Origin of the sequence: Burkholderia sp. RF4-BP95 (assembly GCF_001521985.1) — a bacterium.
Classification (GTDB): domain Bacteria; phylum Pseudomonadota; class Gammaproteobacteria; order Burkholderiales; family Burkholderiaceae; genus Burkholderia; species Burkholderia diffusa.
Genome location: NZ_LOSX01000073.1, coordinates 1 through 57,671, shown reverse-complemented (window position 1 = coordinate 57,671; position 57,671 = coordinate 1). Strand labels below are relative to the sequence as shown.

The following is a 57,671-nucleotide window of genomic DNA, read 5'->3' as shown; positions in this document are numbered from 1 at the left end:
CGCGGCGATCAGCGCTTCGGCCCGGTCCTTGTTGAGTTTGGACCAGATGCTTTTTGCTGAGCGCGGCGTGAAGCGTTGTAACCAGTACGTCTCGCTCTCAGCCCGTTTCTGGCCATCGATCCAGCCATGGCAGAGCGCGCCTTCCAACGCCTGGTCGTAGGTGACGGTTCGGTGCGTGGCGCCCTTTTTCGCCAGACGCAGCCATACTCCGCTCGAAGTGCCGCCGTTTTGCGCCAACCAGCTTTCCCATTCGGTTTGACTGGCAAATGTCAGAGCGCATTCGGTCATGTCGCTGTCCAAAATGGTCGAGTACGAGCGCGGGAATCCGTCCGCAGTCCAACAGCGCTTTACGAACAGTAACGTCCGGCTTGTTTGGGTCGGAAGTCATCGCCGGGTTTGGCGGCTTCCGACCTCGGCCGATCGAAAATGCGCAGCTACAGAACGCGTTCCAACGCGTCAGCAAATCGCCCGACCGCCGCATCGACATCATGCAGCTTGTCGAGCCCGAACAAGCCGATCCGGAACGTCTTGAAATCCGCCGGCTCATCGCATTGCAACGGCACGCCGGCCGCGATCTGCATGCCGACGTCGACGAATTTCTTGCCGGTCCGGATGTCGTCATCGTCCGTGTAGCTCACGACGACGCCCGGCGCCTCGAAGCCTTCCGCCGCCACGCTCCGGAACCCCTTCTCGGCCAGCAACGCGCGAATCCGCGTGCCGAGCTCGAGTTGTTCCACCCTCACCTTGTCGAAGCCGTATGCTTCCGTTTCCTTGATCACGTCGCGCAGCGTCGCGAGGCTGTCCGTCGGCATCGTCGCGTGGTACGCGAACCCGCCGTTCTCGTACGCTTCCATGATCTGCAGCCACTTGCGCAGATCGCACGCAAAACTGGTGCTGGTCGTCGCGTCGATTCGCTCGCGCGCAAGCGGACTCATCATCACCAGCGCACAGCCAGGCGACGCGCTCCAGCCCTTTTGCGGCGCACTGATCAGCACGTCGACACCGCTCGCCTCCATGTCGACCCAGATCGTCCCGGACGCAATGCAATCGAGCACGAACATGCCGCCGACCGCATGCACGGCGTCGGCCACCGCGCGCAGATACGCGTCGGGCAACATCATCCCTGAGGCGGTTTCGACATGCGGAGCAAAGACCAGATCCGGCTTGTGTTCGCGAATCGCGGCGACGACTTCCTCGATCGGGGCCGGCGCGAACGCCGCCTGCCTGCCCGGCTCGACCGGACGCGCCTTCAACACGATCGACTCGGACGGAATGCGGCCCATGTCGAAAATCTGCGACCAGCGGAAGCTGAACCAGCCGTTGCGGATCACCAGACACTTCTTGTCCGTCGCGAACTGGCGCGCAACGGCTTCCATGCCGAACGTCCCGCTGCCCGGAACGATCGCCACCGCCTTCGCGTTGTAGACCTTCTTCAGCGCCGCGGAAATATCGCGCATGACGCCCTGAAAGCGCTGCGACATGTGATTGATCGACCGGTCGGTGTACACCACCGAATATTCGAGAAGCCCGTCGCGGTCGACATCGGGAAGTAAGCCTGGCACGTTCGCCTCCGGTAAAGGATGAACCATGGGATGAGCGCGAGCGGCATTCGCGTAGTGGATACCGCCGCACCGATGCATTTCTGCGCTTGTACCTGAACGATGATCGATTCTAGCGAAAGCCGTCTGACGTCAGGGGATTTTGGTGTGGCGTATGGCGCACTGCGGCAATCGATCACTTCGGCCATCGCCAGGACGGATCCGACAGATGTTCGGCGAAGTAGTCGGACAGCGCGGCAACCTTCGCGGGCCGTGCGCGCGCGGACGGCGTGACGAAGTAGAGGCCGCCCCGCGTCAACGACCAGTCGGTCAGGATCGCTTCGAGGCGGCCATCGGCCAGATATTCGCCGGCAATGAATTCAGGCAGCTCCGCAATCGCGAGACCGGCGAGCAGCGTCGGCAACAGCGCATCGGCGTTCGTCACGCGCAGCGGACCGTTCGGCATGACCGCCTCCTCGTCACCCGCGTCGTTCGTGAAACGCCACACATCGCTATGCGCCCGATACGCGTACGAGAGACATGGCCGCCCCGCCAGTTCGCGCGGATGCGCGGGCCGTCCTTCGCGCTTCAGGTATGCAGGCGACGCCACCACGTATTGCGTCACCGCACACAACCGCCGGGCCACCAGCGACGAATCCGGCAGCGCGGCGATACGCAATGCGGCATCGAAACCGTCTGCGATCAGGTCGACCGACGCATCCGACAGATGCAGGTCGATCGACACGTCCGGATAGGCACGAAAGAAACCGGGCAGCAGCGGCGCGACCCAGCGCAACCCGAACGACATCGGCACCGCGAGGCGCACCAGCCCGCGCGGCTGCACGGCCATCTCGCGCGCGGCACTTTCCGCTTCTTCGGCATGGCGATACACCTCGCCGGCCTTTTCGCAGATCGTCCGGCCGAACTCGGTGAGCGCCAGTTGACGGGACGTCCGGTTGAAAAGTCGTCCGCCCAAACGGTCTTCCAGACGGGCGACGCCGCGCGAAACGGTCGCCACGGATACGCCCATCGCGCGCGCCGCCGCCGCGAACGATCCTTCCTCGGCGACCTTGGCGAACATCGCGAGCCCTTCGAAGTCAGGCAGCCTGGCCATTTCCCCTCATCTTTTCATTTATGCAACGTTGACTTGCGATCAATTCTATTTCGAAACGAATGGCGCGTCGATATTCTCCTTACATCGCAGCACGCAACACCGAAACGCAGTCACCCACTCACTGAACGAAAGGAGAAACACCATGGCTCGCAAGCTCGACAACAAGATCGCACTCGTCACCGGCGGCACCAGCGGCATCGGCCTCGCCACCGCGCAGCGCTTCGCGGCGGAAGGCGCGCACGTCTACCTGACCGGCCGCCGTCAGGCCGAACTCGATGCCGCGGTCAACGCGATCCGCGAAGGCGGCGGCAACGCGACGGGCGTACGCGTCGACTCCACGAAGCTCGACGAACTCGACGCGCTCTATGCGCAAATCAACGAAGAACACGGGCGCCTCGACGTGCTGTTCGCGAACGCCGGCGGCGGTTCGATGCTGCCGTTCGGCAGCATCACGGAAGAACACTTCGACGACACCTTCAATCGCAACGTGAAAGGCGTGCTGTTCACGGTGCAAAAGGCGTTGCCGCTGCTCGCCGACGGCGCATCGGTGATCCTCACCGGCTCGACGGCCGGCAGCGCGGGCACCGCTGCATTCAGCGTGTATTCGGCTTCGAAGGCAGCGGTGCGCGCGTTTGCTCGCAACTGGATTCTCGATCTGAAGGAGCGCCGCATCCGCGTGAACACGATCAGCCCCGGCGCAACCCGCACGCCGGGCCTGCTCGACCTCGCCGGCCAGGACGCCGCGCAACGGCAAGGTCTCGCCGATTACCTGGCCGCGCAGATTCCGATGGGGCGTCTGGGCGAGCCGGAAGAGATCGCGGGCGCCGCACTGTTCCTCGCGTCGGACGACGCGAGCTTCGTGAACGGCATCGAGCTGTTCGTCGATGGCGGCCAGCAGCAGATCTGAGCGTGGCGCAGGGTGCACGGGGGCGGGGAAACGTATCCCGCTCGCGTCCGAAAGTCCGGTATGTGCATGCACGTGCATCCCCGAACATCGCCAATACTTCGGGATACAGAATGAATATGAAGCGCGGCCGGAAAGTGATGAGAGCGGTCGCGTGACGTGGCGAGGCTTCAGCCGCCCCGGTTGCCTGGGGCGGCTTCCTTGCGCTTCGCCGCCGTACGCGAAAACTGCATCTGATATTCGCTTGGCGACAATCCGGTCTTGCGCTTGAACAGCTGCCGAAAGGTGCTGACGTCGCCGTAACCGACACGCTGACTTACGGCCTCGAGCCCGATCGGCCGCGTCTCCAGCAGACGTTTCGCCACCTCGACCCGCAGATTCTGCAGATACGTCAACGGCGCCAACCCGACCGCTTCCTTGAAACGGCGATTGAGCGTGCGTTCGCTGACTGCCAGCGATGCCGCCAGATCGCTCAGCCGGAACCCTTGCTGCAACGTCGCCTCCATCCGCTGTTGGGCACGCGCGACGAGCGTGTCGGCATGCCCGTGCTCGTCGAGGAGCGTGGCAAAGGAGGCCTGTGAAGTCCGGTTCATGTCGATCAGCAGCGCCTTCGCGGTCATCGCGGCAAGCGCTTCGCCGGCAAATGCCTCCACCAGGCGTACGGCGAGATTCAGATAGGACGTCACGGAGCCGCTCGAGATGATGCCGTCCTGCTCGAGCAGCAGTTCGTGCGCGCGAACTTCGACACGCGGATAGCGACGCGCGAAATCCCCCGCCCTCGCCCAGTGCGTCGTTGCGGCACGGCCATCGAGCAGGCCCGCCTCGGCAAGCAGGTAATTGGCCGTGCAATATGCCGCCAGCATGGCGCCCGCCTTGCGTTGGCGCCGCAGCGCGGAAGTCAGTTCGTTCAACTGTTCGCGGCTGCCGATGAACTCCTCGATATGCGCAAAAAAAGGAGCGGTCAGCAGAACGGCGTCCGCCCGTTTGCGCGGATCGATCCTGCCATCGACCGGAACGACCTGGCCCGACGCCGCCGTGACGGGCTGCCCGTCGAGGGACTCCACACGCCATGTGAACAACGGCGCGGATCGCGCGCCCGGCGCAGCCCTGCGTGCATGGAACTGGTTGGCGGCACTGAAAACATCGACCGGCCCCGCGACGCCGGACGCGAGAATGCCGTCATAGACCCAGATGCGGATGATTGCCATTGGATGTCCGAATTTCCCTGCATAGTGGCGATACTGCCACTTTCCGGCACAGGCGTAAACCGCGACCATGGCGCCATCCGATCAACTGAAAGCAGGAGTTTCGCCATGCCGATGATCGACGCACTGTGGCCTGAACACGCGTTGACGCCCGACACCGAGGCGCGCCTCGTCCGTGAACTGACCGACATTCTCATCCGCTCGGAAGGGTACGATCCCGCCAGCCCGGCGGTTCAGCGGGTGACCGTATTTCATCTGCACCGGCCCGCCGCGATCTATGTCGGCGGCGAACGCACCGAAACGGTACGCTACCGGATCATTCCCTCCGTGCCCGAAGGGCAATACACCGACGAATCGCGTCGGTCGCTCGTCAAACACGTAACGGAAGCGGTGGCGCGCGCGGAGGGCCGGCCCTTCGACGAGGTCGCACCGCGCGTGTGGGTCTTTCCGACCGAGATACCGGACGGCGCATGGGGCACGCGCGGCGCGATCTGGACACTGCCTGACATCCATGCACTTCTGGCGGGCGAATCCGAGCGCGGCGCCGGCGTCGAACGCCTTGCGCGACGACGTCGGGAAAAAGCGCGCATTGCACTCGCGGCAGCGCTCGATGCCGCCAACGCGGGCGCCACGCGTCATTCATGAAAGGAGCGATCGACATGAAATTCAACGACACGGCCGCCGTGATGAAACCCGCCGACGGTCCGCCGCGATGGCTGGCGAACCTCGCCGAAAACGCGACGCTGGAAGCCACCGTCCTGAAGCTCCCGATCGAGGGACGCGCCGATATTCTCAGCGTGATCAAACACGCGGTCTCGCTCTACGAATTCCAGCAGCATGCGTACAAGGGCATGGTCGGCGACGGTCTGTATCTGGAATCCTATCGATCACGGATTCACGGCGTGCCGATCGAGACTGTGGTCGTCGCACACATGAACGAACGGGGCGAAACGGATGCCGTGGTCATCAATCACCGTCCGCTCGGCGCCGCGCTTCTGTTCTCGCAACTGATGCGGGAGCGCGTCGACGAGCGATTCCGTGCGTGCTATCTGTCGGAGCCGGAAGCCGCCGCGCTGAATGCGGCCTCCGTATCGCCGCAATGTTCGGGGCCGCATGATGAAACGCTTCCTGCTTGACCTGACGACAGCTTTCCTGCTGCTCGCTTTTGCTGGAGTTTCCATGGCACAACCCACTCCGATGCCGACCACGCCCACCACGAAGATTCTGGCGGTCGGCACCTTCCCGCCGGGCACGGACATGCAGCGCGTCCAGACCATTCTTCCGACTGAAGTGCGCGAAACGGCGCAGCTGTACCTCGATGGCAAGATCGACCAGTGGTATTCACTGCAGGACCGCGCCGGCGTAGTGTTCATCCTGAACGTGACCGACATGGATCAAGCGCATCGGATGCTGGAAGAACTCCCGCTGGGCAAGGCGCACTTGATGACGTTCTCGCTACTGCCGATAGGCCCATTGAAGCCATTGACCAAGCTTTTGAATCCGCCTTCCCCGTGACAGGAAACGCTGAAATGCGTCGGGCTACGCTGTCCGACCGGATGAAAGAGCAAGTTCGCGGGCCGCGCGACGCCGGTCACATCGGCCCTGGAAAAGAGAACGGCGCACGCTTTTCGGCGCGCGATGGATTTCTGAAACGGCGATGCGCGATTTTCCCGCGCAATTTTCGCCCTGAACGAGAGGCAAGATCATGCTTGAACCCGTAACGAAGGCAACCCTGTTCCCCGCATTAGCCGCGGGCATTCCCGCGTGCTCGATCGTGCCCGCATCGTCGGCGCCTGTGTCGGAGATTACCGTCGGCGACCTGCAGGTCAATGCCGACATCACGCTGCGTCGTATGGTCTACCGCCCCGCGCGTCCGAAAGGCACCGTGCTGTTCCTGCACGGCTTCCCGGAAACGATGCTTGCATGGAAGCCGATTGCGGCGTCATTGTCCGGCGAGTACGAGGTGCATGCGTTCGACTGGCCGGGCTATGGACAATCGTCGCGCCCACCTGCCGATCGCTTTTCCTACGCGCCGAAGGATTATGCCCGCGTGCTGGAAGACTATCTCCGCGTGTCGGGCATCGATCGTTCGACCCTGGTGATCTATGCGACGGATATCGGGGCGTTGCCCGTGCTGCTCGCGGCACTGGAGCATCCGAATATCGCGATGAAAGTCATCGTCGGCGACTTTGCCCCATTCAATCGCCCGCAATATATGTACGAAAGCCTGCAAGCGCTGAAGTCGAAGCCTTCGTCGGACATCGTGCGTGCAGCGATGAACAAGAATCGTGACGAAATTCTCGCCAATACATTCTTTCGCGGCATGTCGGCGGCGGAGCGCTATGCATTGCCCGACGAGTTCAGCGACGATATCGCGAAAGGCTGGGACGGCGATGTCACGGCGGCAGACGCCTTCTTCCATTACTACGCGTGCTTCACGCGAGACCAGGACCATTTCGAAGCCAACATGGCCGATCTGAAAGTCCCCGTGAAGGTGGTGTGGGGTGAACAGGACATCTACATCAAGAAGGAAATGGGCATCGAGTACGCGAACCGTAACGGCGTGGCGCTTTCGATTCTTCCCGGAATCAGCCATTTTCCGCATCTGCAGGCACCCGACCAGACGGTGAACGAAGTTCGGGCGGCGTTCAACGCAGGCGGCAATCGCGGGAGCGACTAGAGCGACCGTTCGTCGCCTGCCATGTCGCTCGCGACGGCGTGGTCGCGGGCACCGACGACGGCACGCCGGACCGTGCGCAGCGCAAAAACGCGCTGAGCCCCCGCAAAACCCGCGATAATCGTGTGTTGAACGTTCGGCTTGCGCGAGCCGGGCGCGGCGTGCGTATGTCCGGTCGCACGCCGCGCCGCACCGCATCGCGTCCGTCCGTGACGACCACCCGATTCCACCCCACGCCCCGATGCCCGAGGATTTCCACTTCCTGTTGCTGCCCGGCTTCTCCGCGCTCGGCTTCATGTCGGCGGTCGAGCCGCTGCGCGTCGCGAACCGTTTTCGCACCGAGCTGTACCGCTGGCACGTGATCAGCGCGGACGGCGCGCCCGTCGCCGCGAGCAACGGCATCCCGGTCGCCGCCGAAGCCGCGTACGCGGACGTCGCGCAGGTCGAGACGGTGTTCGTCGTCGCCGGGTTCGATCCGCTCGTGTGCTACGACCGCGCGCTCGGAGACTGGCTGCGCCGCCAGAACCGGCACGGCGCGACGCTCGGCGGCATCGACACCGGCAGCTTCGTGCTGGCGGAAGCCGGGCTGTTCGATGCATCGCAAACGCTCACGCTGCACTGGGAAGCGCTCGCCGCGTTCCGCGAACGCTACCCGGGCCTGAACGCGACGCAGGAACTGTTCGAGATCGACGACCGGCGCATCACCTGCGCGGGCGGCACCGCGTCGATCGACATGATGCTCGACCTGATCGGCAGGCGGCACGGCGCCGACCTCGCGGCGGCGATCTCCGAGCAGTTCGTCGTCAGCCGCATCCGGCAACGCTCGGACAGCCAGCGGCTCGAGATCGCCGCGCGCTACGGCGTGCACAACCGCAAGCTGATCCAGGTGATCGACACGATGCAGCGGCATATGGAAAGCCCGCTCGGCTCCGACGCGCTCGCGCAGGACGTGTCGATCACGCGGCGCCAGCTCGAACGGCTGTTCAGCGCGACGCTGAACGACACGCCGACACGCTTCTACCTGAACCTGCGCCTCGATCGCGCCCGCGAGCTGCTGCAGCAGACCGACATGAGCATCACGTCGGTGTGCGTCGCATGCGGCTTCGAATCGCCGTCTCATTTCTCGCGCACGTATCGCGCGCGTTTCGGCGTGAGCCCGCGCAGCGACCGCCGCGCGACGCGCTGAGCGGCGCCGCTTTTACGTACAATCCGGCGCGCTATTGCGCGCTTCGGCAGCGTTTCACGTCAATCGATGAACAATGCCGCCGATTGATCGACGGACCGAAGCGGCCTTCGAAAATAAATTGCAATGTCGTCGAAAATATTCTGTAACATACCTCGCAATTAGATAGGCAGCCCTAAGGAGATGAGAGCCCGGGCCTGCGCACGTCGCGCCACGCGGGCTGCCAAACCGCCATCAATGCCGATCCGAGGGGTATGACATGACGATGCTCGCTTCGCCGTCGCCGCACCTGCCTGCCGTTCGCTTCCCCGCCGCCTTTCCGCTCCGATTCTTTTCGACCTGACGCTTAGTTCTCCTCAGTCAGTCGAATCTCCCTGCACCGCTTCGTCGCACCGGTTCCATCGAGCCGGCGCGCGGGCCGTGTCGTGCCTGCTCGCCACGAGCGCGCGGGCGTGTCCAACCGTTGAGATGAGGATCACGTATGCAGACATCACGCAAAGCATTGCCGCTCGCCCTGGGTCTCGCGCTCGGTTTCGGCATCGTCGGCGGCAGCGCGGCCGATACCAAGGTCGCGAATCCGCAGGCGTCGAGCCTGCGCGAAAGCCTGACGCGCGGCGTGGCACCGGCCGCGGCCAAGGCCGATACGGCCGCCGGCCAGTTCCGCGCGGACGGCGTCGCCGTCACGCTGTACAACCCCGCGTATCGCGCGAAGAAGGCTGCCGCCACGCCCGCCGCCACCGCGCGCGATTTCGTCGCATCGCAGGCGACGCAGCTCGGGCTCGATCCGGCCGCGCTCGCGAGCCTCGCGGTCACGTCGGAGCGCGACGACGCCGATTTCACCGTCGTGCGCTTCCAGCAGCAAGCGGCCGGGCTGCCCGTGTACGGCAGCGACATCGCGGTGACGGTCGCGAAGGACGGCCGCATCCTGTACGTCGCGAGCAACACGATCAACGGCGTGGTCGCCACCGCGCGCAAGGCGCAGGCCGTCGACCAGCAGCAGGCGCTCGACCGCGCGCGCGCGTATCTCGGCGTCGGCGGCTTCACGAACCTCGACGCGCAGGTCGTCGCGTTCGTCGACAAGGCCGGCACGCATACCGCATGGAAGGTGCGCGGCCGCCCGCAGGACGGCCCGAAAGGCGACTGGGAACTGCTGATCGACGCGGGCAGCGGCGAAGTGCTGCGCGCCGAGGACAAGGCGTTCTATGCGACCGACGGCACCGGTTTCGTGTTCCGGCCCGATCCGCTTTCGTCGACGAAGAGCAGCTACGGCAGCACGGGCTACAAGGACAACAACGACGCGGACTCCACGCAGCTCACGGCCTCGCGCGTACGCGTGACGCTGAAGGATCTTGCGCAGTCGAATTCACGCTATGTGCTGTCGGGCCCGTATGCGTCGTGCGTCGATTTCGATGCGCCACGCGACAACGCGTGCCCGGCACAGGCGACGCCCGCGTTCGAGTTCACGCGCGGCAACCTGTACTTCGAGGCGGTGAACACGTATTACCACATCGACACGTTCCTTCGTTACGTGAACCAGACGCTCGGCATCAAGGCGATGCCGTACCAGTACACGGGCGGCGTGCAGTACGACCCGCACGGCGAATCGGGCGACGACAACTCGTCGTACTCGTCGAGCAGCGGCCGGCTCACCTTCGGGCAGGGCGGTGTCGACGATGCGGAGGATGCGGACGTCGTGATCCACGAGCTCGGCCACGGCATCCACGACTGGGTGACCAACGGCGGCCTGTCGCAGCAGGAAGGCCTGTCGGAGGGCACGGGCGACTATCTCGCCGCCGCGTACAGCCGCGACTTCAACCAATGGAGCCCGTCGGACGCGCAGTATCACTGGGTCTACAACTGGGACGGCCACAACGAATACTGGGGCGGCCGCGTGACGAACTGGAACGTCGGTCGCACCTACGCGCAGGCACGCGGCGCGGAGATCCACACGGCCGGCCAGTACTGGGCGTCGTGCAACCTCGTCGCGCGCGACGCGATCGGCGCGCAGGCGATGGACAAGGCGTTCCTGAAGGGGCTGTCGATGACCAACAGCTCGACGAACCAGAAGGCCGCCGCGCAAGCGGTGCTGACGGCCGCCGCCGCGCTCGGCTACAGCAGCGCGCAGCTCACGGCGATCGGCAACGCGTACAACAAGAGCTGCACGTACGGCGTGACCGTGCCGCAGAAGTCGTAATTCCGCGGCAGGCGGGGTGGCGTCGCACGACCTGCGGCGCGCCCTCTTCCTCGACATCGCCATCCTCACGAGATCGAACATGCCTACTCTGACATTGACCCGCCTGAGCGCCGCGCTGGGCGGCATGCTGCTGACCGCCGCCGCGCACGCGACGCCGGTGTGGATCACGCTCGGCGACACCGCTTTCCGCCAGCTTCAACGCATCGATGCGAGCGCGACCGCGCAGTACAGCACGACGGTCGACGCCGGCAAGACGGCCGACGGCGCCGCCCGCCGCGAAACCGTGCACGTCGTCGAGATCGACGATGCGCGGCTCGGCGAACTCGCCCACGCGGTACACCATGCGCGCGGCCACGGGCCCGGCTACATCGTGCACGACTCGTTCGACGACGCACGCCATGCGTTGCAGCCGATACCCGCGACGCTCGCGAAACAGGCGGCCGCGACTGCTTACACTGTATCGAACGCGCCGCAGATCAAGACCTGGATCCAGCAACTGCAGGCCAGTAACATCGTCGGCACGATCACGTCGATGTCCGGCTTCACGAACCGCTACTACACGACATCGCACGGCGTCGCCGCATCGGACTGGCTCGCGCTGCAGTGGAAGCAACTGGCCGGCTCGCGCGCCGACATCGCCGTCGAACAGTTCGCGCATACGGGCTTCCCGCAGAAGTCCGTCATCCTGACGATCCGCGGCAGCGATCCCGCCGCGGGCACGGTCGTGCTGGGTGGCCACCTTGATTCGACGGTCGGCCGCACGACGGAAAACACGCGCTCGCCCGGCGCCGACGACGATGCGTCCGGCATTGCCAGTCTCACCGAAGCACTGCGTGTGCTGCTCGCGAACGGCTACCGGCCGAAGCGGACGATCAAGTTCGTCGGCTACGCGGCCGAGGAAGCCGGTCTGCTCGGATCGAAGGCGATCGCCAAGCAGTTCCGCACGCAGAATGCGAACGTGGTCGGCGTGCTGCAGCTCGACATGACGAACTACAAGGGCGATCCGAAAGACATCTACCTGATCACCGACTATACGAACGCCGCGCAGAACACCTATCTGACGAATCTGGCGAAGACCTACCTGCCGGAACTCGCGATCGGCACGTCGCAGTGCGGGTATGCCTGTTCGGATCACGCGTCGTGGAATGCGCAGGGCTATCCGGCGTCGTTCCCGTTCGAGGCCGACCAGAACGACAGTCCGTATATCCATACCGTGAACGACACGCTGGAGAATTCGGATCGGCAGGCGAACCATGCGCTGAAGTTCGGCAAGCTGGCGCTCGCGTATGCCGTCGATCTCGGCGGTGACGGCACTGCGACCGTCAAGCACTGACGGGGCCGCGGTCGCTCAACGCCTCGCCGAACGGGCGCGCGTCATACGCGCCCGTTCGAGTCCGATTTCCCGTTCCGGATAGAATCGTCGTTCGATCACTTCCGCGACACGGTGCACCTCCATGACCGACTTCTCCCGCTCCGCCGACGATCTCTCGCCCGAGCGCGTCACGACCGCGTTCGACCTGCCCGGCCACACGACCGTCCGCTCGCTCGGCGTCGCGCAGGGCATCATCGTGCGTTCGCGCTCGATCGTCGGCTCGTTCGGTGCCTCGCTGCAGACCATTTTCGGCGGCAACATCACGCTCTATACGTCGCTGTGCGAGAAGGCGCGGCAGCAAGCGTTCGACAAGATGCTCGCCGACGCGCGCAAGCTCGGTGCGAACGCGATCGTCGCGATGCGCTACGACTCGACCGATATCGGGTCGGGCATCACGGAAGTCATCTGCTACGGCACGGCCGTGCGCGTGACGCAGGACGCCTGACGCGCGTCATACGTCGCGTTCGAGCGACTTCATGTTGGTCAGCTGAGGAAACAGCTTCATCCACGCCAGCGCGACGGCGATCGTCGCCGCGCCGCCGACGACGATCGCGGCCGGCGCGCCCCACCACGCCGCCGTCACGCCCGATTCGAATTCGCCGAGCTGATTCGACGTGCCGATGAACAACGAGTTGACCGCGCTCACGCGGCCAAGCATGTCGTCGGGCGTACGCAGCTGCACGAGCGACAGGCGCACGACGACGCTCACCACGTCCGACGCCCCCAACGCCGCCAGCGCGACGAGCGACACCGCGAAATGCCTCGACAGCCCGAATACGATCGTTGCGATGCCGAACGCGATCACGCCGCCGAACATCGCGCGGCCCGGCCGCCCCTTCAGCGGAAAACGCGTGAGCCACAGCGTGCCCGCGAGCGCGCCGACCGCGGGCGCCGCGCGCAACGCGCCGAGCCCCCACGGCCCGACCTGCAGGATGTCGCGTGCGTAGATCGGCAGCAGCGCGGTCGCGCCGCCGAACAGCACGGCGAACAGGTCGAGCGACAGCGCGCCGAGGATCGCCGGTTCGCGCCGGATGAACGCGATACCGGAAAACACCGAACGCAGCGTGACCGGTTCGCGCGCGGGGGGCGCACTGCGCAGCGGAATCGTGCCGCTCAGCACCGCCGCGATCGCGAACGCGACGACGCTCGTGCCGAACGCGGCGGGCGCGCCGACGCCATACAGCAGCCCGCCGAACGCCGGCCCGAGAATCTGCGCGGCCTGGTTCGCGGACGTCGACAGCGCGGTCGCGCGCGGCAGGTCGCCGCGCGGCACGACGGCGGGCAGCAGCGACGACACCGACGGCGATTCGAACGCGCGCGCGGTGCCGACGATCGCCGCGAGCGCATACACGCCCGGCGCGGTGAGCCCCCCTGTCGCGGCGCCGAGCAGGAACACGCCGGCGGCCAGCGCCTCGACGCTCTGGCAGATCGTCGCGATGCGTCGGCGATCGTAACGGTCGGCCACCTGCCCGACGACGAGCGTCAGCGCGAACATCGGCACGAACTGCGCGAGCCCGACGAGCCCGAGCGCGAACGCGCTGTGCGTGAGCGCATAGACGTACCAGCCGATCGCGACCGACAGGATCTGGAACGCGAGCGACGACATCACGCGCGTGCCCCAGAAGCGCTGGAACGGTGCGTGGCGGAACAGGTTGGCGGGTAACGGCGACGGCGAACGGGATTCGGGTAACGGGGCGGTCATCGGAGGGATGTGCGGGAGCGGGCGATCGGCGAGACGCAGGGCGCGTCAAACCGCGATGATATCGCCAACCGCCGAAACCGCGTCTCGCGCGCGTCCGTCATGCGCGGCAGCCCACCTTACAAAAAAAAAGCGCGAACCGCGGTTCGCGCCAAAGAGAGACCTCGCTGAAGACGTCGAATGAACTACCCTGCCCCCGCTCAGAACGAATGCCGCATCCCGATCCGCACGTCGGCCTGCGTCTGCGTCGTCGACGGCGTGAAGCTGTAGCCGATCACCGCATCGACACCCTGCGAAGCACGCAGGTAGTCGCCGGAGATGTACACGTCGGTGCGCTTCGACAGCAGGTAGTGCAGGCCGGCCGTGCCCTGGTTCCAGTGGTGACCTTCGAAGCGCGTGTGCTGGTAGCCCGCGATGAAGCTCAGCGCCGGCGTGAACTGGTACAAGCCGCCGCCTTCGTAGACCTGCATGTGCGACGACTGGCCGAAGCCCTTGATCGTCGTGTACGAGAAGTTCGCGTCGAGCGACAGCTTGCCGATCGTGTAGCTCGTGCCGATGCCGAACGTGCCTTGGCTGTCGACGTCCATCGCGGTGTTCGCGAACAGGTCGGTGCGCGCGCCGGTCGCCGGATCGACGGTCACGGTCTGCTGGCCGAGGAACGTATGCGTGCCGATCATCGCGTACGGGTCGAACGCGTAGATGCCGTTCGGGTTGTTCAGGCGCGTGTAAGCGGCGCCGATCGAGAAGTCGCCTTTCGTGTAGCTTGCGCCCGCGCTCCATGCGCTGTTGCGATGGAAGTTGCCGGCGACGTTGCCGAACGAGTACATCGCGCCGAACTTGAAGCCACTCAGGTCGTTCGACAGGAACTTGACCGAGTTCGGCAGGCGGTCGCCGTTGAAGCGGTCGAAGTCGCCCTGGTGGATCGCGTAGCCGCTGCCCCATGCCGAGATGTTGTAGATCGACACGAGCTCGTTGGTGATGTCCAGCTGGTTGCCGAACGACAGCGTGCCCCAGTCGTTCTGGAGACCGACATAAGCCTGCCGCCCGAACTCCGCCCCGCCGAAGCCGAGCTGCCCGTTGCCGAGGTGGAAGCCGCTCTCGAGCGCGAACACGGCCTTCAGGCCGCCGCCGAGATCTTCCGTGCCTTTCAGGCCGAAGCGGTTCCCGTACGAGACGCCGTCATCGAACTTGACCACGTGCGAACCGCCCGTGTTGTTCACGTACGTAATGCCCGCATCGAGAATCCCGTACAGCGTCACGCTGCTCTGCGCGTGGCCGATGGCGGGAATACAGGCCGCGCATGCCAGCGCGGCGGCTACGGCAACTTTCTTTTGCTTCATTGTCGACCACCCTCCCTGAACCCTTCGATGGAAAGAACCGTGGCCTGGCGCGCGCAGCAATACGCCGGCTGATTCGAATTCGGTACGTCCGCTGGCTTCGGCATTTCGTTTTCCGCAATAACGGAGCCATTGGCGAAAAATACAAACCCATATTTCAGGCCACCCGTCTGAAGGCGACACTAAATGGTCTTGATGCGACGGTTCGGGAAAACACGGAGACGGGCGGCACGGCAAAAACCGGCCGCCCGGAGGCTGGTCAGCGGGCGTCGAGCGCCGCGCGCACGGCCGGCAGGGCCGGCGTGCCGGATGCGGTCGTGACGCCGTCCAGCCAGCCCTCGACGAGCGCCGGGTCGGCCTTCAGCACGTGCTGCGCCGCGAGCGCGGGCGACGTCTTGTTGTCGAGCATGTCGGCGATCATCCGGTTCTCGACGTCCACGGAGAACGTCATCTGCCGGAACAGCCGCGCCAGGTTCGCGCACTGGCCGGCAAAGCCCGGGCGCGTCACCGTGTTGACGGTCGCGCCGCCATAGTTCGGGCCGAAATACGCGTCGCCGCCCGACAGGTAGGTCAGGTGGAACTTGGTGTTCATCAGGTGCGGCTCCCACGCGAGAAAGACGATCCAGCGCTTGTCCCGCACCGCGCGCTCGACCTGCGTGAGCATCCCCGTCTCGCTCGATTCGACGAGCGACCAGTTCGCGGACCCGAGCACATGGTCGGACAGCATCCGCTTGATGTTCTGGTTCGCGGGCGCGCCGGGCTCGATCCCGTAGATCTTGCCGCCGAAGCGGTCCGCGTAGCGCGCGAGATCGGCGAACGTGTGCACGCCCGCGGCCGCGACGTAGTCGGGCACGGCCAGCGTGAACTTCGCGCCGCTCAAGTTCGCGTGCAGCACGTCGATCGACTTCTCGTCGACGAACGGCTTCACGAGCGGCGCCTGCGCGGGCATCCAGTTGCCGAGGAACACGTCGACCTGCCCTTTCTTCAAGCCCTGGTACGTGATCGGCACCGACAGGTTCGCGACGTCCTGCCGGTAGCCCAGCGCCTTCAGCACGACGCCGGCCATCGCGTTCGTCGCGTCGATGTCGGTCCAGCCGGGCGCCGCCATCTTCACGTCGCGACACGTCTGCGGATCGGCGGCGTGCGCGGACTGCATCGCCGCCACGCACGCGGCCGCGGCGAGCGCCGTGCCGAGCCTCCGGATTGCTGCATTGCATTGTCGTTTCATGATTCGCTTCCTCCGTCGTTCGTCAATGACCGCGATGCGGTACGTTCAGCGCCCGACGCGCGGAAAGCGCGCCATCGCTTCGAGCGTGTCGAGTTCGATGTGATTGCGCATGTAGCGCTGGCTCGCATCGGTGAACGGCTGCCAGTCCCATGCCTGGATGCGGCCCTGCGTCGTCGCCGCGTAATGGAAGCGGCGGCGCCGCTGGCTCGCGCGCACCTGGGCGTCGAGTTCCGGCAGGTTCCAGCGCCGCGCGGCCTCCGTTCGGAATGCGGCGAGCACGTCGGCGGCTTCGGGCAGGCCGGCCAGGTTCGTGCGCTCGCGCGGATCGTCGGCGAGGTTGTAGAGCTGGTCGGGGTCGGCCGGGCAATGCACGTACTTCCAGTCGCCGCGGCGGATCATCACGACCGGCGCGACCGCCCCTTCCGCGAGGTATTCGCCCAGCGCGACGTCGTGCGCCGGCGCGCCCCGCAGATGCGGCACGAGGCTCGCGCCGTCGACCGGGTCGGGCCAGCCGCCGGCCAGCGCCGCACCGGCCAGGTCGACGAGCGTCGGCAGCAGGTCGACGTGAGACACGGGCCCGCACACGCGCGCGGCGTCGAAGCGGCCCGGCGCGTGGACGATCAGCGGCACGCGGCAGCCGCCCTCGAAGAACGTCATCTTGTACCAGAGTCCGCGCTCGCCGAGCATGTCGCCGTGGTCGGACGTGACGATCACGATCGTGTCGTCGGCGAACCCGCATTGCTCGAGCGCGGCCAGCACGCTGCCGAATTGCGCGTCGACGTAGGACGTCGCGCCATAGTAGGCGCGGCGCGCGGCGCGAATCTGCGCGTCGGTCGGCGGCGTGCGATCGTTTTCGCAGACGAAGCGCAGCCGCTGCGAATGCGGATCGCTTTCGGCCGCATCGAGCCGCACGGCCGGCATGTCGATCTCGTCGTCGCTGTACAGATCCCAGTATTCGCGCGTGATCGCGTACGGATCGTGCGGATGCGTCAGCGACACGACCATGCAGAACGGCCGCTCGTCATGCCCGGCCGCACGCTCGCGCGCGACGTCGTACAGCTTCTGCTTCGCCGCGAACGTGACCTCGTCGTCGAAGTCGAGCTGGTTCGTGCGCACGCACGGGCCGGCCTCGAGCACCGAACTCATGTTGTGATACCAGCTCGGCCGCTCGGTCGGGCGATCCCAGTCGGGAACCCAGCCGAAGTCGGCGGGATAGATGTCGGTCGTCAGCCGTTCCTCGAAGCCGTGCAGCTGGTCGGGGCCGCAGAAATGCATCTTGCCGGACAGCATCGTGCGGTAGCCGCCCGCGCGCAGGTAATGCGCGAAGGTCAGCGTTTGCGCCGGCAATTCGGCGGCGTTATCGTAGGCGCCGATACCCGACGGCAGCTTGCCGGTCAGCAGCGAGAAACGCGATGGCGCGCACAGCGGGCTCGCGCAATACGCGGCATCGAACACCACGCCTTGCGCGGCGAGCCGGTCGAGCGTCGGCGTGCGTGCGACGCGGTTGCCGTAGGCCGGCAACGCGAACGGCGTCAACTGGTCGGCCATCAGGATCAGGATGTTGGGAGTCGGGTTCGTCATCGGCGGTCGTGGGGAAATCGGTGTTCGAACGGAACGGTGCGACGCTTGTGCAGCGGCGCGGCCAGCACGGCGGACGCAGCCTGAAGAAAGTGCCGCGCGCACCGGCCGCGACTGGCTAGAATCGCGGAAGAACCGGCACGGTGCCGTGCCGTCCGAAGCACTATCCCCCGCCCGAATTCGCGCGGGAAGGTGTCCGGCCCTTATGGGGCCATTAGAGAGACTTATGTCGAAATCCGAACCGTTACCGTCGATGCAGGCGCTGCGCGCGTTCGAATCGGCCGCCCGTCTCCAGAGCTTCACGGCCGCCGCGCGCGAGCTCGGCTCGACGCAGCCGGCCGTGAGCCAGCAGGTGTTCCAGCTCGAGGCGGAACTCGGCGTGCCGCTGTTCGAGCGCAGTCCGCGCGGCGTCACGCTGACGAGCGACGGCCAGTGCCTGTACGAAGCCGTGCGGGTGAGCCTCGACACGCTGCGCGGCGCCACCGCGACGCTGCGCGCGCGCCGCGAGCATGGCGCGCTCACGATCGTCACGGATTTCGGTTTCGCGACCTACTGGCTGATGCCGCGCCTCGCGGGCCTGAAACGCGTGATGCCGGATGTCGACGTGCGGGTCGTCACGTCACAGGATTACGACGCGCAGCGCGACCACGCCGACATCGCGATCCTGTTCGGCGACGGCCACTGGCCGTCGTGCACCGCCGCGCGGCTCTTTCCGGAATCCGTCACGCCGGTCTGCTCGCCCGCGTTCCGCGCCGCGCATCCGCACGTCGCCCGGCCCGACCATCTGCATGCGCTGCCGCTGCTGCACGTGCAGCCGACGCGCCCCGAACGCTGGCTGTCGTGGGCCGGATGGTTCGACGCGCATGGCCTCGATGCGCCGGCCGCCGCGCGCGGCGTGACCTTCAACAGCTATGCGCTCGTGATCCATGCCGCGCTGCTCGGTGAGGGCGTCGCCCTCGGCTGGTCGCCGCTCGTCGACGAGCTCGTCGCGTCCGGGCAGCTCGTGAAGCTCGTCGACGCGCCCGTCGTCACGTCGCGCGGCTACTTCCTCGTGCGTCCGCCGCAGCGCCCCGAGCCCGACGCGACCCACGTGTTCCGGCGCTGGCTGCTGGATGCGTGCGCGCCTGCGTGAACGGTCGTCCGGCGTCCAGCGGATATTCTCTTGACGCCGGCTGGGTTGGCGATGACCGCCCCGCTTGACGCCCGCCGCCCGCCCCGCACGCAGCCGCGCGCCCGCGCTGGCGCGCCGATACCAGCCACACGGCGGGTTGGTTCTATCCGCGCCAGAAACGTCCTGATTTACTTGAGTCTCCCGCTACCCGCGTAGCCTGGCGCCCCGGCGCGCCGCCGCGCGGGTTCGCGCTCCATGACTCCGAGGAATCTCATGACCGCCGACTCACGCCCCGATCAATTCGTCCTGACGCTGTCGTGCCCGAGCGCGGCCGGCCAGGTCGCCGCCGTCGTCGGCTTTCTCGAGCGCCATCGCTGCTATGTCGATGCGCTGAACGTGTTCGACGACGATCTCAGCAACCGCTTCTTCGTGCGCTGCGTGTTTCATCCGACGGATGAGACGCTGCAGATCGACGCGTTGCGTCAGGAGTTCGGGCCGATCGCGACCGAGCTCGGCGGCGGCGGCGAAGGCGACACGCAATGGGCGATCCACGACGTGAACGCACGCCCGAAAGTGCTGATCATGGTGTCGAAGCTCGAGCACTGCCTCGCCGACCTGCTGTTCCGCTGGCGGATGGGCGAGCTGAAGATGGACATCGTCGGCATCGTGTCGAACCATCCGGATTTCGAACCGCTCGCCGTGCAGCACGGGCTGCCGTTCCGCCACTTCCCGATCACGGCCGACACCAAGGCGCAGCAGGAAGCGCAGTGGCTCGACTTCTTCGAATCGAGCGGCGCCGAACTCGTGATCCTCGCGCGCTACATGCAGGTGCTGTCGCAGGAAACCAGCGCGAAGCTCGCGAACCGCGCGATCAACATCCATCACTCGTTCCTGCCCGGCTTCAAGGGCGCGAAGCCGTATCACCAGGCGCACGCGCGCGGCGTGAAGCTGATCGGCGCGACCGCGCACTTCGTGACCGACGATCTCGACGAAGGTCCGATCATCGAGCAGGTGGTCGAGCGCGTCGATCACGCACTGCGTCCGGAACAACTGCTCGCGGTGGGCCGCGACGTCGAATGCATCACGCTTGCACGCGCGGTGAAGGCGTTCATCGAGCGCCGCGTGTTCCTGAACGGCGACCGGACGGTGGTGTTTCCGTAAGCGCATCCGTTCGGCGAGCCGCCAACAAAAAACCCGACCGGCAGCAGCCGGTCGGGTTTTTTATCGCCTGGCGTTCGATGCTTCGCGCGACGGCCCCGGGTGCGGTGCCCGGGTTCGTCGCGCGAAGTGCGTGCCGCAATCAGGGGCTTACTTCACCCACGCGAAGTAGTACGACAGCCAGATCGTGAGCGCCGCGCCGATCAGCGCCGCATACGGCATCAGGTTCAGCCACATCGCGCGCTTCGGCACCTCGAGCTCCATGTCGCGCTGCATCTGCGCGGGGAAACGGCCGCGATCCTGCCAATAGTGGCGATAGAGAAACACCGGCACGATCAGCAGCATTGCGATCAGCCCGTTGCGCAGCGTGCCTTCGCCCTGCAGGTTCGCGCCCGCGCCGACATAGACGAGGTTCGCGTAGCCGCAGATCGAGCCGGCGACGAGCAGCCAGGTCGGGCAGCGGAATGGCCGATCCCAGTCGCCGCGATCCATCCGGTGGATCCAGCCCGACTGAAGGTTCAGGAATACGAACAGCATGTAGCAGACGTTCGAGATCGACAGCACCGTCATGTAATCCGACATCATCAGCAACACGAGGTTGAAGCCGAGATCGGTCCACATCGCGCGCGTGGGCGAGCCGTGCTCGTTCACGTGCGACAGGTACTTCGGCAGCCAGCCGTCGACCGATGCCTGGTACAACGTGCGCGACGAGCCCATCATCGACGTCATCACGATCAGCAGGATCGATAGCATCAGCATCACGACGACCGCATTCGCGACCCATGCGCCGCCGCCGACGATCTTCGCCATCGCGGCCGCGACGCCGGTGCCGTCGCCGATCGACGGATCGAGCATCGCCTGCGTGCCGAGCGCGCCCTGGAACGCCATCGGCACGAGCGTCATCACGACGAGACACAGCGCGCCCGACCAGAAGATCGCCTTCGCGGTGTCGCGACGCGGATCGCGGAATTCACGCGTATAGCAGACGGCCGTCTCGAAGCCGTACGACGCCCAGCCGGCCATGAACATCGCGCCGAGCGCCATCGTGACGCCCTGCCCGTTCCACGAACCGAAGGTCGCGGTCGTGAAGTTGCCTTGAGCATCGTGACCGAGCGGCAGCAGCGGGAGCAGGTTCGACATCGGCACGTCGCCGGTGACGAACGGCACGATGCCGACGATCAGGAGCGGCGTGAGCGACGCGATGCCGAGAATGCGCTGCGTGCGTGCCGCCTTCGACACGCCGCTGTGCTGCAGTTTGAACGTGATGAGAAGCAGAATCGTCGCGATGATGAATGTCGCGTTGATTCGCAGCGAAAGCCCCGGCTTGATGAAGCCGAGATCCGCAACCTTGAACTGCCAGTGCAGCACCGCCGCATCGGCGGGAAAGAGACTCGTCAGCGCATAGCTCGCCGCGAGGCCGCAGCCGAGCGCGAGCATCGGCGACCACGCGAGCCAGTTGCACCACACGGAAACCGGGGCAATCAGCTTGCTGTATCGGACCCAGCCGATCGCGCCATACACCGACGCGCCGCCCGATTTATGAGGAAATAGCCCCGATATTTCCGCATAAGTCGCGCTTTGAATCAGCCCCATCGTGATCGCGGCGATCCAGATCGCCCACGCGGGCTGGCCGATCGTCGCGCATACGCCGCCGATCGTGAACAGCACGCCTGCCGGCACACCGCTCGTCACCCAGAATGCGTCTTTCCAAGTCAGGCCACGATGCAGCGTGTGGCCCGTCGAATCATGTGAGATGTCTGCCTCAACATCACTGGTGCGATTAGCACGCAGTCCTGCCTGACTCATCCAATTCCTCCTCTCGATCAGAGTGAGCGCTTCAGCGCTTACTCTCGTCCGATACAAAGCAGATGACTCCGCACGAGGGCGCTAGTGTAACAACTTGCGCGCATTTTTGCAGAATCGGAAAAAGAAAACCGGGATATGGCCGCATGAACTCACGATTATTTCGGATTCCTGCGAGTCATTCCCGGCGTGTTGTTTTATGATTGCGCGCGACGAGTCGCCGCGGTGTTACTGCGCGCCTTCAGTCCACGAATTCACGCGGTCCGCATGCGCCGCGATCCATGCATCGGCGGCCGCTTCCGGCTTCGAGCCGTTCTGGATCGCGAGCATCACGCTGTCGATCTCGCCCGGCTTCCACTGGAACTTCTTCAGGAACGCGACGACCGGCTTGGCCTTCGTTTCGAGCTGCGGGTTCACGACGCTGTCGACGTGCTCCGCGCCGCCGAACACCTTCTTCGGATCCTCGAGGAAGCGCAGCTTCCACTTCGCGAACATCCAGTGCGGCGCCCAGCCGGTCACGATCACCGGCTTGTTCGCGCCGACGGAGCGCGACAGCTCGGCCGTCATCGCGCTGCCCGAGCTCGGCATCAGCGTGTAGTTCAGGCCGTAGCTCTTGATCGCTTCGTCGGTCTTGCGCATCACGCCCGCGCCCGCGTCGATGCCGACGATCCGGCCGCCGAAGCTGCTTTTCTCGGCATTCAGGTCGTCAATGCTCTTCGCCTTCACGTAGTCGGGGACGATCAGGCCGATCTTCGCGTCGGGGAAATTCGCGCCGAGATCGACGACCTTCGCCTTGTATTCGCCCCAGTAGGAACCGTGCGTGACGGGCAGCCACGCGGACAGCGTCGCGTCGAGATCGCCGCGCGCCACGCCCTGCCACATGATCCCGGCAGCGACCGGTACGAGCTGGACCTGGTAGCCGAGCTTCTTCTCGATCACGCGGGCCGCGACGTTCGACGTCGCGACGCTGTCGTCCCAGCCTTCGACGTAGCCGATCTTCAGCGTGGGCTTCGTATCGGCGAGCGCCGACGCGCTCAGTGCCACCATCGCCGACAGTGCGCCGGTCCACAACAGTTTGCCGAACAACTTCATGGTCGATCTCCTTGAAATGCGCACCGTGCGCGTTGTCTCTCTAGGTTCTTCAACCACAATTCCGCGGTATCGTTGTTTTCCGACGGATGCTTGTCCGGACGCGACGCGTCGCGGCCGGACGAGCGATGGCTTGTTTTGACTACTTGTCGATCACCAGATCCGACAGCGGCTTGCTGCAGCACAGCAGCACCATCCCCTGATCGATCTCGCGCTGGCGGATGCCGCCGTTGTGCTTCATCTCGACCTGCCCCGACACGAGCTTCACCTTGCAGGTGCCGCACATGCCCTGCGTGCACGACGCCGGCAGCCGCACGCCCGACTGGCGCGCCGCGTCGAGCACGTGCTGCTCCGAGCCGCACGAAATCTCGCGGTTGCTCTTCGCGAAGCTGACCGTGTATTGCTTCGTCTCGGCGTCCGCGCCGTCGGCGGCCGGTACGAGTTCGGCGAGCACGTCGTCGCTCGCGGTCTGCGCGAGCGTTTCGAACGAGAAGCTTTCCTCGTGATACTGCTTGCGATCGAAGCCGGCTTCGTCGAGCAGGTCGCGCACGGCCTTCATGTACGGCGCGGGGCCGCACGTGAAGATCTCGCGCTCCATGAAATCCGGTGCGATCAGCTTCAGCAGCGGCAGCGTCAGGAAGCCCGTGACGCCCGGCCAGTTGGTGCGTGCACCGACGCGCTCGACGACGAACGACGTGCGGAAGTTCGTATGGTTCGATGCGATCAGATCGAGTTCGCGCGCAAAGATGATGTCGTCCGGCGTGCGTGCGCTGTGCACGAACAGGATGTCGCGATCCTCCGCGAGATCATGGTGCGCGCGGCTCATCGACATCAGCGGCGTGACGCCCGAGCCGGCCGACAGGAACAGATACTTGCGCGCCGGATGCCGCGCGCACGTGAATTCGCCGGCCGGGCCGAGCACGCGCACCGCCGCGCCCGGCTGCAGGTTGTCGTGCAGCCAGTTCGACACCTTGCCGCCCGGCACGCGCTTGACCGTGATCGAGATCGTGTGCGGCCGCGCCGGCGACGACGAGATCGTGTAACACCGGTTGATCGTCTCGCCGTCGATGTCGAGCTCGAGCGTAATGAACTGCCCGGGCTCGAACGAGAACGCACGGCCCTGCGGCGAACGGAAGAAGAAGCTCTTCACGTCGTGGGTTTCCTGCCGCACGTGGCAGCACACCAGCGTTTCCTCGACGTCGCTCGTCCAGCGCTCGGGGAGCGCGCTCCAGAACGCCGGGTGCGTAACCCGGCTGTCCGCCGGCTCGAAATTGGCCGCATCTCGCATCATGTGTGACTCCGCTTGCTGTTCCGCTGACTACTACGCGCCGGTTTTTTCGGCGAGCCGGCCGATGTACCAGGCCGAGAATTTTTCGACGAGACCTTCCGTGTACGGCGAATACGGGCCCGGCTCGTACGCGCTGCTGGTCGCGCCGCGCTGCGAGAACTCGACGAGCGCGCGATCCTGGTCGTTGGTCGCGTTCCACACGGCCGTCAGGTTCTTCACGTCGTAGTCGATGCCTTCCTTCGCATCCTTGTGCACGAGCCACTTGGTGCGCACGAGCGTCTTGCCGGCCGACAGCGGAATCACCGAGAACGTCACGATGTGATCGCTCATGAAGTGGTGCCACGAGTTCGGTTGCGTCCAGAACGACAGGCCGCCGAGGTCGGCCTGGTCGAACTTGCCGAGCAGCTTCTTCGATGCGACCTTCGCGTCGAGCGTCTGCGATTCGCCGTGGCGGTCGAGCGGCAGGCGCTGCGTGCGGAAGCCCGTCACGTCGAGCAGCTTTTCGATTTCGGCGGACGGCAGGCCCATTTCGGCCCACTCCTTGCCACGGCGCACGCAGGTTTCCGCGAATGCGTCCATGCCTTCGGCGTTCGCTTCGGAGCGCTGGTAGCCGAAGCCGTATTCGTACAGCGAGATCGTCAGCTCGGGATGGTTCGCGACGCAGTGATAGCACTCGCGGTTGTTCTCCATCGTGAGCTTCCAGTTGCCTTCCTCGATGATGTCGATCTGTGCGGCGATCTTCGTGCTCGGCAGATCGTGCGGCAGCAGATACGGCTCCATCTGGGCGCGCAGCTGCGCGAAATCGACCGGCGGCTCCTCGGCGAGGCAGATGAAGATCAGGCCCGCGAGGTTCTGCACGTGCACCGACTTCAGGCTGTGCTTGCAGCGGTCGAACTTCTCGCCCATGTGCTCGGCGAACATCAGCTGACCCGTCAGGTTGTAGGTCCAGCTGTGGTACGGGCACACGATGTTGCCGACCGAGCCCTTGTCCTCGTTGCACAGACGCGCGCCGCGGTGACGGCACACGTTGTGGAACGCGCGGATTTCCATGTCGTCGTCGCGCACGATCAGGATCGAGTCGCTGCCCAGTTCCACGGTCACGTAGTCGCCCGGCTCGGGAATGTCCGGTTCGACCGCGACCTGGATCCAGTGCTGGCGGAAAATCGCCTCCATGTCGAGGGCGAAGATTTCCTCGCTCGTATAGAACGGCGCCTCGAGGCTGTAACCTTCCTTGCGTCGCTCGATCAGTGCGCGAATGTCTGCCGATACTTTCATCGTTTGCTCCGGATTCCTTGCGTCCCAGTGTGGTTGCCGACAGGCATCAAAATCAGTAGTCGATGAGCTGATGCTCGCGCAAATACGCGAGGATCACTTGTGCTTTTTCGACTGAACTCCCTTCATTTACGACGTTGCCGCCGCGGCTTTCGGTCGTCGTCGCCGACAGCATCCGGGCATGCCCGGAGCGCTTCTCGGCGGCGACCAGCTTTACGGGTTTACGCTCGATCGGGCCGACCTTCCACGCGGCGGCATCGGCATCCGCGCTGGTCGACGTCAGCGCCGGGCGGATCGCGCCGGCCCGCAGCCGCGCATACGCGTAGCGCGGCGCCACGTTGGCGAGCGGATGGACCGCGACGACGGCGGGCAGCGCCGCGTCGACGCGCCGCCGCAACCCTTTCGGCAAGAATTGCCGGACCGCCGCGCGGCCGCCGTCGACCGTCACGTCGACGGCCGACCCGACGAGCGGATAGCCGAGCGTCGCGGCGACGCGATACGGCAGCATCCCGGTGTCGTACGCGCCCTCGGCGCGGGTGCCGGTCAGCACGAGGTCGTAGCCTTCGACGCGCGCGGCGAGCGCATGCGCGGCATCGTCGCCGTCGTGGCAGGCCAGCACCTCGACCTGCCGCGCACCGAGCGCGAGGTATTCAGCAAGCGCTTCATTCGCGGGGTCTCCCGCATGGAGCACGTCGAGCTGCGCGCGATGCCGCTCCGCGAGCTGACGGCCGACCTCGAGCGCGGCCGCGTCGTTGCGGCTGTAGCGCGCGGTGCCGCTGACCGGGTGCCGGCCCACGGAGACGAGCACCGCGATGCGTTGCAACTGGCGGGGGGCGTTCATGCTGCGACTCCTTCGGATTCACGGGCGCCGACCGCGGTCGGCGATTGTCCGCGCGACGCGCGTGCGGCCTGCACCTGTTCGATCAGCGCGGCGATCGTCGCCTGCGCGTCGCCCACCACCGTCAGGTTCGCGCGCTTCGCGATCGGCGCGCTGCCGTCGAGGTTGACCGCGATCACGTGACGGCAGTCCTTGATCCCCTGCAAGTGCTGCACCGCGCCCGAGATGCCGAACGCGATGTACACGCTGGCCTCGACCGTCTTGCCGGTCGCGCCCACCTGCTTGTCGCGCGTGAAGTGACCGTTGTCGACCGCGACGCGGCTCGCGCCGATCGCCGCGCCGAACGCGCCGGCGAGCCGCTCGAACGCGCCGATGTCGGACACGCCGTTGCCGGCCGACACGATGAAGTCGGCTTCCTCCAGCGCGACTTGCGCCGCGTCGATTTCCTCGAGGCCGAGATCGCGGTACGGTTGCGCCGCGTCGCGGGCCGGGCGGATGAAGTCGGCGGCCAGGCGCTCGCCGGCGCCTACGAACGGCAGTTTCGCTTCGACCGCGTTTTGCGCGAGCAGGATCACGTCGGGCAAGCCGCGCGTCGCGAACGCACGACCGGCCTGCGCATACGCGCCGACATGCTTCGCGTCGATCTCGACCACGTGGGTCGCGACGCTCGCGCCGGCGGCCGCCGCGTAACGCCGGCCGAGATCGCCGTCGCCGGTCGCGTTGTCGGGCACGAACACGTGCTTCGGCGCGAGCGCCGCGGCACAGGCCTGCAATGCTTGCAATTCGCTTTCGGGCGCGAAGGCGCGACGGTCGAAGTCGGCCAGCTCGATCAGCTTGTCGACGCCGAGCGCCGCTGCGTCATCCTTTAGTTCACCGAACGCCAGCAGCGCGACTTCCGTCTGCGCATCGGCGAGCACCGCGGCGGCGGCGATCGCCTGCCGTGCATGGTCGTCGAGCGCGCCGCGCTCGGTGTGCGCCACCACCAGCATCACGTGCTTCGGGTCCTGCACCGTGCGGCGCGGCTTCGCGGCCGCGGCGCCGTGACCATGCGCGGACCACTGCGCGGCGCTCGCATCGGCGCTGCCTTCCTGGCCCAGCGTGATGCGCTTCAGGCCCGCGGCCGTGATGATGAACGGCCGGCGCGGATCGATTCGTTTGATCGTGTTCATCGATTCACTCCAGCGAGGCGGCAACGAGTTCGGCCACGTCGAGCACGTCGGGGCGCGGGCCCACGACGCCTTCGAGCATCGCCGTGCAGTTCGGGCATCCGACCGCGACCACGTCCGCGCCGATGGCGCGCGCGTCGGCGATGCGGATGTCGGGAATACGCTGCTTGCCCGGGATGTCGGTCAGCGGCGCACCGCCGCCACCGCCGCAGCAGCGGCCGCGCATGCCGTTGCGCTCCATCTCGACGACCTGGATGCCGATCGTCTTCAGCAGCTTGCGCGGCGATTCAGTCTCGCCGTTGTAGCGGCCGAGGTAGCACGGGTCGTGATACGTGGTGCGCTTCTCGCGCAGCGCGTCGACGGCCTTCGGCGCGATCTTGCCGCTGTCGGCCAGCTCGGCGAGGTACGTCGTGTGATGCTTGACTGTCACGCGCAGCCCGAGCGCGCGGTATTCGTTGCGCAGGCTGTGCATCACGTGCGGGTCGGCCGTCACGATCTGCTTGTACGACAGCGAGCCGAGCGTGCCGATCAGGCGCTTCGCCATCTGCTGGAACGTCGCTTCGTCGCCGAGGCGGCGTGCGACGTCGCCGGTGTCGGTCTCGGTCCCGCCGAGCACCGCGTAGTCGACGCCCGCCTTGTTCAGCACCTTCACGAATGCGCGCAGCGTGCGCTGGTAACGCATGTCGAACGCGCCTTCACCCGCGACGAACAGCACGTCGACCGGCTTGCCGGGTTGTGCGACGGGTGCGTTCAGGTCGACCGACCAGTCGTAACGCGCAGCCGTGTCGTAGCCGCCCATCGTGCCGGTCTCGCGCAGGTTCGCGAGCACTTCCTGGCCCTTGCCCGGCACCGTGCCGTGCACCAGCGTGCGGTTGCGGCGCATGTCGACGATCGCGTCGACGTGCTCGATCAGCATCGGGCACTCCTGCACGCAGGCACGGCAGGTCGTGCACGACCAGAGCGTCTGCTCCTCGATCAGGCCGGACACGATCGGGCCGTTCGGCTCGCCGCGGTGCTGGCCGACCGCGAGGCCCGGCGTCGGGCTGCCGGCGTACGCGGCGTCGGTGCCGCCCGCCATGCCGACGACGAGATCCTGGATCAGTTTCTTCGGGTTCAGCGGCTGGCCCGACGCGAACGCGGGGCACGCGGCTTCGCACTTGCCGCACTGCACGCACGCATCGAAGCTCAGCAGCTGGTTCCAGCGGAATTCGACCGGCTTCGCGACGCCATACTCCTCGTGCTCGATGTCCGGCAGCTTCAGCGCGGTCGGCGGCGTGGCCGTGCCGTTACCCGTGAACGAATCGCGGGTGGCGGCGAAACGCTCCTGGCGCGGGTGGAATGCGAGGTGCAGCAGGCCGGCGATCGCATGCTTCATCGGGCCGCCCTTCGCTGCGCCGACGGTCATCGTGAATGCGCCGGCGCCGATCAGCAGCGCGCAGAGCACCGCGAACGCACCCGACATCGCGCCGGTCGGCACGACCATGAACAGCACGAGGCCGAGCGCGAACGAGCCGAGCAGCCAGGGCAGCGCGTTCCACGGGCCGCGCGACAGGCGCGCCGGCACGTCCTTGGCCGCGCGGCGGCGCCAGACGAACACCACGCCGACGAGCATCGCGAGCGCCGCGAGGAAGATCAGCTTGTCGAGCCACGGCGAGTAGATCGCCAGGCCGTAGTTGACGAACACCAGCGCGAGCGCGGCGATCGCGCCGCCGGCGGTCGCGACGTGGGTCTTCGCGATGTACGGATCGCGGGCAACCACGTGGTGCAGGTCGACGAAATAGCGCTTCGGAATCGCGAACAGGTTCGCGACGCCGAACGAGCCGGGCGCCGTCGCGCGCCCGAGACGCCAGTAGGACGAGCGCTTCGCGACCGCGAACGCGAGCCCCGCCACCGACAGCCACAGCAGTGCGGTAATGAGGAAAGCCGGATTCATCTTTAGAAATCCTTGACGAGACGCAGCGAGTCGTAGATCGCACCGTGGACGTTGTGCATCGAGATGCAGTCGCCGACACGGAACAGCAGGAAGCGGCCGTTGCCCAGTTCTTCCGACAGGCACGGCTGCGGCTCGGCCGCGAACAGCGTGTGCGGATCGATCTGGCCGCGGTTCACGGACTCCGGCTTGAGCTTCCAGTACAGCTCGTCATTCGGCGACGAACCGTTCTCGATCACCACCTGGTCGACCGCGCGCTCTTCCAGTTCCTCGGTGTATTCGTTGCGCAGCACGGCGATCATCTTGCCGTCTTCCTCGTACACGCGATCGAGCATGGTGTTCGGCGTCGGGATCACGCCGAGCGCATACAGGCGGCGATAGAAGATCGGGAACGTCGTGCCGCCGCAATCGTCGGCCACCTTCACGTCGGGCGTCACGACCTCGACCTTCGAGCCGCGGCTCGCCATGAAGTCGGCCACGCCGGCGCCCGCATGGGTGCTCACGCCGTCGAACAGCAGCACGTTCTGCTTCGGCTCGACCTTGCCGGTCAGGATGTCCCACGAGCTGACGGCCAGCCCTTCGGCCACGCCCCAGGCCGGCACCTGCCACGTGAAGCTCGAACCGCCGGTTGCGAGCACGACGATGTCCGGCTTCTCGGCCATGATCATCTTCTCGTCGGCGGCGACGCCCAGGCGGCGATCAACGCCCAGGCGCTTCGTTTCCATGTCGAACCAGCGGATGATCCCCGACATCTGTTCGCGCTGCGGCGCCTTCGCGGCGATCATCACCTGGCCGCCCACTTCGGTGTTCTTCTCGAACAGCACCACGTCGTGGCCGCGCAGCTTCGCGACGCGTGCGGCCTCGAGCCCCGCGGGGCCCGCGCCGACCACCACCACCTTGCGCTTCGGACCGCGCGACTTCTCGATGATGTGCGGCATCGTCGCTTCGCGCGACGTCGCGGCGTTCTGGATGCAGAGCACGTCAAGGCCGTTGTACTGGCGGTCGATGCAGTAGTTCGCGCCGACGCACTGCTTGATTTCGTCTTCCCGGCCGTCGCGGATCTTGATCACCATGTGCGGATCGGCGATCTGCGCGCGCGTCATGCCGACCAGGTCGATCATGCCGTTCGCGAGCAGGCGCTCGGCCTGGCCCGCATCGCGAATGCTCTGCGCGTGCATCACGGGAATCTTCACCACCGACTTGATGCCGGCCGCGAGGTGCACGAACGGCTCCGGCGGCAGCGCCATCGGCGGCATGCAGTTGGCGATCGTGTTGTGCGTGTCGCCGCCCGACCCGACCACGCTCAGGTAGTCGATCAGGCCCGTCTCCGACATCGCCTGCGCGATTTCCTTCAGTGCCTCGTGATCGAGACCGTCCTCGTGGAATTCGTCGCCGCACATCCGCAGGCCGACGCAGAAGTCCTTGCCGACCGCTTCGCGCACGGCCGTCAGCACCTCGATGCCGAAGCGCAGACGATTCTCGAGGCTGCCGCCCCATTCGTCGGTGCGATGGTTCGAACGCTTGCTCCAGAACTGGTCGATCAGGTGCTGGTGGGCGGCGGAGATTTCGATGCCGTCCATGCCGGCTGCCTTCACGCGCTTCGCGGCCGCCGCGAAGTCGCCGATGATGCGGCGGATTTCCTCGATCTCGATGATCTTCGCGTTACCGCGGTGCACCGGCTCGCGCACGCCCGACGGCGACATCAGATGTGGCCAGTGCTCGCCGTGGAACGACGAGCGGCGGCCCATGTGCGTCGCCTGGATCATGATCTTCGCGCCGTGCTTGTGCATCGTGTCGGCGAGACGCGTGAGCGGGTCGATGATCTTGTCGTTCGACAGGTTCACCGACTTCCACCAGCCCTGCGGGCTGTCGATCGACACGGGGCTCGAGCCGCCGCAGATCGCGAGGCCGACGCCACCCTTCGCCTTCTCTTCGTAATAGCGGATGTAGCGGTCGCCCGGCAGGCCGCCCGGCTCGGCATACACCTCCGCGTGCGCGGTGCTGACGATCCGGTTGCGCAGCGTCAGCTGGTTCAGCTGCATGGGTTTGAACAGGTGGGGATAACGCATCGCAGGCGACCTCTGGCGTTCGAATGTCTCGTGTTGCGGGTGTTGTTGTGTTGCTGTGTCGTGATGTCAGCGCATCAGTGCGCGATCGGCGACACTTCGAAGACGCAGTGGTCGTGGTGCTCGGCCGCACACTGCACTTCCTTCGACTGCGCGCGCGGCGCGCCCTTGCCTTCCGGCGTCGTGTCGTTGACCCAGTCCATCGCGCCGGCGAACCAGCCCGCGAACATGTAGCAGAGCTTGCCTTCCTTGCCCGGCTGCTGGAGCACGAACGACGAGTGGCGCAGCTCGATCTTCGCGCGCGCGCTGGCCGGATCGGCCTCGATGATCGAGAACAGGCCCCAGCCGCGTTGCGACAGGCGCTTCAGGTAGTGCTCGAACACGGCCATGCCGGTCAGCCCGTGCAGCTTCGCTTCCTTGTCGCACCAGTGGTATGCGGACTTGTAGCCGGCCTTGTAGAGGATCTCGGCATACGCCTCGACGCCGAGCGCTTCCTCGACGGCGACGTGGTTGTTCGTGAAGAAGTGGCGCGGCACGTACAGCATCGGCAGCGCGTCGGTGGTCCAGACGCCGGTATCGGGATCGACGTTGATCGGCAGTTGCGGTTGCATCGTGGTGACTCCGTGAGGAAAAAAAGCCGCGCGGCTCGGGTCCAGGCGCGACATCGTCCGCGTGCCCGCGCGACAGGCGCCGGCACGTCCCGATTGTTCTTGTGTTGAATCGCGGGCGGCGGTTCGGTTCGGCGGACGCTTACGCGCCCCACACGTCCTTGAACACGCGCACCCAGTTCTCGCCCATGATCTTGCGGATGCGCGACTCCTTCCAGCCGTGGCGTTCCATCGCCGCGGTCAGGTTCGGGAATTCGCCGATCGTGCGGATGCCGTCCGGGTTGATCACCTTGCCGAAGTTCGTCAACTGGCGATAGCGGCCCTTGTCATGCGTCAGCATGTCGAAGAATTCCTTCGCGAAATCCTGCGTGAAGTCCGTGCCGATGCCGACCGCGTCTTCGCCGATCAGGTTCACGACGTAGTCGATCGCCTCGATGTAGTCGTCGATGTTCGCCTCGATACCGCGCTTCAGGAACGGCGCGAACATCGTCACGCCGACGAAGCCGCCGGCGTCGGCGATTTCCTTCAGCTGCGCGTCGCTCTTGTTGCGCGGATGTTCCTTCAGGCCCGACGGCAGGCAGTGCGAGTAGCACACCGGCTTCTTCGAGAACGCGATCGCTTCCGACGACGTGTTGCCGCCCACATGCGACAGGTCGACCATGATGCCGACGCGGTTCATCTCGGTGATCACTTCGCGGCCGAAGTCCGACAGGCCGCCGTCGCGCTCGTAGCAGCCCGTGCCGACCAGGTTCTGCGTGTTGTAGCAAAGCTGCACGACGCGCACGCCCATGTCGGCGAACGCCTCGATGTAGCCGAGGTTGTCCTCGAACGCGTGTGCGTTCTGGAAGCCGAGGATGATGCCGGTCTTGCCTTCCTTCTTCGCGCGGAAGATGTCGTCGGTCGTGCGCACGAGCGTCAGCAGCTCGCCGTTCTCGCGGATCTTCTGCTTCATCACGCCGATGTTGTCGACGGTCTTGGTGAAGTTCTCCCACACCGACACCGTGCAGTTCGCGGCCGTGATGCCGCCCTTTCGCATGTCCTCGAACACCGGCTTCTCGAACTTCGAGATGTTCAGTCCGTCGATGATGATGCTGTCCTGATGCAGCGTGCTCATATCTGTCTCTCGCTCCAGTGTTGTCGGTGTCGATCAGTAAATCGGGAAGCGCTCGCACAACGCGAAGATCTCGCGGCGCACGCGCTGTTCGGTTGCGTGGTCGCCTTCCGGGTTCGCGCGCAGCGCGTCGAACACTTCGAGAATCAGGCGGCCGATCTCGCGGAACTCCGCGACGCCGAAGCCGCGCGTCGTGCCGGCCGGCGTGCCGAGGCGGATGCCCGACGTGACGGTCGGCTTCTCGGTATCGAACGGAATGCCGTTCTTGTTGCAGGTGATGCCCGCGCGTTCCAGCGCCTGCTCGACCGGCGCGCCCTTCAGGCCCTTCGGGCGCAGGTCGACCAGCAGCAGGTGGTTGTCGGTGCCGCCGGTGACGAGGTCCACGCCGCCCGCCTTCAGCACTTCGCCGAGCGCCTGCGCGTTCGCGAGCACGTTGTCGATGTAGGTCTTGAAGTCCGCGTGCAGCACTTCGCCGAACGCGACGGCCTTGCCGGCGATCACGTGCATCAGCGGGCCGCCTTGCAGGCCGGGGAACACGGCCGAGTTGATCTTCTTCGCGATCTCTTCGTCGTTGGTCAGCACGAAACCGCCGCGCGGGCCGCGCAGCGTCTTGTGCGTGGTCGACGTGACGACGTGCGCGTGCTCGACCGGGTTCGCATGGCGGCCGGCGGCGATCACGCCCGCGATGTGCGCCATGTCGACCATCAGCTTCGCGCCGACGCTGTCGGCGATCGCGCGGAAGCGCGCGAAGTCCAGCGCGCGCGGGTACGCCGAGAAGCCGGCGATGATCAGGCTCGGCTTGTGCTCGTGCGCGAGCGCTTCAACCTGGTCGTAGTCGATCCGCATCGTGTCGCGGTTCACGCCGTATTGCACGGCGTTGAACCACTTGCCCGACAGCGCCGGCTTCGCGCCGTGCGTCAGGTGGCCGCCGGCGTCCAGCGACATGCCGAGCACCGTGTCGCCCGGCTTCGCCAGCGCGAGCATCACCGAGCCATTCGCCTGCGCGCCCGAGTGCGGCTGCACGTTCGCGTAGCCGGCGTTGAAGATCTGCTTCACGCGCTCGATCGCCAGCGCCTCCACCTCGTCCGCGAATTCGCAGCCGCCGTAGTAACGCTTGCCCGGGTAGCCTTCCGCATACTTGTTGGTCAGCACCGAACCCTGCGCCTCCAGCACCGCGCGCGACACGATGTTTTCCGACGCGATCAGCTCGACTTGCGACTGCTGGCGCTCGAGTTCCTTCAGGATGGCGCTGCGCACCGGCGCGTCGCGCTCGGCAAGGGGCTGCGAGAAGAAAGGCTGGGTGTTCGACATAGTGCGTCCGTGACGAAGAATAAAGGGCGTGTAACCGAAGCTCGAGGCCCGCCATACCTGGGTTTCCAGCGCATCCAGTGCAAGGCTGCCGACGGCTCTATTCTTGTCGTTCGGATTTTCGGCGGATTGATGAATTTAGACGCGTTCTTTGCCTTTTCCGCCATGCGCGTCCGTTTTGTACAAGTGACCGGTCGTGCTTTTTCAGATGACCCGGCAAACCGCCGCGTGTGGTTCATCCATGGACAGGCACTTCGCCGGTGCCTGCGCTGCGCGCCGAGGTGCAGCGCAGCCCGCTTACGGTGCAGTGCAGCATCCGCCTTGGGCCCATACAACGTATGGAGCTAGGGTTTAGCCGTATGGCACGCTTGTTGCGCTCGCTCACACAATACGGCAGCCCGATCCGTGCCTCTCGGGCCAAAAGCTATTAGAGATTCAAGGAACGCTCCCCATGTCCCCCGACCGCACAGCGTCGCTGTCCCACTTCGCGTTCATGCCCTTACCGGACTTCACGATGATCGCGTTCACCAATGCGATCGAGGTGCTTCGGATGGCGAACTACCTGAGCGGCCAGCCGCTCTATCGCTGGTCGATCATCAGCCCGGACGGCGGCCCGGTCACGGCGAGCAACGGCCTCACGGTCGACACGGGACCGGCCGAATGCGTGGGGCAGCCGGATATCGTATTCGTGTGCGGCGGTGTCGACGTGCAACGCGCGACCACGCCCGCCCATCTGTCGACGCTGCGCCGCTTCGCGCGCATGGGGTTGCCGCTCGGCAGCCTGTGCACGGGCACCTATGCGCTCGCGAAGTCGGGGCTGCTCGCGGGCTATGCGTGCGCGATCCACTGGGAAAACATGTCGGCGCTGAAGGAAGAGTTTCCGGACACGCGCTTCCTGAAGGAACTGTTCGTGGTCGACCGCGACCGCATCACGTGCACGGGCGGCGTCGCGCCACTCGACATGATGCTGAACCTGATCGCCGCGCGCGTGGGCACCGCGCGCGTCACGCAGATCGCCGAGCAGTTCATCGTCGAACACGTGCGCGACACGAGCGCGCAACAGCGGATGCCGCTCGTCGCGCGGCTCGGCTCGGCGAACAAGTCGCTGTTCGAAGTGATCTCGCTGATGGAGAACAACATCGAGGAGCCGCTGTCGCGCGAGGAACTCGCACGACTCGCGAACATGTCGCAGCGCCAGCTGCAGCGTCTGTTCCGCGAGCATCTCGGGATGACGCCCACGCACTATTACCTGACGCTGCGGCTGCGCCGCGCGCGCGAGTTGCTGCTGCAGACCGACATGTCGATCATGCACATCACGATGGCGTGCGGCTTCCAGTCGGCCTGCCACTTCAGCAAGAGCTATCGCGATGCGTTCGGCGTCGCGCCGACGCGCGAGCGCCGCAAGCAGGTCGCACCGCTCGCGCAGGGCGCGGCGGCTACCGCACCGGCGTTTCCGGCTCATCTGATTCATGCGTGACGCGGGCGCGGCGCGATAAAAAAGGCGGCCTCGAAGGCCGCCTTTTTGCTGGTGCTTACGATCCCCACACCTGCATTTCGTCGAGCGAGTAACCCCACTGCGTCGCCCGCTTCGTGCCGAGCATCCGCACGTAGCGGCCCTGCGCGTTCAGGTTCGGCAGCGTGACGTGACCGTACGACACGCCGTTGTTCGTCGAGTAGACCGTCGTCCAGTTCGCGTTGTCGGTCGACGTCTGGATCTGGTAGACGAGCGCGCCCGCGTCCCAGTAGAGATCGACGCTGCTGATCTTCTTCACCGCGCCGAGATCGACGGAGATCCATTGCGGATCGACGCCCGCGCCTTCCGGCGAATCCCAGCGCGTGCTCGTCGTGTTGCCGTCGAACGCCTTGTCCGCCGTCAGCGATGCGTTGTAGCTCGCCGACGCGGCAGCCGGTCGACCTTGCGACAGCAGCGTCGGCTGCGCGGCGGCCGGGCCACTGTAGTAGCTCGAGCCGAGCTTCGCCTTGGTCGTGTCCGCGTTCACGCCGAATTGCGACAGGCTCCAGCGCTGGCCGGTCGTCACGTCGCCCACGTAGAGTTGGTACCCACCCGCCGTCGTCGACGAGAAGAACACGTAGTTCGTGCCGCTCACCGGCGCCGGGTCCGAGTTGTTGCTCATGCAGTCGTTGAGCGCCAACTGGTTCGGCGTCGACGCCGGGTCCGCCGTCTTTACGTAGATCTGGTCGGCGCCGCCCGTGTCCTTCCAGCGCGCGTAGAACACCATGCCGTCCGCACGCACGATCGGGTAATACGTCTGCAGCCCGGCCGGCTGATCGAACACGGCGGTCGCGCCGGTCGCGATCGTGCGCTTCATCAGCCCCATGTTCGAGCCGGTGCCCGTCGCGTAGTAGACGGCGCTCGCGTCCGGCGCGAGGAACGGCATCGAATATTCGGCGCCGGACGGTGCGTTGGTCAGGCTCACGACCGACGTGAACACCGGGCCCGCGCTCGTGTACGACAGCGTGCCCTGCTTCACGTCGCCGTTCTGCTTGAACACGAGCGTCCTGCCGTCGGCGCTGAACTTCGGATCCTCGTTGCGCGTCGCGCCCGTGCTGTTCGTCAGGTTGACCGGCGGCGTGCCGGCGCCGAGCTGCAGCATGAACACGTTCCAGGCGCCATTGCTGATGCCCATGAATGCAAGCCACTTGCCGTCGGGGCTGAACACGCCGTTCATCGGATCGGTGATGCCCCAGCTGCTCTTGCTCAACTGCGTGAGCGTGCGGGCCGAAAAGTCGTACAGGAACAGCTGGCTCGTACCGTCGCCGTACTTCACGTAGCTGTGATAGACGAGCTTGCCGGTCAGTGCGGCGGGAAACGTCGCATTGGATTGAGTCGGGGGATAGTTGATGCAGGCCGCTTCGGCGGCGCCGCCAGACAGGTTGAGTGCGACGCCGGCCACGAGGCCCGCGACGAGGAACTTCGATTTCACGCTGGTTGCTTCCGGGTAAGGTAAGGGCGGTGCGGACCCGGTCCCGCACACGGCGCGCGGGCGTGACGGATCCGCCGTCGGGGAGCGTGAACACCATATCGATCACGCGTCGGGAATAAGGCTTGCGAAGAATGCCGGTTCGCTGGTCTGAAGAAAAGGATCAGAGTCGGTCGAAAACGTGCGTATCAGCAAGTTGCGGATGAACTCGCGGATGAACGATTGGGGGCGGGATTGAACGCGGCGGACGCCGTGCTACTCTTTTTTCAGCGACGGCCGTGGTCGGCCGGAGGCCAGGCATGAAGCGATATGCGGTGCTCGCGCAGACGATTGCCGATTCGATCCGGCGCGGCGATTTGCCGGCAGGTGCACGCATCCCGACCGTGCGCTCGGCGTGCCGCGCCTATCGTGTCAGTCCTTCCACCGTGTTTCGCGCGTACTACGCGCTCGAAAGCGAGGGCCTGATCGTCGCGCGCGCGCGTTCCGGCTATTTCGTTGCGAACCTCGATGACAGGCGCGTGCGCGCGGGTCACGACACACCGCGCAAACCGGCCGCGACGCAGACCGGCGACGACGATGCGCTGTTCCAGCTGATCGACTCCCTCAAGCGCGACGACATCGTGCCGCTGGGTTCCGCATTCGCCAGCTATTCGCTGTTTCCGATGAGCAGCCTATGGCGATACGCGGCGACGGCCGCCCGCAACATGGACCGCGCGAAACTGCTGGCCGGCTTGCCGCCCGGCAACGAAGCGCTGCGCCGCCAGATCGCGTTGCGGTACCTGAACGCCGGCGCGTCGTTGCCGATGGAAGAAATCGTCATCACGACCGGCGCGGCGGAAGCGCTGACGCTGAGCCTGCAGGCGCTCACGCGCCCCGGCGACATCGTCGCGATCGAACGCCCTGCCTTTCCCGCGGTGCTGCAGGCCGTGCAGCGGCTGCATCTGAAGGCCATCGAGATTCCGGTGGACCCACGCACCGGCCTCGACCTCGACTCACTCGCCGAAGCACTCGACACGCATCCGGTGCGCGCGTGCTGGTTCATGACCTCGTTCCACAACCCGACCGGCGCGACGCTGCCCGACGAGCGCAAGCGCGCGCTGATCGAACTGCTCGCATCGCATCAGGTGCCGCTGATCGAGGACGACGTGTTCGGAGAACTACATTTCGGCCCGACGCCCACGCGTCCCGCGAAGCTGTACGACGACAACGGGCTCGTGCTGCATTGCGGTTCGTTCTCGAAGTGCCTCGCCCCCGGGTTCCGGGTCGGGTGGGTCGCGGCCGGACGTTACGTGAAGCAGATCAGGCAGGTGAAGAACGCGAGCGCGCCCGCGGCCGACGTGCCTGCGCAGATGGCCGTGTCCAGTTACCTGCGCAACGGCGCGTACGACCGCTTCCTGCGCAGGCTCCGGCGCAACCTGGCCGCGCACCAGGCGCAGATGCTCGCGGCCGTTCGCGCGTATTTCCCGGCCGACACGGAGGTATATGCCCCGCGCGGCGGATATTTCCTGTGGATCGAATTGCCGCCGCACGTGGATGCGATGCAGTTGTTCGGCGACGCGATGGAGAACGGGGTCAGCCTTGCGCCCGGGCCGATCTTTTCGATGACGGGCGCCTTTCACCGCTACGTCCGGCTGAACTATGGCCGACCGTGGACCCCTGCCGTCGAAGACGCGATGCAGACCATCGGAACGCTCGCGGGGCGGCAACAGCAAACGAGGTAGCAACGATCATGCAAGTCCTGCCCAACCGGAAAGTCCGCACGCGCGACACGCTGCGCGGCGCACTGAACCTGCGTGCCGAGCCGCGCGCCGCCGTCAGCCAGCGCTGCCGGCAGTGCGGCTTCATGGCGTTCCGCGCCATCGAGCAGTGCCCCGTCTGCGGACTGGGAGGCTGGCCGTTCGCGCCGCTGCATCATCAATCGAGCGACGATGCGCCCGCCGCGCAGGCCACGCCCCCGCACGAGGTGCAGCCCGTCCCGACGTGGTCGTCGCGCGTCGCGGCCGCGGTGCGCGGCGCGGCGGTCCAGCGGCCGAGCGCGTCGAGCGCGCCGCTGCTGAGCATCCTGACCCTCGTGATGCTGGTCGGCGGCTATGTGACGTACGACCGGACGTGCCGGGCGGATCCCGTCTGTCGCGGACCTGGCGCATCGCGCCCGGTGACGGCCTACGCCAGTCTGCATGCGGCCGATGCGCCGACGTTGCCGGTCGGGCCCGCGCCCGCACCCGCGGCCGCGCCGGTCCAGGCATTTCACCCGGCCGAGCGCGCGGCAGTCGATACCGCTCGGCTCGCCGACGCCAACGTCGACACCGACGCCGATCGATCGAGCAAGGCAGCCCAACCCGGCAACGCGGGCACGCCCCGACACGCGGCAGGACGCCCGACGACGACGCTCGCGCGGCACGCGCCGTCGGTTCACGGACCGAACGGCGCGCGCGGCGGCGGCGTTCGCGTCGCCGACTGGAAAGGCGACGCCGCCGCAACGCGACGCGGGCACGCGATACGCCACGTGGGCGTGCATACGCGTCATGGTCGACGAACCATGGCGAGCGGAGCCGAATTGGCGATGGTCTATCGCGGGCATTGAGCGCGCGGCGCATCGCGACCGCAGCCACGCCCACAGCGAAAAACGGGCGGCACCGTTTCCGGTACCGCCCGCTTCATGCGTGTCGTTCGTGCGTCAGGCCGCCAGCAAGCCGTGCGGATCGATCACGAATTTGCGCGGCGCGCCGCCGTCGAACTTCTTGTAGCCTTCCGGCGCCTGGTCGAGCGAGATCACCTCGACGTTGACGATCTTCGCGATCGGCAGACGGTCGAACAGGATTGCCTGCATCAGGTTGCGGTTGTACTTGAGCACCGGCGTCTGGCCCGTGAAGAACGAGTGCGACTTCGCCCAGCCGAGGCCGAAGCGGATGCTCAGGCTGCCGTGCTGCGCGGCCTTGTCCTTCGCGCCCGGATCGTCCGTCACGTACAGGCCCGGGATGCCGATCGCGCCGGCCGGCCGCGTGATTTCCATCAGCGAGTTCAGCACCGTCGCGGGCGCTTCCTCGGAATGGCCCGACGAACCGTGGCCGTGCGCCTCGAAGCCGACGCAGTCGACCGCGCAATCGATCTCCGGCACGCCGAGAATCTGCTCGATCTGCTCGCCGAGCGACGCGTCCTTCGACAGGTCGACCGTCTCGAAGCCCATCGCGCGCGCGTGCGCGAGGCGTTCCGCGTTCATGTCGCCGACGATCGTTACCGCCGCGCCGAGCAGGCGCGCCGACGCGGCCGCCGCCATGCCGACCGGGCCCGCGCCCGCGATGTAGACCGTCGAGCCCGGCTTCACGCCCGCGCTCACCGCGCCGTGATAACCGGTCGGCAGAATGTCGGACAGGCAGGTCAGGTCGCGGATCTTCGCCATCGCCTGGTCGCGGTCCGGGAATTTCAGCAGGTTGAAGTCCGCGTACGGCACGAGCACGTACTCGGCCTGGCCGCCGATCCAGCCGCCCATGTCGACGTAGCCGTAAGCACCGCCGGCACGCGACGGGTTCACGTTCAGGCATACGCCCGTATGCGTGTCCTTGCACATCGCGCAGCGGCCGCATGCGACGTTGAACGGCACCGACACGAGATCGCCGATCTTCAGCGTCTCGACGTCGCGGCCCACCTCGACCACTTCGCCCGTGATCTCGTGACCGAGCACGAGGCCGATCGGCGCGGTCGTGCGGCCGCGCACCATGTGCTGGTCGGAACCGCAGATGTTCGTGCTCACCACTTTCAGGATCACGCCGTGGCCGATCGCGCGGCCGGTCGGATCGACCATCTTCGGATAATCGATCTTCTGAACTTCGACCTTGCCCGGCCCAAGATAGACGACACCTCGATTGCTGCTCATCGTATTGTCTCCATGTCTCGTTGGATGGCGCTGCTGTGCGCCGGCAGATGCGGTGCTACGCAACGTGCTGTTCGAGAGTAGTCCCGGAGGTGGGGGCCCCGATGTCTCAAACGCGACATGCGTTTGAACGGTGCCGACATCGATGGCGGAAATGCGAAAGTCGGGTCAGGGAGAACGGCCGGAGGGCGGGATCGTGGAAGGCACGGAACGCGGGAGCGCGCGCCCAGGCCGGTCGGGCGCGCCGGTGGGCGCGCATTAGCCGCCCTGATTCTCGCGGATGATCGCGGCGGCCGCCGCTTCCGCGTCGCTCGCCAATCCGTCGTGCACGCGCGTGCTGACGGCCGGCGTCGGCGGCTCGCTGTCGAGCGCATGGCCGTCGCGGTTGCGCGTATCGACCGTCGCGCGCATCGACAGCCCGACCCGCAGCGGATGCGCGGCCAGGTCGCGGGGATCGATCGCGATCACGACCGGCACGCGCTGCACGACCTTGATCCAGTTGCCGGCCGCGTTCTGCGACGGCAGCATCGAGAACGCGCTGCCGGTGCCGGCCGAGAAGCCCTGCACGCGGCCGCGATAGGTCACGCGCGAGCCGTAGAGATCCGACACGACCTCGACCGGCTGCCCGATGCGCATGTGGCGAATCTGCCCTTCCTTGAAATTTGCCTCGATCCACAACTGATTGAGTTGCACGATCGACATCAGCGGCACGCCGGGCCCGACCTGCTGGCCGACCTGCACCGAACGCTGGCCGATCGTGCCGTCGACCGGCGCGACGATCGTCGTGCGCTTCAGGTTCCGGTACGCGAGCTTGAACTGCGCGGCCGCCTGCACGACGGACGGGCTTTCGTCGACGGGCAATCTGGTGCCGAGCGCGCGCGCCGCATCGAGCTGCGCCCGTGCGGCCGCGAGATTGGCCTGCGCGCCGGCGACCGCCGCGCGCGCGCGCGCCAGTTCCTCCGGCGCGACGATCTCGACCGACGCGCCCGAACGCGCGGCGAGCGCGCGCTGCGCGAGCGACAGGTCGGCCTGGCGCGCGTTCACGGCTTCGACGTACATCGTGTTCGAAATCTTCGCGTTCGCGACCTGCCGCACGGCCTGCACGAGTTGCGCCTTCGCCTGCGCGAACGCGACGGACGCCTCGGTGTCGTCGAGCCTCGCCAGCGTCTGCCCGGCGCGCACGGCCTGCGTATCGGCGACCAGCACGTCGGTCACCGCACCCGGAATCTGCGCGGCTACCTGCACGATGCTGCCCGCGACATACGCGTCGTCGGTGTCTTCGTCATAGCGGTCGCGCAACAGCCAGAACGCGATCCAGACGAGCGCGGCCAGCAGCACGACCGCGAAAAACAGCATGAAGCGCTTGCGGCGCGTCGCCCGGCGCGCGTCGAGTGCGGGATCGTTCAGGGCAGCCGGCTGCGCGGCGGTATGAAGGTTGTCGTGGTGCATCAGTCGCTTTGCGTAACGATCAGGCGGTCATGCTGGAACAGGGGGATCGGCGCTGGATTCGCCGCCGCCGTGCGAGAGGAAACGGGAGCGCCGCGAGGAGTGGCGCCGATGGCCGGCGTGTGCGCTGCGTCGTCGCGTCGTGCGGCCGCCGCATTCGATGCAGCGACGACCTGCGGGGCGGCCACGCTCTGCGCACGCGCATCGGCCGACGGCCCCGGCACCGACTGGCTCGCGGTCGCGGCGGCGGGCGAAGGGCCACGCTTCGCCGCCCCGCCACGCGCCCGATGCCCGGTCGGCGCCTGCGCAACCGTCGCGCCCGCGTCGAACCCGCCGCCCAGCGCGCCGATCAATCCGACACGCAGCGTCCGCTGCCGGCCAAGCAACGCGATCATCTGCGCGCGCTCGTCGATCAGCGTGAGATCCGCGACATCCACGTCCTTCTGCATCAGCACACCGCGCCGGTGACGGTCGGTCGCAATCTCCACGATCTTTTGCGCGGCCGCGACCGCATCCTGCTGCTGCGCGACGAGCGTCTGCGACGTACGAAGAGACGTGACGATCTGCGCGACCTGACCAAGCGCGTCGTCGACGGTCTTGTTGTACAGCCCGATCGCGACGTCGGCCTGCGCGACGTCCGCGCCGAGCTTCGCCTTCAGCCGGCCGCGATCGAACACCGGCAGCGAGATCGCCGGGCCGACGGACGCGCCGAGCGCGTCGCGCGAGAACAGCGACGCGGGCGTCAGCGCGAACACGCCGCCGAGCGCGACGAGGTTCACGTCCGGATAGAACTGCGCGCGCGTCGAATCGGCATTCGCGAACGCGGCTTCGACACGCAGCCGCGCGGCGACGATGTCGGGCCGACGGCCCAGCAGATCCGCCGGCAGCCGCGCGGGCAGCGCGCCGCCGGCCAATGCGCCGACGCGTGGCCGCTGCAGCGCGAGCCCGCGCTCCGGGCCGCGGCCCGACAGCACACCGAGCTGCAGTTGCGCGAGCTTGATCTGCTCGTCGTTCAGCGCGATCTGCGCGAGCAGCTTGCTGCGCTTGATCGATGCGTCGCTCGCGTCGTACGCGTTGTCGAGCCCGCGCGCGGTACGCTCGCGCAGCACGGTCGTCACGCGCTGACTGACCTTCAGCTTCTGCTGCAGCAGATCCTGCGTCGCGTACGCCTGGTCGAGCTGGCAGTACACGGTGACGATCGCGACCGCCAGCGTGAGCCGCACCTGCTCGGCCTCGACCCGCGCCGCTTCACGCAGCGACATCAGGCTCTTCGTCGCCGCGCGGTTCTTGCCCCACAGGTCGAGCTGGTAGTTGAGCCCGACGAACACCGACGACGGCGATACGTTCGGATCGCCAAATATCTCGACCGGCACGCGATAGCCGCCGACCGACACGTTGGCGACGTCGTCGCCCGGCTTCGGCATCCGCGCGCGGCTGACCGTTGCGCCGGCCGTGCCCGTCAGCCCCGTCAACGAATCGAACTGCTGAAGCTGCGCCTGCGCGATCCGCAGCCGCGCCTGCGCGACCTGCAGGTCGGGGTTGTTTTGCGATGCCTCGGCGACCAGCGCGTCGAGCTGCGGGTCCTGCAGCTGCTTCACCCAGTCGGGTGCGGGCCATGCACCGTCCACGCCGGGGCCGGCCGTGCGCGCGAGCGCATCGTCGGCCGGCGCGTGCAACGACAGCGACGGCAGGAAGCCCGTCGGCACGCATCCGCCCAATGCCATCGCCACCGCCGCGGCTCCGATCAACGCACCGCCCTTCACGCTACGCGCCCGCTCTGCCGCATTTTCTTTCACACGCCGCATCGCTTCCCTCACCCTTGCTGGACGCGCTGCGCCCGTGCGGCCAGACGCGGCCGCGTGCGCTCGAGCGGACCGAGCCGGCCGAACAGGCCGTCCGCGATACCGAACAGGATGCCGGCGAGCTTGTCGCGCTTGTCGCGCTCGACGAGCGCGATCTGCACGACCTGCCACACGGTCAGCAGGTTCGGCACGATCGCCACCGGAAAGCGCAGCCCGTACTGCATCCCGAGCTGCACCGCATTGCGCGCGCTGTAGTAGCGCCGTTGCCACGAGTGATTCATCGACGTCATTTCGAACGGGCCGAACACGTGACGCCGTTTCGCGCCGATCCGGTGCGGCAGCACCAGCGACGGCACGACGTAGAGCGGCACGTTGCGCGCGAGCGCACGGAAGCTGTACTCGGTGTCGACGTGATCGATGAACAGCGTCTCGTCGAAGCGGCCGAGCACGTCGAACGCGGCGCGCGACACGACGCAGCCCGACGAGATCAGGAACGCGCAGCGCTGCAACTGCGCGTCGGGATCGACGCGCAGCCGGCGCAATGCGATCCCGTTGGTCGCCAGCTCGGGCAGGAAGCTGCGCGCGTTCTCGTCGAAGATGCGCGGGCCGGCGAGGAACGCACGCCCCGCGAGCCCCGCGCAGGCGTCGCGCATCGTCGCGAAGTAATCGGCCGGCACCGACGAATCCTGGTCGAACAACGCGACCGCATCGACGTTGTCGCGAAACAGCGCCGCGAGCCCCGCGTTGTACGCGCCCGCGATTCCGCCGCGATTGCCGTGATGCAGCAGCGCGATGCCGTCGCGTGCGCATGCTTCGCTTGCGCGTGCGTCCGGCTGCGGCGTGTTGTCGACGACGAGCAGCGCATCGCACGCATGCCGCCACGCGCCGAGCGCCGCGAGCTGCGCGTCGGTCGGGTGATACAGGATCACGAGTGCGCCGAGTGTCGTCATGTCGCTCTCCTCAATGTCCGAATGAAGCCGCCGCGCCGCGCTTCGGCCGCGTGAGCCACATCATCGCGGCGAGCACGAGGCAGGTCATGCTCGCCATCCAGAACATGTCGCCCGTCGCCATCATGTACGCCTGCTGCATCACGACCTGGTGCAGCGTGGATAGCTCGCGCACGCCGTCCACGCCCATCGCGTTCAGCGTGTGCACGAAGCGCTGCGTGTTCGCCGATGCGTGCGTGACCGATTGCGACACGACGTCGTAGTGATAGGTCGCACGGTTGTCCCACAGCGTCACGCTCATCGCGGTGCCGAATGCGGCCGACAGCGTGCGCAGGAAGTTCGACAGGCTCGACGCGGCCGCGAGCCGGTCGTCCGGAATGCGCGACAGCGTCGCGGCGGTCAGCGGAATGAAGAAACACGGCAGCCCGATCCCCTGGATCAGCCCGGGCGCGGCGATCTGCGCGAACGTCATCTTCAGCGTGAAATGCGCGTCCCATGCGAGCACGGCCGCGAACACGAGGAAGCCGAAGGTCGCGAGCACGCGCGCGTCGAAGCGGTGCGCGTGCAGGCCGACGAGAATCGAGAACACGAGCGCGAGCACGCCGAGCGACGCGGTGGCGAGCCCCGCGTGGAACGCGTTGTAGCCCATCACCGCCTGCATCCACAGCGGGAACACGACGCCCACCACCGAGAAACTCATCATGCCGAGCGAGATGATCAGGACGCAGAACGAGAACGTGCGATCGCGAAACAGGCTCAGGTCGACGACCGGATGGGCCTCGCCGGCCTCCCAGATCAGCAGCGACACGATCGCGAGCCCCGCGACCACCGCGAGCGTAACGATCAGCGGCGAATCGAACCAGCCCTTGTCGTGGCCGAGATCGAGCATCGCCTGCAGCGAACCGACGCCGATCACGAGCAGCACGATGCCCGGCACGTCGATCGGGCCGGCCGCGCCGCGCTGCGCGTCGGGGCGCAGCATCGCGGTGCAGACCGCGAACGAGAACAGCCCGATCGGCAAATTGATCAGGAAGATCCACGGCCACGAGAAGCTGTCGACGATCCAGCCGCCGACCACCGGCCCGAAGATCGGCGCGAGCAGCACCGTCATCGCCCATAGCGCGAGCGCGACGGTGCGCTTGTCCGGCGGGAACGTGCGCAGCAGGATCGTCTGCGACAACGGCACCATCGGCCCCGAGCACAGCCCCTGGAGCGCACGGCAGACCACCAGCACGTGCAGGTCGCGCGCGAGGCCGCACAGCAGCGACGTCAGCGTGAACAGCAGCACCGCGCCGACGAACAACCGCAGCTCGCCGACGCGCCGCGCGAGCCAGCCGGTCAGCGGCACCGCGATCGCGGCCGCGACCGAATACGAACTGATCACCCACGTGCCCTGGCTGTTCGAGACGCCGAGACTGCCCGAGATCGCGGGCACCGCGACGTTGGTGACGGTCGAGTCGAGCACTTCGATGAAGGTCGCGAGCGACAGCGCGAACGTCAGCAGCGCGAGCCGCGCGCCGCGCACCGGCGACGCAGCTGATGCGGGTTCGCTCGCGTCGAAGGCGGCGGGTGTGTCCCGAGGCGGCGATGCCGTGCTCATGTGCCCGCCATCGCGACAACGGGCCGCGAGATCGCGCGCTCGTGGCTCGGCGCGAAGCGCTCGATGTAATCGGCAGCCGTTTCGCAGCCGTCCGGCGCCGCGTGGATCAGCGCACGCGTGCGTTCGGCATGCACGGAGAATTCGGGTTCATCCAGCACGCGCGCGAGCGCCGCACCGAGACGCACGCCGTCGACCGCACCGTCGACGCGCACGCCGGCGCCGCTGGCCGCGACGCGCTGCGCGTTGTCGAACTGGTCGTGCGCGAACGGTGTCACGACCTGCGGAATTCCTGCTTCGAATGCGAGCGCCGCGGTGCCGATCCCGCCGTGATGCACGAGCGCGCGACAACGCGGCAGCAGCGTGCGCATCGGCACGAAGCGGCGCACCAGCAGCCGGTCGCCGTCCGGTGCCGCATCGTGCGGGCTCAGCAGGATGCCGCGCGCGCCGGTGGCATGCAGCGCGCCCGCGACCGCGCGCGCATATGCGGCGTGATCGACCAGCGTCGACCCTGCAGTGAAGACCACGGACGGCTCGCCGGCGGCAAGAAACGCGTCGAGCGCGCGATCGTCGTCGGGTGTCGCGATGTCGTTGAACAACGGAAAGCCGCTTTGCAGAACGCCAGCAGGCCAGTCGCGCTGCGCCGGGGCGAACCAGTCGGGAAACAGGCACAGCACGCCGTCGGTCGAATGCAGCCAGCGTCCGAGCACGCGCCGCGCGGGCGCAAGCCCGAGGTCTCGGCGCACCGCGTTGAGCGCCGGCCCGCACACGCGGTCGAGCACCTGTCGCTCGATCAGCGTCATCAGCGCCGCCTTCACCGGCAGCGGCCAGCGCGCGGGAATCGTCAGGCGCGGATGCGTCGGCGGCACGTGCGCGGACAGCAGCGTCGACGGCGACACCTGCACCGACACATACGGCGTGCCGTGCAACTCCTGCATGAAGCGCGCGGAAAACGCCCACAACGTGCCGACCAGCACGGTGTCGCGATCGGTCAGCGCGCGCAGCGTGTCGTAATGCGGGCGCAGCACCGGCGCGATCACCTGCCACAGCGTGCGGAACGACGTGCGCGGATTCCACAGCGCCGGGTTCGCCATCGCGGCCTCGTACTCGGCCCTCGTGCCGACCGGCACGAACGTGAAGCCGCAGCGGCGCGCGGCCGCCGCGAACGGCGGATGCGTGCAGAACACGACGTCGTGGCCGCGCAGCGCGAGCGCACGCGCGACGCCGAGCAGCGGATGCACGTCGCCCGCCGAGCCGATCGCGGTCACGATCACCTTCGCCATCGCGCGCCTCGCGGGGGTCAGTAGAAGCCGGGGATCAGCGCCGCGACCTCGCGGCGATACTGCGTGTACGCCGGCCCGAAATGACCGGTGAGCCAGCTCTCCTCGACGCGCACCTTGTACGCGAGCGATGCGAACACGAGCGCGACGCCGAGCGCGCCGCGCCACTCGCCGCCGATCAGCGCGGCGCCGACCAGCGCGATCAGGCAGCCGGTGTAGATCGGATGGCGCACGAGGCCGTACGGGCCGGTGCGGACGAGTTCGTGGTTTTCCTTCAGCGTGACGGACACGCTCCAGTTCGTGCCGAGATGCAGCCGCGCCCACACGGAGAACAGCAGCCCCGCGACAAGCACCGCGAGCCCGCATTGCGCCTGCAGGCCGAAGCGCTGCCAGTCGGGCACGAGTGCCTGCCACGACGGATCGGGCAGGATGATCAGCGCGCCGCCGACGATCAGCGGAATCGACTGCAGCGTGCGCGAGCGCGACGCCTCCTTGCGCACGGTCGTCTTCACGGCCTGCGACGTCATGATCCAATAGGCGAGCCACGCGGCCCAGGGAACGACGATGGCGATGGTCTGAACGATATTCACGGCTGGCCTGCCTCGTGTGGAAGAGAATTCGGATGCACCCGGTGTGCCCGGTGCGCGACGTGCTGCGTCATGACGACAGCGCCGGCATCGGCGCGGACACACATGCGTGCGCGGCGCCGAGCGCGATGCCCGCGGCGACGGGTGGCGTGTCGCAGAAGAAGTCGAGCAGCGCCGTGCGCGTGGTTTCGCGCTGCGCGCGGCCTTCGATGTCGAGGAAATGGCCGGCGTCGGGAATCGTCGCGAAGCGCGCGCGGGGCACGTGCGCGGCGAGCTGGCGGACATCGGCCGGCGTCGTATATTCGTCGCGCTCGCCGTTCAGGAACAGCAGCTCGCAGCCGATGTTCGAGAACTCGCTCAGGTAGCGCTCCGGCTGCAGCGACAGGATCTGGTCGACGTGGAACGCGACCTGGTCCTGCTCGTCGCGCGGCAGGCGCGTCAGATAGCGGTAGTTGTACAGCTTCATGATGCGCGGCAGGTAGCGGCCGACCGTATCGTTCAGCAACTGCGCGGCCTTCAGGTTCTCGCCCGCGGCGATGTGGTCGCGTGCGCGCGTCACGTAGTCGACCATCGCGTCGTTCAGGAACGGCGAGAACGAGCAGATCGCCGCGCGCCGCACGCTCGGGCAGCCGCGCGCGAGCGCGAACAGCGACGCGACGCCGCCCCACGACACCGATACGAGGAACGCCGGCGCGAAGCGCTCGACCAGATGCTGGAGGATCGCGGCCTCGTCGTCCTTGGTCAGGATGAAGCAGCCGGGGTTGTGCTGGCGCGACTGCCCCGCATACGGCAGGTCGAAGCAGATCGTGTTCATCCGCTCGCCGAGATACTGGACGGTCTGCCCGAACGATGCGGTCGTTGCGAGCGCGCCGTTGACGAGCATCGCCGTGTCGAACGACGGATCGAACACGTTCCGTTCGACGTAGACCTTCAGACCATTCGGTAGCGGGACCACGTGTTTTTCGGTCGGCATCGTCGTTCTCCGGTGGATGCGGCGTCTCGGCGTCGCGGCATGCTGCAGGTGCGCAATGGCGGGCACCGGCCCTGTCGCGGTCGTTGGCCGCGCCCATTGCCGACGCACCGCGGGAAAACCCGCGGCGTCGATTAATTCCTTTTGGTTCGGCGCCATACTAATACGGGCAATATTACTTACTCAAGTCATTCCAACGATCCCCTCTACTTCATCTGGAAATACGCCAGATTCAAATATTTTTGTCATTTTTTATGGTAGACGGAATCGATCGCGGGTTGACAGCAATCGTTTGCAGCCAAGCCGACGAACGATCTAAAATCCATCATATTCCCTTTAAATTCAATGCGATATGCAGTTTAAATCGATTGATTGAAACGAATTCCAGGAAATTCCCTATGACGGTATGCGAGATCAGAATTTTCTGATTTTCGAAAATCTCACATAGCTCGACATTCTTTCGACGTGTAATAAATCGAATCGGGAAACTTTCCCAACCATTGCGTCATCTCTTCGGAAATCGCTTTAAACAAACTTCAATTTATTTAACCTCCTTTCAATTCGTTTTTCCGCACCTGCACAATCATCGCAGCGGTATCTGCCCCTCAAGCCGATCACACGATTTCCCGTCCGACCCCGATTTTTTGTTGATTGAACGTTCAATAAAAAACCGCTAAGCTCTCGACTTCCAGGAACGGCCCGTCCGGGCGAAGGGAGTCGCGATGCCGAAAGTCGGAATGCGGGAGATTCGTCGCGCGCAGTTGATCGACGCGACGCTGCGCTCGATCGACGAGGCCGGCCTGCCCGGCACGACACTCGCATCGGTCGCGCAGCGCGCGAACATCTCGACGGGTATCGTCAGCCATTACTTCGGCGACAAGGACGGCCTGCTCGAAGCCACGATGCGGCACGTGCTGCGCGATCTGTGGGCGGCCACCACGCGCCGCCGCGTCGCGGCACGCAAGGACCCGCGTTCCCGGCTGCGCGCGATCGTCGCCGCGAACTTCGACGACACGCAGGTCAGCGCGCCCGTGATGAAGACCTGGCTCGCGTTCTGGTCGCAGAGCATGCACGACGCGATGCTCAAGCGCCTGCAGCACGTCAACACGCGGCGCCTCCATTCGAATCTGTGCGCGGAATTCGCGAAGGCGTTGCCGCGCGCGAAGGCGCGGGAAGCCGCCAGCGGCCTCGCCGCGCTGATCGACGGCCTGTGGCTGCGCGGCGCGCTCGCCGGCGGCCCCATCGACACACGGGCTGCACTGAAGCTCGCCCACAATTACATCGACCTGCTGCTCGCGTCGGACTGACGCGTCGCGCAGTCGCCCTCAAGGAGATCCTCATGTCCGTATACGGTTTGCAGCGCCTCTACATCGGCGGCGGTTACGTCGACGCCACCAGCGGCAAGACTTTCGATACCTTCGATCCCGCCACGGGCGAACTGCTCGCGCAGGTGCAGCAGGCGAGCGCGGCCGACGTCGACCGCGCGGTCGCATCGGCGCAGGAAGGCCAGCGTGAATGGGCCGCGATGACCGCGATGCAGCGCTCGCGGATCCTGCGCCGCGCGGTCGACCTGCTGCGCGAACGCAACGACGAACTCGCGGCGATCGAGACGCGCGACACCGGCAAGCCGATCGGCGAGACGCTCGCGGTCGACATCGTCACCGGTGCGGACGTGATCGAGTACTACGCGGGCCTCGCGACCGCGATCGAGGGGCTGCAGGTGCCGCTGCGCGCCGAGTCGTTCGTCTATACGCGCCGCGAGCCGCTCGGCGTGTGCGCGGGTATCGGTGCATGGAACTACCCGATCCAGATCGCATGCTGGAAGACGGCGCCCGCGCTCGCGGCCGGCAATGCGATGGTGTTCAAGCCGAGCGAAGTCACGCCGCTCACCGCGCTGAAGCTCGCTGAAATCTATACGGAAGCCGGCGTGCCGGCCGGCGTGTTCAACGTCGTGCAGGGCGACGGTTCGGTCGGCGCGCTGCTGACGGGCCATCCGGACATCGCGAAGGTGTCGTTCACCGGCGGCGTCGAGACCGGCAAGAAGGTGATGTCGCTCGCTGGCGCATCGTCGCTGAAGGAAGTGACGATGGAGCTCGGCGGCAAGTCGCCGCTGATCGTGTTCGACGATGCCGACCTCGACCGCGCCGCCGACATCGCGGTCACCGCCAACTTCTTCAGCTCGGGCCAGGTCTGCACCAACGGCACGCGCGTGTTCGTGCACAGCTCGGTCAAGGATGCATTCACGCAGAAGGTGCTCGAACGCGTGAAGCGCATTCGCGTCGGCAAGCCGACCGATGCCGACACCAACTTCGGCCCGCTCGTGTCGGCCGCGCAGCTCGACAAGGTGCTCGGCTTCATCGAGAGCGGCAAGGCCGAGGGCGCGAAGCTGCTCGCGGGCGGCACGCGCCTGACCGACGGCCACTTCGGCAACGGCCAGTACGTCGCGCCGACCGTGTTCGGCGACTGCCGCGACGACATGAAGATCGTCCGCGAAGAAATTTTCGGGCCGGTGATGAGCATCCTCGATTTTGAATCGGAGGACGAAGTGATTGCCCGCGCGAACGACACGCACTACGGCCTCGCGGCCGGCGTCGTGACCGAGAACCTGTCGCGCGCGCATCGCACGATCCACCGCCTCGAAGCCGGCATCTGCTGGATCAACACGTGGGGCGAATCGCCGGCCGAGATGCCGGTTGGCGGATACAAGCAATCCGGTGTCGGACGCGAGAACGGCATCACGACGCTCGAACACTACACTCGAATCAAATCGGTTCAGGTCGAGCTCGGCCGCTACAACCCGGTGTTTTGAGAACGACAGGAGATACACCGTCATGACGACACGCGAATACGACTACATCATCTGCGGCGCCGGTTCCGCGGGCAACGTGCTCGCGACGCGCCTGACGGAAGATCCGAACGTCACGGTGCTGCTGCTCGAAGCGGGCGGCCCCGACTACCGCTTCGACTTCCGTACGCAGATGCCGGCGGCACTCGCCTATCCGCTGCAGGGCCGTCGCTACAACTGGGCCTACGAGACCGACCCCGAGCCGCACATGGACAACCGCCGGATGGAATGCGGCCGCGGCAAGGGGCTCGGCGGCTCGTCGCTGATCAACGGGATGTGCTACATCCGCGGCAACGCGCTCGACTACGACAACTGGTCGACGCACAAGGGGCTCGAGAACTGGACGTATCTCGACTGCCTGCCGTACTTCAAGAAGGCCGAGACGCGCGACGTCGGCCCGAACGACTATCACGGCGGCGACGGCCCCGTGTCGGTCACGACCAGCAAGCCGGGCGTGAACCCGCTGTTCGAGGCGATGGTCGATGCGGGCGTGCAGGCCGGCTATCCGCGCACCGACGACCTGAACGGCTATCAGCAGGAAGGCTTCGGCCCGATGGACCGCACCGTCACGCCGAAGGGCCGCCGCGCGAGCACCGCGCGCGGCTACCTCGACCAGGCGAAGGTGCGGCCGAACCTCGAGATCGTCACGCATGCGCTCGCCGACCGCATCCTGTTCGACGGCAAGCGCGCATCGGGCGTCACGTACCTGCGCGGCAGCGAGCGCGCGACCGCGCATGCGCGCCGCGAAGTGCTCGTGTGCAGCGGCGCGATCGCGTCGCCGCAGTTGCTGCAGCGCTCGGGCGTCGGCCCCGGCGCGTGGCTGAAGGAACTCGACATCCCCGTCGTGCTTGATCTGCCCGGCGTCGGCCAGAACCTGCAGGATCACCTGGAGATGTACATCCAGTACGAGTGCAAGGAGCCGGTGTCGCTGTATCCGGCGCTCAAGTGGTGGAACCAGCCGAAGATCGGCCTCGAATGGATGCTGAACGGCACCGGCCTCGGTGCGACCAACCACTTCGAGGCGGGCGGCTTCATCCGCACGCGCGACGACGATCTGTGGCCGAACATCCAGTATCACTTCCTGCCCGTCGCGATCAACTACAACGGCTCGAACGCGATCGAGATGCACGGCTTCCAGGCGCACGTCGGCTCGATGCGTTCGCCGAGCCGCGGCCGCGTGAAACTGCGCTCGCGCGATCCGAACGATCACCCGAGCATCCTGTTCAACTACATGGCCGAATCGCTCGACTGGCGCGAGTTCCGCGATGCGATCCGCGCGACGCGCGAGATCATGCGGCAGCCCGCGCTCGACCGCTATCGCGGCCGCGAGCTGAACCCGGGTGCCGACTGCAAGACCGACAAGGAACTCGACGCGTTCGTGCGGGCCCGCGCGGAAACCGCGTTCCATCCGTCGTGCTCGTGCAAGATGGGTTACGACGACATGGCCGTGGTCGACGAGGAAGGCCGCGTGCACGGGCTCGAAGGGTTGCGCGTGGTCGACGCATCGATCATGCCGATCATCACGACCGGCAACCTGAACGCGCCGACGATCATGATCGCGGAGAAGATCGCCGACAAGATTCGCGGTCGCACGCCGCTGGCGCGGGTGGATGTGCCTTACTTCGTCGCGAACGGTGCGATGGCGCGCAATATCGCGAAGGCGGTGAGGCAGCCGGAGACGGTTTGACGGGGACGAGTGCACGACCTTGTCTTTGCGCTCTGTACGTGCAATTCGCAGACATCGTTTCACTTACTTGAAGGCCGTTTCTTTGGGGCGTCGGGACCCGTGGCACCGGTAGGAGACACGGGTTCCAACGCTCACCAATGATGTTCACCGAGGATCTTGTCGACCCGCCATTCGCGGTGTCGAATTCTCTCTTTCCTCCCGTCATACGCACTTTCCACCGCTTCCGAGAGAAGTGTGTCTTCACCCAGTTCCGCTATTCGATCGACGGTCGTCTTGCTACCAAGTGAGGTGTGCGGGCGGGCGCCAATTGTAGTCAAACCGCCATTCTTCAATTCGCTCGTCGATCGCGTCCTCAGCCTCAGGCCCGCTGCAGCCCCTGGAATTCCCTCTGCAAACCCACTTCTGGAGAAGGAATGTCATAAACCAGGTTACCGTTGGCCCCGCGGTTGGAGAAACCCCTTTGTTGAACTGCCTTATCCCATGCCGCATTGGTTGTTGCAATCGGATCGTCAGTAAAAACGCCGCGTGGGACTTGCCTATTTGGCATGTCCTCTCCATGTCGCATCACATACTCAGGTGCGGTTTCTCCTGTCCTTGGATTGGCCCTTGACCAATCCAAGCATCCACAAGCCGGAGGCGTTTTAGACGTCAGGCCCAGAGGATCAATCCAACTTATCGGGTTCGGCGCGTACTGGTAGACGTTGTCCCCACCCGCGAGCCCAATCGGGTCCTTGCTAACGAACCGCCCACTACCCGGATCGTAGTACCGATGCCGGTTGTAATGCAGCCCCGTCTCACGATCAAAGTACTGCCGCGCAAACCGCAGCGGATTCGCGATGCCAGCCTTGCGCGCCGCCTCGCTGATCACCTCCCGCGCTTCACCCCACGCCTGATAGCGTGCCGACCACGCCAGCTCACCCGCCTCGTCCGTCAACTCCTGCGGCGTGCCGATCTGGTCACAATGGTAGTACGCCAGCGACGTGAGATCCGGCGCTTCGTTCTCCCCATCCCCCAGCACCGCCGGCCCCGTCACGCGCAACAGCGGCGTGAAGCTTCCCGGCTCATACACATAGTGTGTCGTCTCGCGCTTGTCCCACGACGTCTCATACGCCAGCGTATCGCCGTCCCAGCCGTACAACGTCAGCCCATAGCCGTGCTCCTGCTTCAGCCGACGCCGTTTCGCATCGGCACATCACCATCTGAGCGGATTGCCAGCAACCCCGCTAACATCAAGAGCCGCTCACGTGGCCCTTAGTTCGTCAGAGTGGTTCAATGGGTGTGTTGAGTTTCATATCTTTTTTTGAACCTATCAGATATTTATCCAACTTTAACGCCTTGATTTCTTCGAGTGTCGCCGCTCGCCACTGCCACGCCTCATCCCAGCCAAGCCAATTGGCATGAGAGGCACTTTCCCCCATACATGCATCAGCCATATCAGCCGTACAGCTATCAAACTCCGACGAATACCCTATAACACGACCATCAGACAACTTAATCAAATGCAGCTCATCGCCATGCCCAAACCCGGCATCATATGCTGCTACCACGTAATATCTTTCTTCCACAAAATCCTCACTTAGGAAACGACGTGACCACCTTATTCGCCCCGTCCGGGCTAGTCACGATTCGAACGCTATCCAGTATCGGATGTCCCGCCGCAGCCCCTGGAATCCCTCCCTGCAAACCCACTTCCGGATAAGGAATGTCATAAACCAAGTTACCGTTTGGCCCCACGGTTGGAGAAACCCTTTGTTGAACTGCCTTATCCCATGCCGCATTGGTTGTTGCAATCGGATCGTCAGTAAAAACGCCGTGTGGGACTTGCCTATTAGGTATTTCCTCTCCATGTCGCATCACATACTCAGGTGCGGTTTCTCCTGTCCTTGGATTGGCCCTTGACCAATCCAAGCATCCACAAGCCGGAGGCGTTTTAGACGTCAGGCCCAGAGGATCAATCCAGCTTATCGGATTCGGCGCGTACTGGAAAACGTTGCTTCCGCGAGCGAGCCAATCGGGTCCTTGCCAATGAACCGCCCGAGTTCGGATCGTAGTACCGATACCTGTTATACAGCAAAGATCACTTCATCGGCCCTGACTGGATCGACTTCTACGCGCAACTATCGCAAGAAAGAAAATATTCAAACCTCTTCAGATCAAATTCCTCCTTCACGAAGGGTGCGAGTTGTAGCGCCTTATTAGCATCTATAGCATACTCATCACACATTGGATCATCAGCACCATCCAAAAATATCTTCTGAAGCAAATTAAGAGTGGGTGCGCTTGAAAAAGAAATATCCCTCACATGCGCATCGCCATCCTTTTCAAAAACAGAAATATAGCGATATACGTTTTCCTCACTCATGGCTCAATCGTCCTTGCTGGGTCAACTCCCTTGCCAGATATAGCTTCGCCCGTCTCGGGATCAAATGCACCCATGTGCTTTCCTCGCTTGTTGTACATTTCAACCTCGCCGTGCTGAGAGTCCCACTCGCAAATGCATCCGTTTGCTCGCTTCCAACGCTTTCGTAATCCGCCGCCACCTTGCACCGGCGTCTTCGGTTTTACGCGCACGGCATCCGGGAAGCCGGGCAAACTCGATGGCGCAGGAATGTACTTGCTCAATCCAAGCGGATCGATCCACTCGATCGGATTCGGCGCGTACTGGTAGACGTTAATTCCACCCGCAAGCCCAATCGGGTCCTTGCTAACGAACCGCCCACTACCCGGATCGTAGTACCGATGCCGGTTGTAATGCAGCCCCGTCTCGCGATCAAAGTACTGCCCCGCAAACCGCAGCGGATTCGCGATCCCGGCCTTGCGCGCCGCCTCGCTGATCACCTCCCGCGCTTCACCCCACGCCTGATAGCGTGCCGACCACGCCAGCTCACCCGCCTCGTCCGTCAACTCCTGCGGCGTGCCG

At 66.0% G+C, this 57,671-nt stretch carries 49 protein-coding genes and 1 pseudogene (1 of these 50 running past the window's edge); 17 read left to right on the top strand and 33 right to left on the bottom strand.

Annotation, left to right across the window (positions count from 1 at the left end):
- From WS46_RS24625 to WS46_RS24615, 3 genes are all read right to left on the bottom strand, one after another.
- Positions 1 to 288: the 5' portion of a YdeI family protein gene (locus WS46_RS24625; RefSeq protein WP_059692047.1), read on the bottom strand. The gene continues 282 nt to the left of window position 1, outside the view; the window shows 288 of its 570 coding nt (coding positions 1-288); the start codon lies at positions 286 to 288; the stop codon falls past the left edge of the window.
- 146 nt (positions 289 to 434) lie between these two features.
- Positions 435 to 1,562 carry an aminotransferase class V-fold PLP-dependent enzyme gene (locus WS46_RS24620; protein WP_059692189.1) on the bottom strand — a complete coding sequence of 376 codons (1,128 nt, stop codon included), beginning with the start codon at positions 1,560 to 1,562 and terminating at the stop codon, positions 435 to 437.
- Between the two features lie 172 nt (positions 1,563 to 1,734).
- Complete coding sequence (locus tag WS46_RS24615; RefSeq protein ID WP_059692046.1) at positions 1,735 to 2,652, bottom strand: LysR family transcriptional regulator; 918 nt, start codon at positions 2,650 to 2,652, stop codon at positions 1,735 to 1,737.
- 142 nt (positions 2,653 to 2,794) lie between these two features.
- Between WS46_RS24615 and WS46_RS24610 the strand changes: the two genes are divergently transcribed.
- The gene (locus WS46_RS24610; protein WP_059692045.1) at positions 2,795 to 3,559 is read left to right on the top strand and encodes an SDR family NAD(P)-dependent oxidoreductase; all 765 of its coding nucleotides are present in this window, start codon (positions 2,795 to 2,797) and stop codon (positions 3,557 to 3,559) included.
- A gap of 167 nt (positions 3,560 to 3,726) precedes the next feature.
- Here the strand turns inward: WS46_RS24610 and WS46_RS24605 are convergent, their stop codons facing one another.
- Positions 3,727 to 4,764, bottom strand: a complete 1,038-nt coding sequence (locus WS46_RS24605; RefSeq protein ID WP_059692044.1) for a GlxA family transcriptional regulator — start codon at positions 4,762 to 4,764, stop codon at positions 3,727 to 3,729.
- 105 nt (positions 4,765 to 4,869) lie between these two features.
- Here WS46_RS24605 and WS46_RS24600 point away from each other — a divergent pair, with 105 nt between their 5' ends.
- From WS46_RS24600 to WS46_RS24560, 8 genes are all read left to right on the top strand, one after another.
- The gene (locus WS46_RS24600; RefSeq protein ID WP_059692043.1) at positions 4,870 to 5,406 is read left to right on the top strand and encodes a tautomerase family protein; all 537 of its coding nucleotides are present in this window, start codon (positions 4,870 to 4,872) and stop codon (positions 5,404 to 5,406) included.
- A 41-nt stretch (positions 5,407 to 5,447) separates the two neighbouring features.
- Positions 5,448 to 5,897 carry a hypothetical protein gene (locus WS46_RS24595; protein WP_257130051.1) on the top strand — a complete coding sequence of 150 codons (450 nt, stop codon included), beginning with the start codon at positions 5,448 to 5,450 and terminating at the stop codon, positions 5,895 to 5,897.
- Positions 5,878 to 6,276, top strand: a complete 399-nt coding sequence (locus WS46_RS24590) for a muconolactone Delta-isomerase family protein (protein WP_257130050.1) — start codon at positions 5,878 to 5,880, stop codon at positions 6,274 to 6,276. Before WS46_RS24595 ends, WS46_RS24590 begins: the two co-directional genes overlap by 20 nt.
- A 190-nt stretch (positions 6,277 to 6,466) precedes the next feature.
- Positions 6,467 to 7,441 carry an alpha/beta fold hydrolase gene (locus WS46_RS24585; RefSeq protein WP_059692041.1) on the top strand — a complete coding sequence of 325 codons (975 nt, stop codon included), beginning with the start codon at positions 6,467 to 6,469 and terminating at the stop codon, positions 7,439 to 7,441.
- A gap of 238 nt (positions 7,442 to 7,679) precedes the next feature.
- Entirely contained in the window at positions 7,680 to 8,624 is a 945-nt protein-coding gene (locus WS46_RS24575; RefSeq protein WP_059534215.1) for a GlxA family transcriptional regulator, read from the top strand.
- A gap of 478 nt (positions 8,625 to 9,102) precedes the next feature.
- Positions 9,103 to 10,815, top strand: a complete 1,713-nt coding sequence (locus tag WS46_RS24570) for a M36 family metallopeptidase (RefSeq protein WP_059692039.1) — start codon at positions 9,103 to 9,105, stop codon at positions 10,813 to 10,815.
- A gap of 79 nt (positions 10,816 to 10,894) precedes the next feature.
- Positions 10,895 to 12,148, top strand: coding sequence for a M20/M25/M40 family metallo-hydrolase (locus WS46_RS24565; RefSeq protein WP_059692187.1), 1,254 nt, complete (start codon positions 10,895 to 10,897; stop codon positions 12,146 to 12,148).
- Positions 12,149 to 12,269: 121 nt separating this feature from the next.
- Positions 12,270 to 12,632: a YbjQ family protein gene (locus WS46_RS24560; RefSeq protein WP_059692038.1), complete on the top strand. Its 363-nt coding sequence runs from the start codon at positions 12,270 to 12,272 to the stop codon at positions 12,630 to 12,632.
- 6 nt (positions 12,633 to 12,638) lie between these two features.
- On the opposite strand, the gene WS46_RS24555 is transcribed toward WS46_RS24560, so the two are convergent.
- The 4 genes from WS46_RS24555 to betC all read right to left on the bottom strand — a co-directional run bounded on the left by WS46_RS24555 (position 12,639) and on the right by betC (position 18,032).
- Positions 12,639 to 13,889: an MFS transporter gene (locus tag WS46_RS24555; protein ID WP_059692037.1), complete on the bottom strand. Its 1,251-nt coding sequence runs from the start codon at positions 13,887 to 13,889 to the stop codon at positions 12,639 to 12,641.
- Positions 13,890 to 14,086: 197 nt separating this feature from the next.
- A complete protein-coding gene (locus WS46_RS24550) occupies positions 14,087 to 15,226 on the bottom strand; it encodes a porin (protein ID WP_059534205.1) in 1,140 nt (379 codons plus the stop codon).
- A 256-nt stretch (positions 15,227 to 15,482) separates the two neighbouring features.
- Positions 15,483 to 16,451 carry a choline ABC transporter substrate-binding protein gene (choX, locus tag WS46_RS24545; protein ID WP_059692036.1) on the bottom strand — a complete coding sequence of 323 codons (969 nt, stop codon included), beginning with the start codon at positions 16,449 to 16,451 and terminating at the stop codon, positions 15,483 to 15,485.
- A 45-nt stretch (positions 16,452 to 16,496) separates the two neighbouring features.
- Positions 16,497 to 18,032 carry a choline-sulfatase gene (gene betC / locus WS46_RS24540; protein WP_059692035.1) on the bottom strand — a complete coding sequence of 512 codons (1,536 nt, stop codon included), beginning with the start codon at positions 18,030 to 18,032 and terminating at the stop codon, positions 16,497 to 16,499.
- A 202-nt stretch (positions 18,033 to 18,234) separates the two neighbouring features.
- Here betC and WS46_RS24535 point away from each other — a divergent pair, with 202 nt between their 5' ends.
- A complete protein-coding gene (locus WS46_RS24535) occupies positions 18,235 to 19,161 on the top strand; it encodes a LysR family transcriptional regulator (protein ID WP_082725391.1) in 927 nt (308 codons plus the stop codon).
- Positions 19,162 to 19,413: 252 nt separating this feature from the next.
- On the top strand, positions 19,414 to 20,301 hold the full coding sequence (gene purU, locus WS46_RS24530) for a formyltetrahydrofolate deformylase (protein ID WP_059534197.1): 888 nt from the start codon (positions 19,414 to 19,416) through the stop codon (positions 20,299 to 20,301).
- 147 nt (positions 20,302 to 20,448) lie between these two features.
- Here the strand turns inward: purU and WS46_RS24525 are convergent, their stop codons facing one another.
- The 11 genes from WS46_RS24525 to WS46_RS24475 form a co-directional block, all read right to left on the bottom strand.
- Positions 20,449 to 22,104, bottom strand: a complete 1,656-nt coding sequence (locus tag WS46_RS24525; protein ID WP_059692034.1) for an APC family permease — start codon at positions 22,102 to 22,104, stop codon at positions 20,449 to 20,451.
- 225 nt (positions 22,105 to 22,329) lie between these two features.
- Positions 22,330 to 23,193: a glycine betaine ABC transporter substrate-binding protein gene (locus WS46_RS24520; RefSeq protein ID WP_059692033.1), complete on the bottom strand. Its 864-nt coding sequence runs from the start codon at positions 23,191 to 23,193 to the stop codon at positions 22,330 to 22,332.
- 139 nt (positions 23,194 to 23,332) lie between these two features.
- Entirely contained in the window at positions 23,333 to 24,481 is a 1,149-nt protein-coding gene (locus tag WS46_RS24515; RefSeq protein WP_059692032.1) for a hybrid-cluster NAD(P)-dependent oxidoreductase, read from the bottom strand.
- Positions 24,482 to 24,511: 30 nt separating this feature from the next.
- Positions 24,512 to 25,753, bottom strand: a complete 1,242-nt coding sequence (locus WS46_RS24510; protein WP_059534190.1) for an aromatic ring-hydroxylating dioxygenase subunit alpha — start codon at positions 25,751 to 25,753, stop codon at positions 24,512 to 24,514.
- 52 nt (positions 25,754 to 25,805) lie between these two features.
- Positions 25,806 to 26,591, bottom strand: coding sequence for an electron transfer flavoprotein subunit beta/FixA family protein (locus tag WS46_RS24505; RefSeq protein ID WP_059692031.1), 786 nt, complete (start codon positions 26,589 to 26,591; stop codon positions 25,806 to 25,808).
- Positions 26,588 to 27,757, bottom strand: a complete 1,170-nt coding sequence (locus WS46_RS24500) for an electron transfer flavoprotein subunit alpha/FixB family protein (RefSeq protein WP_059692030.1) — start codon at positions 27,755 to 27,757, stop codon at positions 26,588 to 26,590. The genes WS46_RS24505 and WS46_RS24500 overlap by 4 nt, the downstream gene beginning before the upstream one ends.
- 4 nt (positions 27,758 to 27,761) lie before the next feature.
- Entirely contained in the window at positions 27,762 to 29,687 is a 1,926-nt protein-coding gene (locus WS46_RS24495) for a (Fe-S)-binding protein (protein ID WP_059534184.1), read from the bottom strand.
- A gap of 2 nt (positions 29,688 to 29,689) precedes the next feature.
- Positions 29,690 to 31,753 carry an NADH:flavin oxidoreductase gene (locus tag WS46_RS24490; RefSeq protein ID WP_059534183.1) on the bottom strand — a complete coding sequence of 688 codons (2,064 nt, stop codon included), beginning with the start codon at positions 31,751 to 31,753 and terminating at the stop codon, positions 29,690 to 29,692.
- Positions 31,754 to 31,827: 74 nt separating this feature from the next.
- Positions 31,828 to 32,361, bottom strand: a complete 534-nt coding sequence (locus WS46_RS24485; protein WP_006488993.1) for a DUF5943 domain-containing protein — start codon at positions 32,359 to 32,361, stop codon at positions 31,828 to 31,830.
- A gap of 139 nt (positions 32,362 to 32,500) precedes the next feature.
- The gene (locus tag WS46_RS24480; RefSeq protein WP_044844362.1) at positions 32,501 to 33,472 is read right to left on the bottom strand and encodes a dipeptidase; all 972 of its coding nucleotides are present in this window, start codon (positions 33,470 to 33,472) and stop codon (positions 32,501 to 32,503) included.
- Positions 33,473 to 33,505: 33 nt separating this feature from the next.
- Entirely contained in the window at positions 33,506 to 34,780 is a 1,275-nt protein-coding gene (locus WS46_RS24475; protein WP_059692029.1) for a serine hydroxymethyltransferase, read from the bottom strand.
- Positions 34,781 to 35,228: 448 nt separating this feature from the next.
- Between WS46_RS24475 and WS46_RS24470 the strand changes: the two genes are divergently transcribed.
- Positions 35,229 to 36,254 carry a GlxA family transcriptional regulator gene (locus tag WS46_RS24470; RefSeq protein WP_059692028.1) on the top strand — a complete coding sequence of 342 codons (1,026 nt, stop codon included), beginning with the start codon at positions 35,229 to 35,231 and terminating at the stop codon, positions 36,252 to 36,254.
- 55 nt (positions 36,255 to 36,309) lie between these two features.
- On the opposite strand, the gene WS46_RS24465 is transcribed toward WS46_RS24470, so the two are convergent.
- Positions 36,310 to 37,722, bottom strand: coding sequence for a discoidin domain-containing protein (locus WS46_RS24465; protein ID WP_059692027.1), 1,413 nt, complete (start codon positions 37,720 to 37,722; stop codon positions 36,310 to 36,312).
- Positions 37,723 to 38,018: 296 nt separating this feature from the next.
- On the opposite strand from WS46_RS24465, the gene WS46_RS24460 reads away from it, so the two are divergent.
- Together WS46_RS24460 and WS46_RS24455 are read left to right on the top strand one after the other, a co-directional pair.
- Positions 38,019 to 39,440, top strand: a complete 1,422-nt coding sequence (locus tag WS46_RS24460) for a PLP-dependent aminotransferase family protein (RefSeq protein WP_059692026.1) — start codon at positions 38,019 to 38,021, stop codon at positions 39,438 to 39,440.
- A gap of 8 nt (positions 39,441 to 39,448) precedes the next feature.
- On the top strand, positions 39,449 to 40,303 hold the full coding sequence (locus WS46_RS24455) for a hypothetical protein (RefSeq protein WP_059692025.1): 855 nt from the start codon (positions 39,449 to 39,451) through the stop codon (positions 40,301 to 40,303).
- Between the two features lie 93 nt (positions 40,304 to 40,396).
- Here WS46_RS24455 and fdhA read toward each other — a convergent pair whose 3' ends face one another.
- The 8 genes from fdhA to WS46_RS24415 form a co-directional block, all read right to left on the bottom strand.
- Positions 40,397 to 41,593 (bottom strand): formaldehyde dehydrogenase, glutathione-independent, encoded by a 1,197-nt coding sequence (fdhA, locus tag WS46_RS24450; protein ID WP_044844368.1) that lies wholly within the window; start codon positions 41,591 to 41,593, stop codon positions 40,397 to 40,399.
- Positions 41,594 to 41,848: 255 nt separating this feature from the next.
- Entirely contained in the window at positions 41,849 to 43,039 is a 1,191-nt protein-coding gene (locus tag WS46_RS24445) for an efflux RND transporter periplasmic adaptor subunit (protein ID WP_059692024.1), read from the bottom strand.
- Positions 43,039 to 44,841: an efflux transporter outer membrane subunit gene (locus tag WS46_RS24440; RefSeq protein ID WP_059692023.1), complete on the bottom strand. Its 1,803-nt coding sequence runs from the start codon at positions 44,839 to 44,841 to the stop codon at positions 43,039 to 43,041. The genes WS46_RS24445 and WS46_RS24440 overlap by 1 nt, the downstream gene beginning before the upstream one ends.
- Before the next feature lie 8 nt (positions 44,842 to 44,849).
- A complete protein-coding gene (locus WS46_RS24435) occupies positions 44,850 to 45,788 on the bottom strand; it encodes a glycosyltransferase family 2 protein (protein WP_059692022.1) in 939 nt (312 codons plus the stop codon).
- A gap of 10 nt (positions 45,789 to 45,798) precedes the next feature.
- Positions 45,799 to 47,385, bottom strand: a complete 1,587-nt coding sequence (locus WS46_RS24430) for a DHA2 family efflux MFS transporter permease subunit (RefSeq protein WP_059692021.1) — start codon at positions 47,383 to 47,385, stop codon at positions 45,799 to 45,801.
- Positions 47,382 to 48,665 (bottom strand): glycosyltransferase, encoded by a 1,284-nt coding sequence (locus WS46_RS24425; RefSeq protein ID WP_059692020.1) that lies wholly within the window; start codon positions 48,663 to 48,665, stop codon positions 47,382 to 47,384. The genes WS46_RS24430 and WS46_RS24425 overlap by 4 nt, the downstream gene beginning before the upstream one ends.
- A gap of 17 nt (positions 48,666 to 48,682) precedes the next feature.
- On the bottom strand, positions 48,683 to 49,252 hold the full coding sequence (locus WS46_RS24420) for an isoprenylcysteine carboxylmethyltransferase family protein (protein WP_059692019.1): 570 nt from the start codon (positions 49,250 to 49,252) through the stop codon (positions 48,683 to 48,685).
- A gap of 67 nt (positions 49,253 to 49,319) precedes the next feature.
- The gene (locus WS46_RS24415; RefSeq protein ID WP_059692018.1) at positions 49,320 to 50,222 is read right to left on the bottom strand and encodes an alpha/beta fold hydrolase; all 903 of its coding nucleotides are present in this window, start codon (positions 50,220 to 50,222) and stop codon (positions 49,320 to 49,322) included.
- Positions 50,223 to 50,941: 719 nt separating this feature from the next.
- Between WS46_RS24415 and betI the strand changes: the two genes are divergently transcribed.
- From betI to betA, 3 genes are read left to right on the top strand one after another with little or no spacing between them, the layout of a single operon-like run.
- Positions 50,942 to 51,526, top strand: a complete 585-nt coding sequence (gene betI, locus WS46_RS24410; protein ID WP_059534154.1) for a transcriptional regulator BetI — start codon at positions 50,942 to 50,944, stop codon at positions 51,524 to 51,526.
- 32 nt (positions 51,527 to 51,558) lie between these two features.
- The gene (gene betB / locus WS46_RS24405) at positions 51,559 to 53,028 is read left to right on the top strand and encodes a betaine-aldehyde dehydrogenase (RefSeq protein ID WP_059692017.1); all 1,470 of its coding nucleotides are present in this window, start codon (positions 51,559 to 51,561) and stop codon (positions 53,026 to 53,028) included.
- A gap of 22 nt (positions 53,029 to 53,050) precedes the next feature.
- Positions 53,051 to 54,751 (top strand): choline dehydrogenase, encoded by a 1,701-nt coding sequence (gene betA, locus WS46_RS24400; protein ID WP_059692016.1) that lies wholly within the window; start codon positions 53,051 to 53,053, stop codon positions 54,749 to 54,751.
- A 59-nt stretch (positions 54,752 to 54,810) separates the two neighbouring features.
- On the opposite strand, the pseudogene WS46_RS34460 reads toward betA, so the two are convergent.
- The 5 genes and pseudogenes from WS46_RS34460 to WS46_RS36795 form a co-directional block, all read right to left on the bottom strand.
- Positions 54,811 to 55,105 (bottom strand): annotated as a pseudogene (locus WS46_RS34460) (integrase core domain-containing protein); the annotation flags it as partial.
- Positions 55,106 to 55,109: 4 nt separating this feature from the next.
- Positions 55,110 to 55,889: an RHS repeat-associated core domain-containing protein gene (locus tag WS46_RS36930; RefSeq protein WP_059692015.1), complete on the bottom strand. Its 780-nt coding sequence runs from the start codon at positions 55,887 to 55,889 to the stop codon at positions 55,110 to 55,112.
- Between the two features lie 121 nt (positions 55,890 to 56,010).
- Entirely contained in the window at positions 56,011 to 56,298 is a 288-nt protein-coding gene (locus WS46_RS35620; protein WP_179949183.1) for a hypothetical protein, read from the bottom strand.
- A 560-nt stretch (positions 56,299 to 56,858) separates the two neighbouring features.
- A complete protein-coding gene (locus tag WS46_RS35615) occupies positions 56,859 to 57,113 on the bottom strand; it encodes a hypothetical protein (protein ID WP_156443178.1) in 255 nt (84 codons plus the stop codon).
- Positions 57,110 to 57,671, bottom strand: a 562-nt coding sequence (locus tag WS46_RS36795; RefSeq protein WP_179949182.1) for a colicin E3/pyocin S6 family cytotoxin, incomplete at its 5' end; no start/stop codon positions are given. The genes WS46_RS36795 and WS46_RS35615, both read right to left, overlap by 4 nt.

What these genes read in the sequence shown, in the direction of transcription:
- WS46_RS24605 (WP_059692044.1), bottom strand. Translation starts at nt 4,764, where the DNA reads ATGGCAATCATCCGCATCTGGGTCTATGACGGCATTCTCGCGTCCGGC.
- betA (WP_059692016.1), top strand. Translation starts at nt 53,051, where the DNA reads ATGACGACACGCGAATACGACTACATCATCTGCGGCGCCGGTTCCGCG.
- WS46_RS24570 (WP_059692039.1), top strand. Translation starts at nt 9,103, where the DNA reads ATGCAGACATCACGCAAAGCATTGCCGCTCGCCCTGGGTCTCGCGCTC.
- WS46_RS24560 (WP_059692038.1), top strand. Translation starts at nt 12,270, where the DNA reads ATGACCGACTTCTCCCGCTCCGCCGACGATCTCTCGCCCGAGCGCGTC.
- WS46_RS24525 (WP_059692034.1), bottom strand. Translation starts at nt 22,104, where the DNA reads ATGAGTCAGGCAGGACTGCGTGCTAATCGCACCAGTGATGTTGAGGCA.
- WS46_RS24505 (WP_059692031.1), bottom strand. Translation starts at nt 26,591, where the DNA reads ATGAACGCCCCCCGCCAGTTGCAACGCATCGCGGTGCTCGTCTCCGTG.
- WS46_RS24610 (WP_059692045.1), top strand. Translation starts at nt 2,795, where the DNA reads ATGGCTCGCAAGCTCGACAACAAGATCGCACTCGTCACCGGCGGCACC.
- WS46_RS24475 (WP_059692029.1), bottom strand. Translation starts at nt 34,780, where the DNA reads ATGTCGAACACCCAGCCTTTCTTCTCGCAGCCCCTTGCCGAGCGCGAC.
- WS46_RS24565 (WP_059692187.1), top strand. Translation starts at nt 10,895, where the DNA reads ATGCCTACTCTGACATTGACCCGCCTGAGCGCCGCGCTGGGCGGCATG.
- WS46_RS24615 (WP_059692046.1), bottom strand. Translation starts at nt 2,652, where the DNA reads ATGGCCAGGCTGCCTGACTTCGAAGGGCTCGCGATGTTCGCCAAGGTC.
- fdhA (WP_044844368.1), bottom strand. Translation starts at nt 41,593, where the DNA reads ATGAGCAGCAATCGAGGTGTCGTCTATCTTGGGCCGGGCAAGGTCGAA.
- WS46_RS24480 (WP_044844362.1), bottom strand. Translation starts at nt 33,472, where the DNA reads ATGAGCACGCTGCATCAGGACAGCATCATCATCGACGGACTGAACATC.
- choX (WP_059692036.1), bottom strand. Translation starts at nt 16,451, where the DNA reads ATGAAACGACAATGCAATGCAGCAATCCGGAGGCTCGGCACGGCGCTC.
- WS46_RS35615 (WP_156443178.1), bottom strand. Translation starts at nt 57,113, where the DNA reads ATGAGTGAGGAAAACGTATATCGCTATATTTCTGTTTTTGAAAAGGAT.
- WS46_RS24585 (WP_059692041.1), top strand. Translation starts at nt 6,467, where the DNA reads ATGCTTGAACCCGTAACGAAGGCAACCCTGTTCCCCGCATTAGCCGCG.
- betB (WP_059692017.1), top strand. Translation starts at nt 51,559, where the DNA reads ATGTCCGTATACGGTTTGCAGCGCCTCTACATCGGCGGCGGTTACGTC.
- WS46_RS24495 (WP_059534184.1), bottom strand. Translation starts at nt 29,687, where the DNA reads ATGAATCCGGCTTTCCTCATTACCGCACTGCTGTGGCTGTCGGTGGCG.
- WS46_RS24550 (WP_059534205.1), bottom strand. Translation starts at nt 15,226, where the DNA reads ATGAAGCAAAAGAAAGTTGCCGTAGCCGCCGCGCTGGCATGCGCGGCC.
- WS46_RS24600 (WP_059692043.1), top strand. Translation starts at nt 4,870, where the DNA reads ATGCCGATGATCGACGCACTGTGGCCTGAACACGCGTTGACGCCCGAC.
- WS46_RS24445 (WP_059692024.1), bottom strand. Translation starts at nt 43,039, where the DNA reads ATGCACCACGACAACCTTCATACCGCCGCGCAGCCGGCTGCCCTGAAC.
- WS46_RS24520 (WP_059692033.1), bottom strand. Translation starts at nt 23,193, where the DNA reads ATGAAGTTGTTCGGCAAACTGTTGTGGACCGGCGCACTGTCGGCGATG.
- purU (WP_059534197.1), top strand. Translation starts at nt 19,414, where the DNA reads ATGACCGCCGACTCACGCCCCGATCAATTCGTCCTGACGCTGTCGTGC.
- WS46_RS24415 (WP_059692018.1), bottom strand. Translation starts at nt 50,222, where the DNA reads ATGCCGACCGAAAAACACGTGGTCCCGCTACCGAATGGTCTGAAGGTC.
- betI (WP_059534154.1), top strand. Translation starts at nt 50,942, where the DNA reads ATGCCGAAAGTCGGAATGCGGGAGATTCGTCGCGCGCAGTTGATCGAC.
- WS46_RS24430 (WP_059692021.1), bottom strand. Translation starts at nt 47,385, where the DNA reads ATGAGCACGGCATCGCCGCCTCGGGACACACCCGCCGCCTTCGACGCG.
- WS46_RS24575 (WP_059534215.1), top strand. Translation starts at nt 7,680, where the DNA reads ATGCCCGAGGATTTCCACTTCCTGTTGCTGCCCGGCTTCTCCGCGCTC.
- WS46_RS24595 (WP_257130051.1), top strand. Translation starts at nt 5,448, where the DNA reads ATGAAACCCGCCGACGGTCCGCCGCGATGGCTGGCGAACCTCGCCGAA.
- WS46_RS24555 (WP_059692037.1), bottom strand. Translation starts at nt 13,889, where the DNA reads ATGACCGCCCCGTTACCCGAATCCCGTTCGCCGTCGCCGTTACCCGCC.
- WS46_RS24590 (WP_257130050.1), top strand. Translation starts at nt 5,878, where the DNA reads ATGAAACGCTTCCTGCTTGACCTGACGACAGCTTTCCTGCTGCTCGCT.
- WS46_RS24455 (WP_059692025.1), top strand. Translation starts at nt 39,449, where the DNA reads ATGCAAGTCCTGCCCAACCGGAAAGTCCGCACGCGCGACACGCTGCGC.
- WS46_RS24460 (WP_059692026.1), top strand. Translation starts at nt 38,019, where the DNA reads ATGAAGCGATATGCGGTGCTCGCGCAGACGATTGCCGATTCGATCCGG.
- WS46_RS24535 (WP_082725391.1), top strand. Translation starts at nt 18,235, where the DNA reads ATGGGGCCATTAGAGAGACTTATGTCGAAATCCGAACCGTTACCGTCG.
- WS46_RS24435 (WP_059692022.1), bottom strand. Translation starts at nt 45,788, where the DNA reads ATGACGACACTCGGCGCACTCGTGATCCTGTATCACCCGACCGACGCG.
- WS46_RS24490 (WP_059534183.1), bottom strand. Translation starts at nt 31,753, where the DNA reads ATGCGTTATCCCCACCTGTTCAAACCCATGCAGCTGAACCAGCTGACG.
- WS46_RS24515 (WP_059692032.1), bottom strand. Translation starts at nt 24,481, where the DNA reads ATGATGCGAGATGCGGCCAATTTCGAGCCGGCGGACAGCCGGGTTACG.
- WS46_RS24425 (WP_059692020.1), bottom strand. Translation starts at nt 48,665, where the DNA reads ATGGCGAAGGTGATCGTGACCGCGATCGGCTCGGCGGGCGACGTGCAT.
- betC (WP_059692035.1), bottom strand. Translation starts at nt 18,032, where the DNA reads ATGACGAACCCGACTCCCAACATCCTGATCCTGATGGCCGACCAGTTG.
- WS46_RS24485 (WP_006488993.1), bottom strand. Translation starts at nt 32,361, where the DNA reads ATGCAACCGCAACTGCCGATCAACGTCGATCCCGATACCGGCGTCTGG.
- WS46_RS24510 (WP_059534190.1), bottom strand. Translation starts at nt 25,753, where the DNA reads ATGAAAGTATCGGCAGACATTCGCGCACTGATCGAGCGACGCAAGGAA.
- WS46_RS24500 (WP_059692030.1), bottom strand. Translation starts at nt 27,757, where the DNA reads ATGAACACGATCAAACGAATCGATCCGCGCCGGCCGTTCATCATCACG.
- WS46_RS24440 (WP_059692023.1), bottom strand. Translation starts at nt 44,841, where the DNA reads ATGCGGCGTGTGAAAGAAAATGCGGCAGAGCGGGCGCGTAGCGTGAAG.
- WS46_RS24470 (WP_059692028.1), top strand. Translation starts at nt 35,229, where the DNA reads ATGTCCCCCGACCGCACAGCGTCGCTGTCCCACTTCGCGTTCATGCCC.